General features: G+C 36.3%; 59 protein-coding genes. 50 read left to right on the top strand and 9 right to left on the bottom strand.

Translation table 11 applies throughout. The features are described from left to right. Window positions 1-167: 167 nt before the first annotated feature. Window positions 168-758, bottom strand: a complete 591-nt coding sequence (locus GZA11_RS07810) for a YhcN/YlaJ family sporulation lipoprotein (protein ID WP_163183396.1) — start codon at window positions 756-758, stop codon at window positions 168-170. A 192-nt stretch (window positions 759-950) separates the two neighbouring features. On the opposite strand from GZA11_RS07810, the gene GZA11_RS07805 reads away from it, so the two are divergent. Next, window positions 951-2,279: a PhoH family protein gene (locus tag GZA11_RS07805; protein ID WP_163183395.1), complete on the top strand. Its 1,329-nt coding sequence runs from the start codon at window positions 951-953 to the stop codon at window positions 2,277-2,279. Window positions 2,280-2,303: 24 nt separating this feature from the next. Here GZA11_RS07805 and GZA11_RS07800 read toward each other — a convergent pair whose 3' ends face one another. Beyond that, complete coding sequence (locus GZA11_RS07800) at window positions 2,304-2,801, bottom strand: hypothetical protein (RefSeq protein ID WP_038540739.1); 498 nt, start codon at window positions 2,799-2,801, stop codon at window positions 2,304-2,306. A gap of 162 nt (window positions 2,802-2,963) precedes the next feature. On the opposite strand from GZA11_RS07800, the gene GZA11_RS07795 reads away from it, so the two are divergent. From GZA11_RS07795 to pyc, 3 genes are all read left to right on the top strand, one after another. Continuing rightward, window positions 2,964-3,245 carry a YlaN family protein gene (locus tag GZA11_RS07795; RefSeq protein WP_081905182.1) on the top strand — a complete coding sequence of 94 codons (282 nt, stop codon included), beginning with the start codon at window positions 2,964-2,966 and terminating at the stop codon, window positions 3,243-3,245. Between the two features lie 193 nt (window positions 3,246-3,438). Next, complete coding sequence (locus GZA11_RS07790; RefSeq protein WP_038540746.1) at window positions 3,439-4,647, top strand: FtsW/RodA/SpoVE family cell cycle protein; 1,209 nt, start codon at window positions 3,439-3,441, stop codon at window positions 4,645-4,647. A 64-nt stretch (window positions 4,648-4,711) separates the two neighbouring features. Beyond that, entirely contained in the window at window positions 4,712-8,155 is a 3,444-nt protein-coding gene (gene pyc / locus GZA11_RS07785) for a pyruvate carboxylase (RefSeq protein ID WP_163183394.1), read from the top strand. Between the two features lie 140 nt (window positions 8,156-8,295). Here the strand turns inward: pyc and GZA11_RS07780 are convergent, their stop codons facing one another. Beyond that, window positions 8,296-9,204 carry a COX15/CtaA family protein gene (locus GZA11_RS07780; protein ID WP_163183393.1) on the bottom strand — a complete coding sequence of 303 codons (909 nt, stop codon included), beginning with the start codon at window positions 9,202-9,204 and terminating at the stop codon, window positions 8,296-8,298. A 440-nt stretch (window positions 9,205-9,644) separates the two neighbouring features. On the opposite strand from GZA11_RS07780, the gene cyoE reads away from it, so the two are divergent. The 7 genes from cyoE to GZA11_RS07745 all read left to right on the top strand — a co-directional run bounded on the left by cyoE (window position 9,645) and on the right by GZA11_RS07745 (window position 16,219). After that, complete coding sequence (gene cyoE / locus GZA11_RS07775; protein ID WP_038540761.1) at window positions 9,645-10,571, top strand: heme o synthase; 927 nt, start codon at window positions 9,645-9,647, stop codon at window positions 10,569-10,571. Between the two features lie 112 nt (window positions 10,572-10,683). Further along, window positions 10,684-11,745, top strand: coding sequence for a cytochrome c oxidase subunit II (coxB, locus tag GZA11_RS07770; protein WP_163183392.1), 1,062 nt, complete (start codon window positions 10,684-10,686; stop codon window positions 11,743-11,745). Between the two features lie 32 nt (window positions 11,746-11,777). Then, on the top strand, window positions 11,778-13,646 hold the full coding sequence (ctaD, locus tag GZA11_RS07765; RefSeq protein ID WP_163183391.1) for a cytochrome c oxidase subunit I: 1,869 nt from the start codon (window positions 11,778-11,780) through the stop codon (window positions 13,644-13,646). Further along, window positions 13,646-14,275, top strand: a complete 630-nt coding sequence (locus GZA11_RS07760) for a cytochrome (ubi)quinol oxidase subunit III (RefSeq protein ID WP_038540769.1) — start codon at window positions 13,646-13,648, stop codon at window positions 14,273-14,275. The genes ctaD and GZA11_RS07760 overlap by 1 nt, the downstream gene beginning before the upstream one ends. Window positions 14,276-14,279: 4 nt before the next feature. Next, window positions 14,280-14,615, top strand: a complete 336-nt coding sequence (gene ctaF, locus GZA11_RS07755; protein WP_038540772.1) for a cytochrome c oxidase subunit IVB — start codon at window positions 14,280-14,282, stop codon at window positions 14,613-14,615. A gap of 144 nt (window positions 14,616-14,759) precedes the next feature. Continuing rightward, entirely contained in the window at window positions 14,760-15,662 is a 903-nt protein-coding gene (gene ctaG, locus GZA11_RS07750; protein ID WP_231314545.1) for a cytochrome c oxidase assembly factor CtaG, read from the top strand. Window positions 15,663-15,754: 92 nt separating this feature from the next. Next, window positions 15,755-16,219, top strand: a complete 465-nt coding sequence (locus GZA11_RS07745; protein ID WP_163183390.1) for a DUF420 domain-containing protein — start codon at window positions 15,755-15,757, stop codon at window positions 16,217-16,219. Between the two features lie 163 nt (window positions 16,220-16,382). On the opposite strand, the gene GZA11_RS07740 is transcribed toward GZA11_RS07745, so the two are convergent. Continuing rightward, window positions 16,383-16,745 carry a YugN family protein gene (locus GZA11_RS07740; protein ID WP_163183389.1) on the bottom strand — a complete coding sequence of 121 codons (363 nt, stop codon included), beginning with the start codon at window positions 16,743-16,745 and terminating at the stop codon, window positions 16,383-16,385. Window positions 16,746-16,915: 170 nt separating this feature from the next. Here GZA11_RS07740 and GZA11_RS07735 point away from each other — a divergent pair, with 170 nt between their 5' ends. Together GZA11_RS07735 and GZA11_RS07730 are read left to right on the top strand one after the other, a co-directional pair. Then, window positions 16,916-17,350 (top strand): CBS domain-containing protein, encoded by a 435-nt coding sequence (locus GZA11_RS07735; RefSeq protein ID WP_038540779.1) that lies wholly within the window; start codon window positions 16,916-16,918, stop codon window positions 17,348-17,350. 299 nt (window positions 17,351-17,649) lie between these two features. Next, window positions 17,650-18,594, top strand: coding sequence for a CAP domain-containing protein (locus GZA11_RS07730; protein ID WP_081905151.1), 945 nt, complete (start codon window positions 17,650-17,652; stop codon window positions 18,592-18,594). A gap of 40 nt (window positions 18,595-18,634) precedes the next feature. Here GZA11_RS07730 and GZA11_RS07725 read toward each other — a convergent pair whose 3' ends face one another. Both GZA11_RS07725 and GZA11_RS07720 read right to left on the bottom strand, forming a co-directional pair. After that, window positions 18,635-19,024, bottom strand: coding sequence for a hypothetical protein (locus tag GZA11_RS07725; protein WP_038540786.1), 390 nt, complete (start codon window positions 19,022-19,024; stop codon window positions 18,635-18,637). 19 nt (window positions 19,025-19,043) lie between these two features. After that, on the bottom strand, window positions 19,044-19,526 hold the full coding sequence (locus GZA11_RS07720) for a PaaI family thioesterase (RefSeq protein WP_038540789.1): 483 nt from the start codon (window positions 19,524-19,526) through the stop codon (window positions 19,044-19,046). A gap of 150 nt (window positions 19,527-19,676) precedes the next feature. Between GZA11_RS07720 and GZA11_RS07715 the strand changes: the two genes are divergently transcribed. The 7 genes from GZA11_RS07715 to coaD all read left to right on the top strand — a co-directional run bounded on the left by GZA11_RS07715 (window position 19,677) and on the right by coaD (window position 23,238). Beyond that, the gene (locus GZA11_RS07715) at window positions 19,677-20,081 is read left to right on the top strand and encodes a YlbD family protein (RefSeq protein ID WP_321175665.1); all 405 of its coding nucleotides are present in this window, start codon (window positions 19,677-19,679) and stop codon (window positions 20,079-20,081) included. Window positions 20,082-20,096: 15 nt separating this feature from the next. Further along, complete coding sequence (locus GZA11_RS07710) at window positions 20,097-20,336, top strand: YlbE-like family protein (protein WP_038540794.1); 240 nt, start codon at window positions 20,097-20,099, stop codon at window positions 20,334-20,336. Between the two features lie 93 nt (window positions 20,337-20,429). Beyond that, window positions 20,430-20,807, top strand: a complete 378-nt coding sequence (locus GZA11_RS07705; protein ID WP_051968301.1) for a hypothetical protein — start codon at window positions 20,430-20,432, stop codon at window positions 20,805-20,807. 58 nt (window positions 20,808-20,865) lie between these two features. Next, on the top strand, window positions 20,866-21,297 hold the full coding sequence (locus GZA11_RS07700; RefSeq protein WP_038540797.1) for a YlbF family regulator: 432 nt from the start codon (window positions 20,866-20,868) through the stop codon (window positions 21,295-21,297). Between the two features lie 253 nt (window positions 21,298-21,550). Beyond that, window positions 21,551-21,823, top strand: coding sequence for a YlbG family protein (locus GZA11_RS07695; protein WP_038542241.1), 273 nt, complete (start codon window positions 21,551-21,553; stop codon window positions 21,821-21,823). Between the two features lie 357 nt (window positions 21,824-22,180). Beyond that, window positions 22,181-22,741, top strand: coding sequence for a 16S rRNA (guanine(966)-N(2))-methyltransferase RsmD (gene rsmD / locus GZA11_RS07690; RefSeq protein ID WP_163183388.1), 561 nt, complete (start codon window positions 22,181-22,183; stop codon window positions 22,739-22,741). An 11-nt stretch (window positions 22,742-22,752) separates the two neighbouring features. Continuing rightward, window positions 22,753-23,238, top strand: coding sequence for a pantetheine-phosphate adenylyltransferase (gene coaD / locus GZA11_RS07685; RefSeq protein WP_163183387.1), 486 nt, complete (start codon window positions 22,753-22,755; stop codon window positions 23,236-23,238). A 21-nt stretch (window positions 23,239-23,259) separates the two neighbouring features. On the opposite strand, the gene ylbJ is transcribed toward coaD, so the two are convergent. Beyond that, on the bottom strand, window positions 23,260-24,477 hold the full coding sequence (gene ylbJ, locus GZA11_RS07680) for a sporulation integral membrane protein YlbJ (RefSeq protein WP_163183386.1): 1,218 nt from the start codon (window positions 24,475-24,477) through the stop codon (window positions 23,260-23,262). Window positions 24,478-24,665: 188 nt separating this feature from the next. On the opposite strand from ylbJ, the gene GZA11_RS07675 reads away from it, so the two are divergent. Both GZA11_RS07675 and GZA11_RS07670 read left to right on the top strand, forming a co-directional pair. Continuing rightward, the gene (locus GZA11_RS07675; RefSeq protein ID WP_038540815.1) at window positions 24,666-25,445 is read left to right on the top strand and encodes a patatin-like phospholipase family protein; all 780 of its coding nucleotides are present in this window, start codon (window positions 24,666-24,668) and stop codon (window positions 25,443-25,445) included. A gap of 67 nt (window positions 25,446-25,512) precedes the next feature. Further along, a complete protein-coding gene (locus GZA11_RS07670; protein WP_163183399.1) occupies window positions 25,513-26,475 on the top strand; it encodes a SepM family pheromone-processing serine protease in 963 nt (320 codons plus the stop codon). 18 nt (window positions 26,476-26,493) lie between these two features. Here the strand turns inward: GZA11_RS07670 and GZA11_RS07665 are convergent, their stop codons facing one another. Beyond that, window positions 26,494-27,708, bottom strand: coding sequence for a nucleotidyltransferase (locus tag GZA11_RS07665; RefSeq protein ID WP_163183385.1), 1,215 nt, complete (start codon window positions 27,706-27,708; stop codon window positions 26,494-26,496). A gap of 225 nt (window positions 27,709-27,933) precedes the next feature. On the opposite strand from GZA11_RS07665, the gene GZA11_RS07660 reads away from it, so the two are divergent. The 4 genes from GZA11_RS07660 to GZA11_RS07645 all read left to right on the top strand — a co-directional run bounded on the left by GZA11_RS07660 (window position 27,934) and on the right by GZA11_RS07645 (window position 30,286). Continuing rightward, window positions 27,934-28,464, top strand: a complete 531-nt coding sequence (locus GZA11_RS07660; protein WP_163183384.1) for a YceD family protein — start codon at window positions 27,934-27,936, stop codon at window positions 28,462-28,464. An 83-nt stretch (window positions 28,465-28,547) separates the two neighbouring features. Next, complete coding sequence (gene rpmF, locus GZA11_RS07655; protein WP_038540824.1) at window positions 28,548-28,721, top strand: 50S ribosomal protein L32; 174 nt, start codon at window positions 28,548-28,550, stop codon at window positions 28,719-28,721. Window positions 28,722-28,815: 94 nt separating this feature from the next. Beyond that, window positions 28,816-29,586, top strand: a complete 771-nt coding sequence (locus GZA11_RS07650; RefSeq protein ID WP_163183383.1) for an enoyl-CoA hydratase/isomerase family protein — start codon at window positions 28,816-28,818, stop codon at window positions 29,584-29,586. Between the two features lie 76 nt (window positions 29,587-29,662). Continuing rightward, on the top strand, window positions 29,663-30,286 hold the full coding sequence (locus tag GZA11_RS07645; protein WP_163183382.1) for an RsfA family transcriptional regulator: 624 nt from the start codon (window positions 29,663-29,665) through the stop codon (window positions 30,284-30,286). 56 nt (window positions 30,287-30,342) lie between these two features. On the opposite strand, the gene GZA11_RS07640 is transcribed toward GZA11_RS07645, so the two are convergent. Next, window positions 30,343-30,810 (bottom strand): N-acetyltransferase, encoded by a 468-nt coding sequence (locus GZA11_RS07640; RefSeq protein ID WP_038540834.1) that lies wholly within the window; start codon window positions 30,808-30,810, stop codon window positions 30,343-30,345. A 229-nt stretch (window positions 30,811-31,039) separates the two neighbouring features. On the opposite strand from GZA11_RS07640, the gene GZA11_RS07635 reads away from it, so the two are divergent. From GZA11_RS07635 to ftsZ, 24 genes are all read left to right on the top strand, one after another. Beyond that, a complete protein-coding gene (locus tag GZA11_RS07635) occupies window positions 31,040-32,377 on the top strand; it encodes an acetyl-CoA carboxylase biotin carboxylase subunit (RefSeq protein WP_163183381.1) in 1,338 nt (445 codons plus the stop codon). Between the two features lie 13 nt (window positions 32,378-32,390). Further along, window positions 32,391-32,603: an acetyl-CoA carboxylase biotin carboxyl carrier protein subunit gene (locus tag GZA11_RS07630; protein ID WP_038540840.1), complete on the top strand. Its 213-nt coding sequence runs from the start codon at window positions 32,391-32,393 to the stop codon at window positions 32,601-32,603. A 16-nt stretch (window positions 32,604-32,619) separates the two neighbouring features. Next, window positions 32,620-34,161, top strand: coding sequence for an acyl-CoA carboxylase subunit beta (locus GZA11_RS07625; RefSeq protein WP_038540844.1), 1,542 nt, complete (start codon window positions 32,620-32,622; stop codon window positions 34,159-34,161). Window positions 34,162-34,270: 109 nt separating this feature from the next. Beyond that, window positions 34,271-35,176: a 2-dehydropantoate 2-reductase gene (locus tag GZA11_RS07620; RefSeq protein WP_163183380.1), complete on the top strand. Its 906-nt coding sequence runs from the start codon at window positions 34,271-34,273 to the stop codon at window positions 35,174-35,176. Next, window positions 35,173-35,565: a DUF3397 domain-containing protein gene (locus GZA11_RS07615; RefSeq protein WP_038540850.1), complete on the top strand. Its 393-nt coding sequence runs from the start codon at window positions 35,173-35,175 to the stop codon at window positions 35,563-35,565. Before GZA11_RS07620 ends, GZA11_RS07615 begins: the two co-directional genes overlap by 4 nt. Window positions 35,566-35,645: 80 nt before the next feature. Further along, window positions 35,646-37,280 carry a bacillithiol biosynthesis cysteine-adding enzyme BshC gene (gene bshC, locus GZA11_RS07610; RefSeq protein WP_038540853.1) on the top strand — a complete coding sequence of 545 codons (1,635 nt, stop codon included), beginning with the start codon at window positions 35,646-35,648 and terminating at the stop codon, window positions 37,278-37,280. Window positions 37,281-37,806: 526 nt separating this feature from the next. Continuing rightward, window positions 37,807-38,238, top strand: coding sequence for a division/cell wall cluster transcriptional repressor MraZ (mraZ, locus tag GZA11_RS07605; RefSeq protein ID WP_163183379.1), 432 nt, complete (start codon window positions 37,807-37,809; stop codon window positions 38,236-38,238). 70 nt (window positions 38,239-38,308) lie between these two features. Beyond that, window positions 38,309-39,241 carry a 16S rRNA (cytosine(1402)-N(4))-methyltransferase RsmH gene (gene rsmH, locus GZA11_RS07600; RefSeq protein WP_163183378.1) on the top strand — a complete coding sequence of 311 codons (933 nt, stop codon included), beginning with the start codon at window positions 38,309-38,311 and terminating at the stop codon, window positions 39,239-39,241. 23 nt (window positions 39,242-39,264) lie between these two features. Next, window positions 39,265-39,627, top strand: a complete 363-nt coding sequence (ftsL, locus tag GZA11_RS07595; RefSeq protein WP_038540861.1) for a cell division protein FtsL — start codon at window positions 39,265-39,267, stop codon at window positions 39,625-39,627. Next, window positions 39,624-41,858, top strand: a complete 2,235-nt coding sequence (locus tag GZA11_RS07590; protein ID WP_163183377.1) for a penicillin-binding protein — start codon at window positions 39,624-39,626, stop codon at window positions 41,856-41,858. The genes ftsL and GZA11_RS07590 overlap by 4 nt, the downstream gene beginning before the upstream one ends. Window positions 41,859-41,981: 123 nt before the next feature. Further along, entirely contained in the window at window positions 41,982-43,901 is a 1,920-nt protein-coding gene (locus GZA11_RS07585) for a stage V sporulation protein D (protein WP_163183376.1), read from the top strand. 184 nt (window positions 43,902-44,085) lie between these two features. Continuing rightward, on the top strand, window positions 44,086-45,549 hold the full coding sequence (locus GZA11_RS07580) for a UDP-N-acetylmuramoyl-L-alanyl-D-glutamate--2,6-diaminopimelate ligase (protein ID WP_163183398.1): 1,464 nt from the start codon (window positions 44,086-44,088) through the stop codon (window positions 45,547-45,549). A 2-nt stretch (window positions 45,550-45,551) separates the two neighbouring features. Beyond that, complete coding sequence (locus GZA11_RS07575; RefSeq protein WP_163183375.1) at window positions 45,552-46,001, top strand: hypothetical protein; 450 nt, start codon at window positions 45,552-45,554, stop codon at window positions 45,999-46,001. 1 nt (window position 46,002) lies between these two features. Beyond that, window positions 46,003-46,977 (top strand): phospho-N-acetylmuramoyl-pentapeptide-transferase, encoded by a 975-nt coding sequence (gene mraY, locus GZA11_RS07570; RefSeq protein WP_163183374.1) that lies wholly within the window; start codon window positions 46,003-46,005, stop codon window positions 46,975-46,977. Next, entirely contained in the window at window positions 46,978-48,330 is a 1,353-nt protein-coding gene (gene murD / locus GZA11_RS07565) for a UDP-N-acetylmuramoyl-L-alanine--D-glutamate ligase (protein WP_038540877.1), read from the top strand. It begins immediately after the preceding gene. Window positions 48,331-48,433: 103 nt separating this feature from the next. Further along, window positions 48,434-49,534 (top strand): stage V sporulation protein E, encoded by a 1,101-nt coding sequence (spoVE, locus tag GZA11_RS07560; protein ID WP_038540880.1) that lies wholly within the window; start codon window positions 48,434-48,436, stop codon window positions 49,532-49,534. A gap of 384 nt (window positions 49,535-49,918) precedes the next feature. Next, complete coding sequence (gene murG, locus GZA11_RS07555) at window positions 49,919-51,022, top strand: undecaprenyldiphospho-muramoylpentapeptide beta-N-acetylglucosaminyltransferase (protein ID WP_163183373.1); 1,104 nt, start codon at window positions 49,919-49,921, stop codon at window positions 51,020-51,022. 58 nt (window positions 51,023-51,080) lie between these two features. Continuing rightward, entirely contained in the window at window positions 51,081-51,989 is a 909-nt protein-coding gene (murB, locus tag GZA11_RS07550; protein WP_038540886.1) for a UDP-N-acetylmuramate dehydrogenase, read from the top strand. A 264-nt stretch (window positions 51,990-52,253) separates the two neighbouring features. After that, a complete protein-coding gene (locus GZA11_RS07545; protein WP_163183372.1) occupies window positions 52,254-53,045 on the top strand; it encodes a cell division protein FtsQ/DivIB in 792 nt (263 codons plus the stop codon). Beyond that, window positions 53,020-53,730, top strand: coding sequence for a DUF881 domain-containing protein (locus GZA11_RS07540; protein WP_235924916.1), 711 nt, complete (start codon window positions 53,020-53,022; stop codon window positions 53,728-53,730). Before GZA11_RS07545 ends, GZA11_RS07540 begins: the two co-directional genes overlap by 26 nt. Before the next feature lie 108 nt (window positions 53,731-53,838). Next, window positions 53,839-54,513, top strand: a complete 675-nt coding sequence (locus GZA11_RS07535) for a DUF881 domain-containing protein (RefSeq protein ID WP_374717561.1) — start codon at window positions 53,839-53,841, stop codon at window positions 54,511-54,513. Next, window positions 54,513-54,875, top strand: a complete 363-nt coding sequence (locus GZA11_RS07530; RefSeq protein WP_038540898.1) for a small basic family protein — start codon at window positions 54,513-54,515, stop codon at window positions 54,873-54,875. The genes GZA11_RS07535 and GZA11_RS07530 overlap by 1 nt, the downstream gene beginning before the upstream one ends. Before the next feature lie 124 nt (window positions 54,876-54,999). Next, on the top strand, window positions 55,000-56,295 hold the full coding sequence (gene ftsA / locus GZA11_RS07525) for a cell division protein FtsA (RefSeq protein ID WP_038540900.1): 1,296 nt from the start codon (window positions 55,000-55,002) through the stop codon (window positions 56,293-56,295). A gap of 45 nt (window positions 56,296-56,340) precedes the next feature. Then, on the top strand, window positions 56,341-57,489 hold the full coding sequence (gene ftsZ / locus GZA11_RS07520; protein WP_038540903.1) for a cell division protein FtsZ: 1,149 nt from the start codon (window positions 56,341-56,343) through the stop codon (window positions 57,487-57,489). The last annotated feature ends 182 nt before the right edge of the window (window positions 57,490-57,671 follow it).

Raw genomic sequence — 57,671 nt, 5'->3', positions numbered from 1 at the left:
AAGTGACAGTCGTCAAAAAAGAACCGTTATTCATGGAAGGATGGACATGGCGTCTTGCATTAATTATATTGATCGAACGTTCGTAGACAAAGGTACGAATAGTTGTAGGAGGGGTTATAACCCCTCCTACTTAGTTTAGGATCATTTATTCTAAAATAATCCCTATTTTATTTATAATGATTTGACTGGTCTTCTTGTTCTTTTTCAAGTTTCTTTTCCTGATTACGATTCAATTTTTTGTCTGGTTCTTCTGTTGCTTTTTTAGGTGTTGGTGTAATGATATCCTGTGGGATTTCCGGCATTAAACGTCCGGCGATATCTGCAAGTTCTTCCATAATCCCTTGTACAGGTTTTCCGTTTTGTATATCCTGTTGAATTTCTCTTAAGCGCTCGTTCGTATCAGCGTCAGCTACTACAATGGCATTGGCACCATACGGGTCTTTTTTAAGGCTCTCTGCAACCGTATATTTTATTGTACCTACTTCAGAGCGATCAATTTTTGAATTTACATCAATTCCGACAATTGCATAGCGTCCTAATACAACCGCGGTTGCATCGTTTACATCTGGCACACTAGTTGCCAAATCTACTAATCGCTTAGATATTTCCTGTCCAGTTTTACGATCCACACTTTCGATATAGCTGTTTTTAACATTAACTAATGATTGTTCATTGTTATTGGCTGTATCATTTTTGTTATTCATATTACAACCAGCTAAAAGCAAAATAAGAACATTTGCTAATAAGACTTTTTTCACGCAAACCCCTCCTAAAAGCTTAATTTCAAAATAAACTAATAAATTTGTTAATTCCTCTATTTGCTAACAATTATTGTGCGGAATATCTTCTATCTTTATTCCAATAAACATATATTTTACCAAAGTCCAATCTAGCAAAGGTTTGATTACTAAGTTTAACAAGTCCTACACCGTGAAGCAGGAGGTTTCGCTTTGAGTAAAATATACGTGTTAGATACAAATGTTTTACTACAAGACCCGTATTCCATTTTTTCCTTTGAAGATAATGAAGTAGTCATTCCTGCAGTGGTTCTCGAAGAAGTGGACTCAAAGAAAAGATATATGGACGAAATTGGCCGAAATGCCAGACATGTATCTCGTTTAATTGATGGTTTAAGAGCTTCAGGTAAGTTGCATGAAAAAATACCGCTTGAAAATGGCGGAACAATAAGAATTGAATTAAATCATCGTTCGTTTCATGAGCTTCAAGATATTTTTGTTGAAAAGACTAACGATAACCGTATTCTTGCTGTAGCAAAAAATTTACATTTGGAGGAAGAAACAAAAGAAAAAGGAAAACGAGTAATCCTTGTAAGTAAAGATGCTTTAGTAAGGGTAAAAGCAGATGCAATAGGGCTTGAAGCAGAGGATTTTTTAAATGACCGAGTGGTAGAGATGGACTCACTGTATACAGGGTTTTTGGAAGTTTATATCCCACTTGATATGTTAAGTCGCTTTTATGAGAAGGGAGAACTATTTCTTTCCGATATTTCGAAACTCCCATTTTATCCTAATCAATTCTTGATAATGAAGGATGTAATGGGAAGTTCAGCTTCAGCTATAGGAATAGTGGATAAAACAAAGGTAAAAGTGAAAAAAATGACTTTTAATCAAGAACATGTATGGGGTATTCACCCTCGAAATGTGCAGCAAACGATGGCAATTGAGTTATTATTACGTAAAGATATCCCTCTTGTTACCTTAATCGGAAAAGCAGGGACAGGTAAAACATTACTTGCCTTAGCTGCCGGGTTAATGCAGACAGAGGATTTCCATGAATATAAAAAGCTTTTAGTTGCAAGGCCGATTGTTCCCGTTGGAAAGGATCTAGGTTTTCTTCCTGGCGAAAAACAAGAAAAACTAAGGCCATGGATGCAACCTATCTTCGATAATTTGGAATATTTATTTAATACGAAAAAACCTGGAGAATTAGATGCCATACTAGCAGGGATGGGATCAATCGAGGTGGAAGCATTAACGTATATTCGCGGTCGGAGTTTGCCAAAACAATTTATTATTATCGATGAGGCACAGAACTTAACGAAGCACGAAGTAAAAACGATTATCACCCGGGTCGGTGAGGATAGTAAAATTGTATTAATGGGGGATCCTGAACAAATTGATCATCCTTATCTTGATGCCTATAATAATGGACTGACTTATGTTGTGGAAAAATTCAAAAATGAAGTCGTCTCAGGCCATGTTAAACTTATGAAAGGAGAACGTTCAGGATTGGCACGTTTGGCGGCTGATCTATTATAAAATAAAACGGGCTAATTGCCCGTTTTATTTTATGGTAAAGCCTTTAACATGTTTAATTGGATTTTTTTGATTGGATCCATCTCCAAAGTATACATGGACAGGCCCGTCGGTAAGTAACGGTTTACCATTATTGGAAAAACCTAAAATTAACTCATAGGCCTCCATGATAGGAACTTCAACTTCACCCTCATTGGTATGGATGATGACCATTTCTGCGCTTTCATGTGGTTCCGCATTTTTTAAAAAAGGCTTGAATGGAATTCCAAATGTGCCAGTTAACACTTTTTCTTTTTCATATTTTTTCTCTGTTTTAAGTGTTGGCGGAAAAATGGCTCCCTCCATTATCTCGCGGTCCCAATGCTTTGAAATGGCTTTAGTATAATCTTCGGTTGTTTCGGATATTTCTTTTTCAGAAGTAAAATAGGTAGTTAAATCAATTCGTCGATCATCAAAAATCCATACCCCAGGATCCAGTGTAATTGGAAATTTGACATTTCCACTAATGAGAATAATATTATCCATTGTTAATTCCCCCTCAACTTTATTAGTATATCCTTTTTTAGTTGAAATTTCATGGCTGAAACTAATACTGGTAATAAACCTTATAGTTCTTGCAATTTTCGGGCTTTGGCGGTAAAATTTATAGATAAGTTGAATAATCGCTCTGAAATGGGGGGATCAATGTTGGCGTCTGAAATGATCATGAATCACCATGAAAAAGCCTATGCTTTATTGCAGGCTGACGCTGAAAAAATTTTAAAGCTTATCAAAGTGCAAATGGACAATCTCACGATGCCTCAATGCCCTCTTTATGAGGAGGTATTGGATACCCAAATGTTTGGCTTATCTAGAGAAATAGACTTTGCTGTTCGATTAGGCTTAATTGATAGTAAAGACGGAAAAGCGATTTTAGATAAATTGGAAAGAGAATTATCAGCTTTACATGATGCTTCTCTAAGAAAATAATCAAGAAAACTCAAACAATGCTTGATATTGTTTGAGTTTTTTGTTATAAATTGAATTAATATTTTTTTAACATACTTTTCGGAATATTTGTTATTAAAATATTGTAACATATGAACTTTTCCTCAGGTCATAGCAAACATTTTCTATTATAATAGAGTGGTATAAATCCTATTTGAAAATGAGGAAAGCTTATATGGTTAAAAAAATATTAAAATCGTATGATTACTCATTAATCATTACTATTCTACTTTTATGCTCCTTTGGCTTAGTTATGATTTACAGCGCGAGTATGGCTTCGGCAGTCCAAAGGTATGGTGTGGAAAGTGACTTCTTTTATCAAAAACAAAAAATCTGGCTCCTTTTATTCTTGATAATCTTTGTTTTTATGGCATTAATCCCTTATAAGATTATGCACTTTAAAAAAATAATGGTCGCTATCGTACTCGTGTCCCTACTAGCTCTAGCTGGGTTATTCTTATTTGGTAATGTAGCCGGAGGGGCACGAAGCTGGTACGTTTTAGGTTCCTTTAAATTTCAACCTGCAGAATTTGTGAAGCTTGCGGTCATTATTTATCTATCATCGGTATATGCCAAAAAACAATCATATATCAATCATTTTAATAAAGGAGTATTACCCCCATTAGTTTATTTATTTATTGTTTTTGTACTCATAACGTTGCAGCCAGATTTTGGGACAGCAAGTATTATAGTTATGATTGCAGGTACTGTAATTATATGTTCAGGTATGAGCTTAAAAAATATCGTAAAATTACTATTATTAGTCCTTGTCATGTTGCTTCCAATCGTGATTGCTTCATGGGGGAAGATTTTTTCTGAAGAACAAATCAGCCGTTTCACTGCAATGGAAAATCCATTTGCCGATGAGCAGGATACGGGTTTTCATTTGGCCAACTCATACATAGCTATTGGTTCAGGTGGTGTAAATGGATTAGGCCTAGGTAAAAGTATTCAAAAACTAGGTTATTTGCCTGAATCTCACACAGATTTTATCATGGCGATCATCGCTGAAGAGTTAGGGATCTGGGGAGTTGGCTTTGTTATTCTTCTGCTGTCATATATTGTTTTAAGGGGGATCTATATAGGCCTCCAATGCAAGGACCCATTTGGTAGTCTGCTAGCCATTGGTATTTCCAGTATGATAGGGATTCAATCATTTATTAATCTAGCAGGTGTGTCGGGTGTAATTCCATTAACAGGAGTACCGTTGCCGTTTATTAGTTATGGGGGATCTTCATTACTTATGCTTGCAGCGGCATCCGGTATCCTTGTGAATGTATCCATGTTTGTCCGATATGAAAAAAAATATAAGACAAAGCAGGGGAATTCAGAGAAGAAAACGATAAAGAGGGATGGGAAAGTATTTTATATTAATAACACGTAGAGGGGCTTCCCTAGAAGGGCCCCTTTACGTTTAATAATACATAGAAATTGAGGTGTATTTTTAGGTGGCAAGACAGATAAATAAAGTTTTGGTTGCAAACAGGGGAGAAATTGCGATTAGAGTTTTTCGGGCTTGTACTGAACTAAATATTCGGACTGTTGCGATTTATTCAAAAGAAGACTCCGGATCTTATCATCGTTATAAAGCGGATGAAGCCTATTTGGTCGGGGAAGGAAAGAAGCCAATAGATGCCTATTTGGATATAGAAGGAATCATAGCCATTGCAAAGAGAAGTGGTGCAGATGCCATTCATCCTGGTTATGGTTTTCTATCGGAAAATATTCATTTTGCTAAACGATGTGAAGAAGAAGGAATAATATTCATTGGGCCATCTGCTGATCATTTGGATATGTTTGGTGATAAAGTAAAGGCTAGATATCAGGCAGAACTTGCTGGGATCCCAGTTATCCCTGGCAGTGATGGACCTGTCCAAAGTTTGGATGAAGTGTTGGAATTTGTTGAAAACCATGGATATCCAATAATTATTAAAGCTGCACTTGGAGGCGGCGGTAGGGGAATGAGAATTGTTAAGGACCGACAAGAAGTCCAAGAGGCCTTTGAACGAGCCAAATCAGAGGCAAAAGCAGCCTTTGGTAGTGATGAGGTTTACCTAGAAAAATTAATCGAAAAACCTAAACATATAGAGGTACAGATCATTGGTGATGCAAAAGGAAATATCGTCCATCTATATGAACGGGACTGTTCTGTACAGCGTCGCCATCAAAAGGTAGTAGAAGTGGCACCAAGTGTGTCTCTTTCCGATGAATTACGCAATCGGATTTGTCATGCCGCGGTAAAACTCATGAAAAATGTGGCCTACCTAAATGCTGGGACAGTGGAATTCCTTGTTTCCGGAAATGACTTTTATTTTATTGAAGTTAATCCGAGGATACAGGTAGAACACACGATTACAGAAATGGTAACTGGAATTGATATTGTCCAAACTCAAATTCTCGTTTCTGAAGGCCATGCATTACACGATCCAATTATTGGAATTCCGAAACAAGAAGATATTATGCTTAATGGATATGCAATTCAATCGAGGGTCACAACTGAAGATCCGCTTAATAATTTTATGCCTGACACCGGTAAAATAATGGCCTATCGATCTGGTGGGGGATTTGGGGTACGTCTTGATGCTGGTAACGGGTTTCAAGGTGCTGTGATTACACCATATTATGATTCGCTTTTAGTAAAGCTGTCTACATGGGCTTTATCATTTGAACAAGCTGCCGCCAAAATGGTCCGAAATTTACAGGAATTTAGAATTAGAGGAATAAAAACAAATATCCCATTTTTAGAAAATGTAGTAAAGCATGAAAAGTTTCTTAATGGCCAATATGACACGTCCTTCATAGATTCAACCCCGGAACTGTTTATTTTTCCGGTTCGTAAGGACAGAGGAACAAAGATGTTAAATTATATTGGGACTATTACTGTTAACGGGTTTCCTGGCATTGAAAAAAAGAAGCGACCAGTATTTTCTAAGCCAAGAATTCCAAATTTGCCATTTGATCTTCAAGCGAAGCCTGGTACAAAACAACTCTTAGAACAACAAGGAGCAGATGGACTTGTAAAATGGGTTAAAGATCAAAAACAGGTATTATTAACAGATACTACTTTCAGGGATGCGCATCAATCACTGCTCGCTACACGATTAAGGACAACGGATATTGCCCGTATTGCTGAGCCAACTTCTAAATTATTACCTAATTTATTTTCCTTTGAGATGTGGGGAGGAGCCACATTTGATGTCGCTTATCGCTTTTTAAAAGAAGATCCTTGGGAGCGTCTGTTGACACTTCGTGCGAAGATTCCAAATGTTTTATTTCAAATGCTCATTCGTGGTGCCAATGCAGTAGGGTATAAAAATTATCCAGATAATCTTATTCGGGAATTTGTACATCAATCTGCATCAGCAGGTATCGATGTTTTTCGGATTTTTGATAGTTTAAACTGGGTCAAAGGAATGGAAACGGCGATTGATGCTGTTAGACAAACAGGAAAAATTGCTGAAGCGGCTATTTGCTATACAGGAGATATTTTAGACCCAACAAGAGTAAAGTATAACATTGACTACTATAAAAATCTTGCAAAAGAGTTGGAGCAGCAAGGAGCTCATATCCTCGGGATAAAAGATATGGCAGGCTTATTAAAGCCGGAAGCAGCATATCGACTCATTTCTGAGTTAAAGGAAACAGTCGATATTCCAATCCATTTGCATACACATGATACAAGTGGAAACGGAATTTTTGCATATGCACGTGCCATTGACGCTGGAGTTGATATTGTAGATACTGCTTTAGGCACGATGGCAGGTTTAACTTCACAGCCTAGTGCGAATTCGCTTTACTATGCACTTGAAGGAACAAAAAGGCAGCCAGAAATTAATATTGAATCTTTAGAGAAATTGTCACATTATTGGGAGGATGTTCGAAAATATTACCAAGACTTCGAAAGTGGCATGATATCTCCACACTCTGAAGTTTATCAGCATGAAATGCCAGGGGGCCAATATAGTAATCTCCAGCAACAAGCAAAGGCTGTTGGTTTAGGGGACAGATGGGATGAAGTAAAAGAAATGTATTCCCGAGTAAATCATATGTTTGGTGATATTGTTAAAGTAACACCTTCTTCAAAAGTGGTCGGTGATATGGCTCTATTCATGGTTCAAAATGACCTTTCAGAAGAGGACGTTATCCAAAAGGGACAATTTCTTGATTTTCCTGATTCCGTTGTTGAGTTTTTTGAAGGGTATTTAGGACAGCCACATGGAGGATTTCCTGAGGAACTTCAAAAGGTAATATTAAAAGGGAGAAAACCATTAGAAGTTCGGCCAGGAGAGTTACTTGAACCAATTGATTTTGAAAAACTACAACAAGAGCTGTACGAGGAGCTTGGTAGACAAGTTACTACTTTTGAAGTTCTATCTTATGCCTTATATCCAAAAGTATTTTTAGATTATTTAAAAGCAACGGAACAGTATGGAAATATTTCAGTTCTAGATACACCTACCTTCCTCTATGGATTAAGATTAGGCGAGGAAATAGAAGTCGAGATCGAAACAGGGAAAACTCTTATTGTTAAGTTGGTGTCAATCGGACAGCCACAACCAGATGGAACAAGAATCGTTTACTTTGAACTAAATGGCCAGCCACGTGAAATTGTTGTCAAAGATGAAAGCATTAAATCTACGGTTCAATCCAGACTAAAAGCAGATCCAAAAAATGAAAATCATATTTCAGCTACGATGCCTGGGACGGTTATCAAGGTCATTGTTGAAAAAGGCGAACAGGTGGAGCGAGGGGATCATTTAATGATTACAGAAGCGATGAAAATGGAAACTACTGTTCAAGCACCATTTTCCGGTGTTGTAAAGGATATTTATGTAAGAAGTGGTGAAGCAATTCAAACAGGTGATTTATTAATTGAGCTTGTAAAAGCATAGAAAAAAGGGGCTGTCCGGAAAGTGGTATTTCAGCCGAAATCTTTATAAAAGCAAAACCCAAGAATGCTGTTAAATCAACATTCTTGGGTTTTTAATTTGGGTTCATTTTTCTCTTAAATGGACTTTTTAGACAGCCCTTTTTACATATGTTTTTTTCTTGAACGTGAATATAAGAGGATTAAATAGCTTAAGACCCCAAACAAGCAAGTAATAAAGAAGGCGTGTGCTAAGGCAATATATAGATTTAACCGACTAATGATGATAAATGCTCCTGCTATTACTTGCAGTGTAACTAAGATAAAAGAAATAATCCAAGACCAATATAACACCTTTTGATCTTTATAATTACGAATCGTTATATAGGTAATATACCCTATCCAAATAAAAATCAAACCAGCTGCAACACGGTGGCCCATTTGAACCCATTCATATAGATTGGCTGGAATGGCAGGTGCTTCATTAAGACATAATGGCCAGTCTCGGCAAATAAGACTTGCATTAGTATGGCGAACGAGAGCCCCTGTGTAAATGACAAAATAACTATAGAATGTTACACCAATAATATGGAAACCCATTCTCTTATCTATGATCACTTTATCGGCTTCAAATTTTTTATCAATTTCAAAGATCAATAGTGTTAACAAAAAGACAGCCGCAAAAGAAATAAGAGAAATACCAAAATGCAATGCCAAAACAAAATCTGATTGGCCCCAAACGACAGCGGCTGCACCTATCAATCCTTGGAGCACTAAAAAGAAAAATGATAGGAAAGAGAGGAATTTGGTTTCTCTAATGTGACCTATTACTTTCCATGACCAAATAGATAGAATGAGCACCATGATACCCACAATACCAGAGACAACTCGATGGGCCAGTTCAATTATTAGTTCCGGTGTAATATTTGATGGGAGCAGTTCACCGTGACATAGGGGCCAAGATTTGCCACATCCCATCCCAGATTCCGTTTTTGTTACCAATGCCCCTCCAAGGAGAATAAATATCATTCCTATGGTAGTAGCAACTGCCAACCACTTTAAAGATCGACGCAAAAAATTCACCTCTTACATAAAGTACAAAAATTTGTCAAAAAATTTCCTTGACAGTATAATGAATAAAAAATAGATTGTATAAAGTACCGTATCCATCATAACCAATTCTTTCAAAAAAGAACAGAATTTCAGACTGATTTTTTTAAAAGAAATAGGGGCTTGAATAATTTTTTATTTCCACTATTATTATAGTGAAAAGCATGGAAAGATAGTTGGAATATTGTAAATATTAATAATTTCAAGGGCTGAAAAAGATAACAGGTAATTTACATAAACAAAATTATGGAAATTCAACATCATGGTCACAAATTAGTCATAAATTATTCAAAAAAAGTTCACAAAAATTCCGCAAAGTGTGATTTAATATACAAAGAAAGTGTTATATAAATCATTGACTGAATAAATTTTTTTGACCTAAAAAATTAGGAGGATTAAAAAAGATGTCTAATTCTAAGGCTGCCATTGAAAATGGGTCGACAAGCCTGGATTCTGTTACTGGAAAAACATCTATATGGAAAGATTTTTCGGCCCTTATAAAAATTGGGATTGTAAATTCTAACCTGATTACAACTTTTACGGGACTATGGCTAGCTCTTCAATTTACAGGGCAAAGCTTTTTGAGTAATTTACATATTATATTTTTTACAGTAGCAGGTTCCTCCCTTATCATAGCTGGGTCTTGTGCAATTAATAATTATGTTGATCGTGATATAGATCACTTGATGGAGAGGACAAAAACAAGACCAACTGTTACGGGAAAAATATTACCTGCAAAAGTTTTAGGAGCAGGTATTTTACTTATTGTACTGGGAACACTGTTTTTATTCTTTACGACAATAACTGCAACAGTAATTGGATTGCTTGGAGTTTTTAGTTATGTTTTTCTATATACATTGTGGTCCAAGCGGCAATTAGTTTCTAATACAATAATCGGCAGCATTTCTGGTGCAGTTCCTCCATTAATTGGCTGGGCAGCGGTTGATGCAAACCTAGATATTATTGCGTGGGCATTATTCGTTTTAATGTTCGTTTGGCAGCCCCCGCATTTTTATGCCCTCGCCATGAGAAGAGTGCATGAATATAAAGCAGCAGGCATTCCAATGTTGCCCGTTGTTAAGGGATTTAAAGCAACAAAAAGGAGTATCCTGCTTTGGGTAGCTGCGCTTTTGCCGATTCCATTTTTTCTATATCAGTTAGGAATCCCATTTCTAATTCTCGCCACCATACTTAATATTGGCTGGTTAGGATTAGGGATTTATGGATATAAGATCAAAGATGATATAAAGTGGGCAAAGCTAATGTTTGTTTATTCATTGCAATATTTAACTATTATTTTTACAGCGATGGTAATCGTTACGATAATTTAGTTTTGGCCTAAGCTTCTTTCTCGAGAAAGTAAAAGGAAAGAGGTAAATATCTATTCGTCTTTGATCACCAGCAAAACTAAGAAATATAAATGAAAGAGGGGTTTGGTTAAGCATGAAAAGGCTTGCAAATTGGCGTTTAATTTCGCTAATGGCGATGTTAGCGCTCGTACTCACCGGTTGTAGTGGTGAACCATTTGTTTCCGCATTAAAGCCTGCCGGTGAAGTTGCAGACATGCAATATGATCTGATGAAATTAAGTACTTACATTATGGTTGGAGTTATCCTTGTGGTAACGATTATTTTTGTTATCGTCTTTTTCCGTTTTAGAAGAAAGGATGACAAAATTCCAAAACAAGTTGAAGGAAGTCACAAATTAGAAATTATTTGGACTGTTATCCCAATTCTATTATTGTTGATTTTAGCTGTACCGACAGTTTCAGCTACTTTCAAACTTGCTGATATTAAAGAGATGGATAAGAAAGACAGTGATGCTCTAGTTATTAATGTCCGTTCTCATTTATATTGGTGGGATTTTGAATATCCAAAACAAAAAATTGTTACAAGCCAAGATTTAGTGGTTCCAACTAATGAGAAAGTTTATTTTAATTTAAAATCATTAGACGTGAAGCACTCTTTCTGGATTCCAGCAGTTGGTGGAAAGATGGATACTAACACAGATAACGTTAATAAATTCTGGCTTGTATTTGATGAAGATAGAGCAAATGAAGCAGGAAATCTTTTCTATGGGAAATGTGCTGAGCTTTGCGGACCTTCCCATGCATTGATGGACTTTAAGGTAAAAGCAATTAGCCGAGCTGAGTTCGATAAATGGGTTAAAGATATGCAGGCAGTTAAAGAGCCTAAGAAAGCGAAAACGGAGTTAGCGGCACAAGGTCAAGAATTATTTAATGAGAGTTGTATTGGCTGTCATGCTGTAACTCCTTCTAATCAAATGCCTGATACAGCACGTATTGCACCGAATTTAACAAATTTTGGTGAGCGTTCACGTGTAGCGGGGATTCTTGATCATAATAAAGAGGAATTAAAGAATTGGATTAAAGATCCGGAAAGTTATAAACCAGGCAACCTAATGACTGGAAAATATAAGGATTTTACTGATCAAGAACTAGAAGCTCTAGCAGAATACTTGATGGGCTTAAAAGTTCAAGAATAAAAGTGGAATAGATTTAAAAGGGAGGTAAAACTGTGAGTACCTTTGCTCAAAAGAAAGGATTAGGCTCGGTCATTTGGGATTACTTAACTACCGTTGACCATAAAAAAATTGCCATCCTATATCTCATTGCAGGTGGATTTTTCTTCCTTTTAGGAGGAATCGAGGCTGTATTTATCCGGATCCAGCTTGCAGTACCTAATAATGATTTTGTAAGCGCCGGTGCATTTAATGAAATTATCACGATGCACGGAACAACTATGATTTTCCTTGCTGCCATGCCATTATTGTTTGCATTTATGAATGCGGTAATGCCATTGCAAATTGGAGCTCGTGATGTTGCGTTCCCATTTGTCAATGCACTTGGTTTCTGGTTATTCTTTTTTGGTGGAGTATTCCTAAACCTTTCTTGGTTTTTAGGTGGTGCACCTGATGCTGGTTGGACATCTTATGCATCATTAGCTATCCACTCAAAAGGTCATGGTATCGATTTCTATGTATTAGGTTTACAGATTTCAGGTATCGGAACCCTAATTGGTGGTATTAACTTCTTAGTTACGATTATTAATATGCGTGCACCAGGGATGACTTATATGAGGATGCCTCTATTTACCTGGGCAACATTCGTTTCATCTGCATTAATTTTATTTGCATTTCCGCCATTAACTGTTGGTCTTACATTAATGATGTTTGACCGTATGTTCGGTTCGAACTTCTTTATCACAGAAAATGGTGGTAACACAATTATTTGGGAGCATTTATTCTGGATTTTCGGACACCCTGAAGTTTATATTCTAGTACTTCCTGCATTTGGTATTTTCTCTGATATTTTCTCCACATTTTCGAGAAAACGTTTATTTGGATATTCATCGATGGTATTTGCAACGGTGCTAATCGGTTTCTTAGGATTCATGGTTTGGGCACACCATATGTTTACTACTGGTTTAGGTCCTGTTGCAAACGCAATTTTCTCTGTTGCAACAATGGCAATTGGTGTTCCAACAGGTATTAAGATTTTTAACTGGCTGTTAACAATGTGGGGAGGAAGCGTTAAATTTACTACGCCAATGTACTGGGCATTCGCTTTCATTCCATCATTTGTAATCGGTGGAGTAACTGGGGTAATGCTAGCTTCTGCTGCAGCAGACTACCAATATCATGATAGTTATTTCGTTGTTGCACACTTCCACTACGTTATTGTTGGTGGGGTAGTATTTGCAGTATTTGCTGCTACTCACTTCTATTGGCCAAAAATATTTGGAACCATGTTAAACGAAAAGCTAGGTAAAATTACATTCTGGTTATTCTTTATCGGTTTCCATATGACATTCTTTATTCAGCACTTCCTTGGACTTTGGGGAATGCCGCGTCGTGTCTTCACATTCCTTCCAGGACAAGGATTTGAAATGTCAAACTTAATCAGCTCTATTGGTGCAGCATTCATGTCTGCAGGTGTAATTGTGCTTTTAATAAATGTCATTGTGACATCTGTTAAGAATGAGAAAGTTGGAAATGACCCATGGGGTGACGGTAGAACACTTGAATGGTCTATTCCTTCACCACCGCCATTCTATAATTTTAAACAGCTTCCACTTGTCCGTGGATTGGATCCATATTGGTTGGAGAAAATGGAAGGTAAAAAAGGTATGACACCAGCAGAACCGCTTGGCGATATTCATATGCCGAATGCATCCTTCATTCCATTTGTTATGGTTTTTGGACTGTTTGTGGCTTCATTTGGCGCATTATATAATGGAGAAAAGTCATGGGCTGTTCCTGTAATTATTATCGGATTGCTAATCACTTTTGGTTCTATGCTAGTACGTTCATTAAAAGACGACCATGGATTCCATATTCATAAAGAGGAATTAATGGATGACAATGATAAGGGGGTTAAGGCATAATGCACGCTGAAGAAAAATTAACTTATGAAACATGGCCTGCAGAGCCGGAGAAATCAACCCTTGAAGCAAAAAATAAATTTCTTGGTTTCTGGTTATTCTTAGGAGGAGAGACAGTTTTATTCGCTTCTCTCTTCGCTACTTACCTTGCCTTAAAGGATAAGGTTCCGAGCGCTGACCATGCGTTAGCGAAAGATTTATTTGATCTTCCGCTGACTTTCGTTGCTACTATGTTGCTTTTAACAAGTTCATTAACTAGTGTTTACGCCATGTATCATATGAAAAACTTTAACTCACAAAAAATGATGCTGTGGCTTGGAATTACAGTACTTCTTGGATTAGGTTTCTTAGGATTAGAGGTTTATGAATTCAACCATTATGTCCATGAATATCACCATAAATTTACAAGTAGTGCCTTTGGTTCTGCCTTTTATACACTGGTAGGCTTCCACGGCGCTCACGTAACTTTTGGTCTTGGATGGATTTTAGCATTAATGATTCGAAACTCAAAACGTGGATTGAATCTTTATAATGCTCCAAAATTTTATGTAGCTAGTCTTTATTGGCACTTTATTGACGTAGTTTGGGTATTTATCTTTACTGTAGTCTACTTAATGGGAATGGTGGGATAAACCGATGGCAAATCAACAAATTAATTCAGGTAACCCAAGAGTCGACCTTGAATATCGCCGCAAAAAAAATGCGGAAGAAATGAGATATCAAGTTGTTTCTTTCACTTTAATGATTTTCTTAACTCTTGTTGCATTTGCGGCAGTAGCAATTGAAGGTTTTACTGCATGGTTTACAGTACCTTTTATTATCCTGTTGGCATTTGTTCAAGTTGTGTTTCAGCTTTACTATTTTATGCATATGAGTCATAAAGGGCATGAAGCGCCATCACTGTTTCTTTTTTCAGGCTTGGGCTTGGGTTTAGTAATGGTTTTGGCCTTCATGACAATCGTATGGTGGTAATTTGAAAATCTAAGAAAATCGGCTGATTAGCCGATTTTCTTTTTTAGTGTTGGAAATATTGGTATATATGTTATTTTGCTAAACCAATTAGTAATCGGTATAATATTATTAATGACATTTTCGATGAAATGGTGGCGATTTTCAGTGCTTGGAATAGAAATGTTTGGCTTTAAAGCACTATGGAGTCCTTATTTTTTATGCACTCTTATCGTAATAACAGTGCTCTTCTATCTTTTAACAATTAAATTTAGAAACTTATTTCCTGACAGTGAGCCGTTAACAAAAAAACAAGGAATCTTATTTTTCATTTCTATGGCTCTTATATATGTTATTAAAGGTTCTCCATTAGATGTAATGGCCCATCTAATGTTCTATGTTCATATGATTCAAATGGCTACATTACTGCTGGTTATACCACCAATATTTATTATTAGCGTTCCGGTGTGGGTTTGGAGAAGGTTGTTGTCTGTTAACATTATTAAATATCTATTTACTTTCTTCACGAAACCGCTCATCGCATTAATTGTTTTTAATGGGTTATTTTCGTTTTATCATATTCCGATGATATTTGACCGTGTTATGCAAAATATTTGGTTGCATGCGGGATATTCTATTGTTCTTTTTATTGTTGCTATATTCATGTGGTGGCCATTAATAAATCAATTACCTGAGCATCAGACATTAAATGGACTAAAAAAAGTTGGGTACTTATTCGCAGATGGCATTCTTATAACCCCGGCTTGTGCTTTAATTATTTTTGCAGATACTTCACTTTATGCCACTTATTCCGATCCAGCTGTTTGGGGGAAAGTTATGGCTTTATGTGTGGGTCCTGCAACCTTTAATAATCTGAATTTAAGTGGGCCTGAGTTATTCAGTTCAATGTCCTTAGTCCATGATCAACAGTTGGGTGGGGTATTAATGAAAGTAATGCAGGAAATTATATATGGAGTAATCCTTGCCCATGTTTTTTTTGAATGGTTTCGTAAAGATCAAGAGGAAACAAATCAGCAGAGAGAGGATTTGAATCCTTCACTGATTAAATAATCTCCCATTCCTTTGGGAGATTTTTTTATTGAAAAAAGAGAGTGGTTTTACTACTATAATTTGTAGAATACATAAAAAGAAAGGACTAAATTATGGCGTCGTTACCGATTTTACCTACGATAAGTACCACTTTTATCGTTTTGAGCGGGATTACTGTGGCAATAGGTTGGTGGCAAATTAAACAAAGAAAAATAGAGGCACATAAAAAGTCTATGTTTATTGCTGCAATATTTGCTACGATATTCTTTATTATTTATGCTTCAAGAACTGTTTTTATTGGAAATACAGCCTTTGGCGGACCAGATGAGATTAAAATTTATTATACCATTTTTCTTATTTTCCACATTTCCTTATCAACCATAGGGGCAATACTTGGTGGTTTGTCTTTATATACTGGTTATAAAGACAAACTTTCTGTTCATAGAAAGCTTGGTCCAATTGCAAGTATTGTTTGGTTTTTTACAGCAATAACAGGTGTAGTAGTTTATCTTTTGCTATACGTTTTTTACCAGGGCGGAGAAACAACCTCTATGATCAAGGCTATTTTAGGATTTTAAACTAAAAGACGCATGATTTTCATGCGTCTTCTTTATAGGATAAAGAATGTATTTTTCAACTTCGATTAATACCTAGCTCAGTACTCTAGCGCCGAGTCTTCCAAAAGTAAATACGTTTGGAAGAAGAATTTAGCCAGCTAAACAAGATAAGCTAGCACTTTTTTTATTGCTCAGCAAACTTGCTTATTTCGTTTTTAACATCTTCTAGAATTTTTTTACATTGATTTACTAAGGAGTTAGGGAAATTTTCTCCTTCACCATACTCTACTCCATGTGGATAATAATATTTACCTAAAAGCGGAGTCATTAGCTGTATGGTGGCCTTAAATGTATCTACATCTCCTTCAATTGCATACCCTTGGACACGTAGGTAAAATACTCCTTCTCTCATTTCAAATTTTCTGTCGTATGTAACTCGTTCGTAATCCCATTGTCCTGCTCGAATTAAACCGTGATTATGCATAACCTCATCTAAACGATTTAAATCTGCTTTAAATTTTTCAATTCCTGTATTTTCGAATTTCATAATATCCCTCCTAAAAACAGTCCCATGCATTCTGTATTAAAGCAAGTTTTCCTCATTTCAATAATAGATGAAATTTTAATAACTTGCAATGAAATCATTTAACGAATAATTGGTACAGATAAAGGAGAAACTAGATTACAGTTAACCATGAATCTTTAGGAGGCAACATAATGGAGAAAATTTGTGAGATCATGACTAAAGATGTGGAGAGTTGTTCATTACTTGATAATGTATATGAAGTGGCAGTAAAGATGAAGGAATTAAATGTAGGTGCAATACCAATTGTTGATCAAGATAGGCTTGTGGGGATGATTACAGATCGCGATATTGTCATAAGATGTATTGCTGAAAAGCACCCTGCATCATCAAAAGTGCAAGATATCATGAGTGATCAACTTATTACTGTATCTCCTGATACTACGACGAGAGAAGCAGCAAAATTAATGGCTGAGCACCAAATTCGCCGACTTCCGGTTGTTGAGAATGGGAAATTGGTTGGGATTGTTTCATTGGGTGACTTTGCTGTGCGTGAGTTGACAGATGACCAAGCTAAACAGGCTTTATCACAAATATCTGAACAAACTTATAATGAATTACAGCATTAATAGAAATGTATAGAATAAGGATAAGCATACAAAACAGGTGCATTTGTACCTGTTTTTATATTTTTATTTAATAATTTTACATTTCCAAATATCCATATTACTAAATATGTTACAATTGAATTATATAACTTCCTCTAACGAAATAATGGTTGTAATTGGATTAGAGAGGGTGAAAGCCTCTGCATACACTTTTTAGAATATTAATACTTTCTGTAATTATTTTAACCATCGCATTTTATTTAGGTATTAAAGGAGATAAACAAGATAGGATCTTAATTAAAGAGGATCAAACATTAAAAATGACGCAAAATGGAGCACAATATGTCTCACATCAGCCGAAAAAAAATACAAAAAGACCAACGGAAGGATTGTCATTTTTCATTGGGAAGGATGTCTCAGAACTAGAAAAAGTGCTCGGTCAGCCACAGCGAATTGATGAAACATTATATGGGTATCAATGGCATATTTATAATAAAGATTATCAACACTACGTACAAGTGGGAGTTGAAAATAATCGCGTGGTGACAATATTTGCTCTAGGAGAGCGGTTAAATATTTTTCCATTTAAGATAGGACAACCTATTGAAGAGATTTTTAAAAAACATTTTATAGATACGAATATTAGTATTGAAAAGGATGGTAATTCCTATCGATTTGAATTGAATGATACTGATTTAAATCTTCGACCAGTTGTTCAATTAGGTGATATTTATTCTCAACTTTATATAGATAAGTTTACTGGAACTTTATCTAGTGTTCGTTTCATCAATGCTGATACATTAATTAAGCAGCGGCCGTATGAGCTAATATATCGTGGAGAGTTAATCGAATCAGAGGTACCTAGTGATGAGATGTGGAAAGAAATTGAAAAGGGGACAGAACAGCAAATATCAGAAATCACAAATGTAATCAGACAAAGATTTAAGCTAAAACCATTAATTTGGGATGAAAAGACTGCAGAAGTTGCCTATGGACACAGCAAAGATATGGCTGAAAGCAATGATTTCTCTCACCAGTCGCAAAAATACGGCAGCCTGACAGATCGTTTAAATAATGCTGATATTACTTACAAGAATGCTGGAGAAAATATTGCAGCCAACTACATTGATGCACCTGCAGCCATCGAAGGCTGGCTAAATAGTAAAGAACATCGTGGAGTATTATTGAACAAAGATTTTTCACATATTGGTGTTGGGGTTTATAAGAAGTATTATACACAAAATTTTATTCAGAAAACAGATTAATAGTGGACAACAATGGGAACAAAAAGGTGACTATATAAGGTCACCTTTTTGTTGGGTTCAAAAAGTTTTCCCTCTGTTTCATTGTTTCATAGTGGTTAAATATAAATGTACTGCCTTCCCAGCACCCAAAAAAGCGTACTTTATTTCCAACAATGAATTGATCCGTTTTCATATCCTTTGTTATGGGTGTTATTTTTTTAGCAGTAATCGTTTTGGATTCTGATTGTACCTTTAGAGTTTGAATAAAGATATATCGGTGGTAATAAAACCGTTGTTTTTCCTCAGTGATATCTTTAATTTCTCCAGTTATAACTGCTTCATGGGTGATATTTTTTAATGCTAGCCATTTCTGATCATGTTCTTTTATTTCTTTACGGGTTAACCACCAGAAATAAATGCAAATGATTGGGATGACAATGGCAGTGACCATCTTTTCAACCCCTTACTGCCTACTTTTTTATTATAAAAAATGTACCAGTTGCATAGGCAATTTTCTTTCCATCACTTCGATAAGCTTCACCTGAAATGACGATGGTTTTCGTACCTTGATGAACAATCTCAGCTTTGCAGCGAAGAAAATCCCCTATCCCGGGAGCAATATAATGAATATTCAATTGATTTGTTACTGCGCCATAACCCTCTGGGAGAATATAATTTGCAAGTGATCCCATAGCAGTATCAAGAACAGTAGCTGTTATTCCCCCGTGAACAATATTTAAATTATTATTAATGATAGGATGAATAGGAACAGTAATTTCACAGGTCTTGTCTTCAAATTTCCTATCCATATGTAAAAGTCCACCAATAAAAGCGTCATGATTATTTTCTATCTTGAGTTGAATCCCTTTTAATAAATGAGCCATGGCATCTAGATCCTTCTCAGAGCCCCTATCTATACATTCTTCTAATAATTTTCTCAATTCCTCTTTCATATAGAAACCTCTTTCATTACTTATTCTTAAGTCATCTTACCATTAAAAGTTTGAATAATAAATATTTTTATGACAAAGCAGGCTTTTCACCATTTTATATATTAGTCATATTGTATTAATGGGATGAATTTGGATAGAGGTGAGTAAATCATGAAAAAAAAATTGCACCCATCCGTTCTAGAATTTAAGGAATTTGTAAAAAATAACCCGAAAATCATTCAAGAGGTTAGAAAAGGAAAGGCAACTTGGCAAGAGTTATATGAGGATTGGTATTTATTAGGGGAAGATGATAAGCGCTGGGAAATGATTGGTGCTAATGACGAGGGAGAGTCAAATGAGGATACAGATTCTAAAGGGGATTTCGTGTCCAATATTTTAGGCTTAATAAAAAAAATGGATCCTAATCAGCTTCAATATTATCTAAATAATGTGAGTCAGGCACTTGAAGCTGTTCAAGGACTAATCTCTCAATTTCAGGCAGGGCATTCACCGCAAGGGAGTCAAGTGAAGCAGCAACAAGGACCTAAAAATCCATTTACTTTTAGACAAGACTAATGAGGTGAAGTAACAATGAGAAGAGAAGTAATGGAGTATTTAGAGAGCCGAAAGGATTTGAAACAATTTATCCGACAACAGCCTCAATGGTATAGAAAATTGTCTCGAAATCCATATGATTTGCAGGCACTTGAGGTGGCATCATTACATTATTATAAAAAAACAATACCCGATCAAGTAGAAAAGTTTTCGCAAGGGGTACAAATGGCGACAATGATGTATTCCATGTTTCAAGCAATGAAAAATCAAAATTAAGTAGAGGCCGAATAATCATGATACGGCCTTTTTGTTATTAAATAAAATATGATATGGAAGTGAACAATATAACTTAAAGAAGGAGTGACAACGATGATGAAGAGAATCCCGATTTTGATTGTACTCATGAATATTTTTGTAATGATTTGGGCTATTGATGTAAGTAATGCAGAAGAAAAGAAAAATGAATTCCCTTCCATATTTGTACATCATGAAACTAGAGGAAATACAGTATTAGTTGAATGCTTGGTAACAGGAATTACATTTCGTGAATCAGACCCTTCTAAGAAAAATTATGGAAAAATCATTGTCTGGGTAGACGGATTAAAAAAGTTCGAAGCTACAAAGGCAGCTTTTATGATTAAAGGGTTATCATCAGGTGGGCATAAAATAAAATTGGAAGTCGTTAATTTACATAATATTCCATATGGGTTAACGAAAGAATTTTTAGTAAATATCCCAAGCAAATAGGAAATTTTCGCTTTTACTCAATTGTCATGTTAAAATGTTTTTGGAGGTGAGCAAATAAATGCTTGCTACGACAGAAAGAGTAGAAATATTAGACTTTGCCGAAGAATTGGCAAAAATGGTATTGGAATCAGATATCGCTGAACAATATAGAATTTGTTTATATAAAATGCAAAATAACAAGGAGACTCAGAAAAAAATTCAACGATTTGTCAGCATGAAAGAGCGATACGAGGAAGTACAGAGGTTTGGTAAATACCATCCTGATTATTTTAAGGTCATGAAACAAATCCGAGAATATAAACGTGAAATGGACATGGATCCATATGTGGCAGAGTTTAAATTGGCTGAAAATGACTTCCAAAGTCTTTTGGATGAGATTAGTCTGTTGATTGGCGGAGCAGTGTCTAAGCATATAAAAGTCCCAACAGGCAACCCATTCTTTGATAACGGTCATGGCTGTGGTGCAGGCGGTAGCTGCGGCTGTGGATAAAAAACAGCTCTTATGCTGTTTTTTTCTTACATATATATTTATTATGAATAGATTAGCTTGCTGGAATACTACATTGTTTAAAGATTTACAGGGGAAGAACTCGCAATGGTTTATGTTATGTGGAATCCATTAGGTTGTCAGAGAATGTAAATTACCTTAGCACAAATAAAGTGGCAAGTTAACAATTCATATTGAAAAAGAATGTTTTTATATGCTAGACTTAATAAAAATGTTGGAAGGGTTAAAGGGGAAAATGTTTGTTCAAAGACAAGGATTGGTTGTTTGGCTATATTCTTTAAAACAAGCTAAAATGTTAAGACGATTTGGTAATGTTCATTATGTATCGAAGAAACTAAAATATGTTGTTTTATACTGTAATCAAGATGAAATAGAAGAGATTATTGAGAAACTTAAAACATTCTCTTTTGTAAAACAGGTCGAGCCATCTTATAAACCATTTTTAAAATTGGAATATGAGTCAACTCCGGATAAAGCAAAAGAATATGATTATAAATTAGGTATTTAAAAGTGAGGCAAATAGCCCTCACTTTTTTTGAGACGAAAAAAAAACCCTGCAGAAACCTGCAGGGTCCTTCTAACTCCTTAAAAGGATAGAAGGCAAAGGGAGAGGAGAAACCGGAGGAAGAACTTATGGGGAAACGTAAGTCTTCTCCGCGGTTGGCAACAACATCCTCGAATTGATGTTGTTATCTTCAGTATTTCCACTCCCCAAAACCTTATACCTGATTTATAAAAAATCCTATCTCATATTTCAAATTCGGATAATTTCGAAAATGAGATTAGGGATTTGTCTACAATTTGTAGTTTATGTTAGGATGTATTAAGACAGTCGATTTCTGTAAAAAAATGTGGTGATTTGTTCATGCGAGTAGTTTCAGGGACTTGTAAAGGGAGATCATTAAAAGCAGTACCTGGTAATACAACCAGACCTACAACTGATAAAGTGAAAGAAGCTATCTTTAATATAATAGGGCCATATTTTGATGGTGGAATTGGTTTAGATCTCTTTGCTGGCAGTGGAGGACTTGGTATTGAGGCGCTTAGCAGAGGAGTAGATAAAGTAATCTTTATTGACCGGGATCCCAAGGCCGTACAAATCATTCATCAGAATATTAAAGCATGTAATTTTGCAGAAAAAGCAGAGATCTACCGAAATGATGCCGAAAGGGCCATAAAAGCACTAACAAAAAGAGAAATTCACTTTGATTATGTTTTTTTGGACCCTCCCTATAAAAAACAACAACTTGTTAATTTAATGGAGAAATTGGATATTAATAATTTAGTGAATGATCGCGGTATTATTGTTTGTGAGCATAGCTTTGAAGTAGAACTACCACAATCAGTTGGGCGGTTTATTCAAAAGAAACATGAAAAATACGGAATTATCGCAGTAACAATTTATGAAAGTGGAATGGAGAGTTAGGAGGAGCCATCTTGTCAAGAATAGCCGTTTGTCCGGGAAGCTTTGACCCGATTACATATGGTCATTTAGATATCATTCGGCGAGGAGCCAAAATATTCGATAAGGTTTATGTTGTCGTCTTAAATAATTCATCAAAAAATCCGCTGTTTACGGTGGATGAACGGATAAAATTAATTAAAGAAGTGACAATGGACATACCCAACGTTCAGGTAGACCAGTTTTCAGGTTTGCTTGTTGACTATGCAAAGAGTGTAAATGCTAATGTCATTTTAAGAGGACTTCGGGCAGTTTCTGATTTTGAATATGAAATGCAGATTACTTCCATGAACCGTGTACTAAATGAAAATATAGAAACATTTTTTATGATGACAAATAACCAATATTCCTTTTTGAGCTCTAGCATCGTTAAAGAAGCAGCCAAATATCATGCGAAAATCTCAGAGCTCGTTCCTCCAGAGGTGGAAAAAGTATTACAGAAGAAATTTTCTAGTAATTAATAAAGAGCTAAGCATTCATGCTTAGCTCTTTTTATCACTTATCAAACGGAAAAATAATACCATTACATACAATAATAGTGAAAAGATGGTAATGAGTGGTCCAATTTCAATCATTTGATGAAAAAAATCCTTTGCCCTTATACCGCCTCCAAATACTGGAATTGAATTGGAGGGTACTTCCTTTTGACTGAGGCGCACATAAATTGGATTCCATAAAATAAAGGTGAAAATGCTGGCAAAAAAACCTTGGAAAATTCGACCAATAAAAAATGGTGGAAAGCGAATATCGGTTTGTGCAAGAATACTCGCTACTTGGGCTTGTACGCTGAAACCGCTAAACCCTAAAATAAAGCTAGTGATGGCTGCTTGATGAAGAAGGGAGGCATCTTCCACCCGGCTTGTTAATTCACTGCCTAAAGTAATCTCAAATAACCCTGAAATAAAGGGAATACTTAACATTTCTGGAAAGCCGAGTGAGGAAAGTAAAGTCTCTATGAACTTCGCCAATGTCTCGGTAATATGTAAGTGAAACAGCAATTTGTTCACTACGGAAAAAAGTATGATAAAACCGCCAACCATTAATAATGTTTGAATCGATGAATTTACAGCATCACCAAGAAGCTTACCAATGGGTCTATTATCTCTGATTCTTGTTTGATGCAGTACAGCTAATGCATCACGTATTTTATGTTTTTTTCGGTATTCTCGCATATCTTCCGGGGACTCTTTGCCATAAAAACGCATAATAATACCTACACAAATATTCCCTAAATAATGAGATGCTGCTAACAATATTCCTAGATGCGTATTATGAAAGAATCCTACGGCAACAGCTCCAAAGATGAATAAGGGATTAGATGAATTAGTGAAGGTAACAAGTCTTTCTGCTTCTATTCGTGTTAAATGTCCTTCCTGGCGCATTCTTGCGGTAAATTTTGCACCTGCTGGAAAGCCGGTGGCCATACCCATCGCCCAAACAAAACCTCCCACTCCGGGAACTTTAAATAATGGTCGCATAAATGGCTCTAACAAAACGCCGATGAACTTCACTACCCCGAAACCTATTAACATTTCAGAAACAATAAAAAAAGGCAAGAGCGACGGAAATACAACCTTCCACCACATATTGAGACCACGGATAGAGGCTTCGAATGACTCCTGTGGATACATGATCAGTGAAATGGCTAAAATGGTGCCTGAAAATGCTAATAGTAGTGTTTTAAGTTTTGAAAGAATCAATGAAGGGCCTCCTTCCCGGCATATAATAAATGCATCTCATTAATTTCAGTGATAAAATAGTTTCATTCCTTCAAAAAAACCTTGTCCTCATATTAATAAAATATACTCATGGAACCATAGTTTAGACCATGAGATTTTATTGAATGTGAATGATTTGAAGCGATATTGACAATTAGGAGGTAAAGTCTATGAAACGGCCAAGTATAGGCTTGGCACTTGGTTCAGGTGGTGCACGCGGGTTCGCTCATTTAGGTGTTATTAAGGTATTAACAGATGCAGGGATCCCGATAGATTTAATTGCTGGAAGCAGTATGGGAGCTTTAGTGGCCAGCTTTTATGGGGCAGGCATTGATCTTGATCATTTGTATAAATTATCAATGGCATTTAAGCGGAAATATTTTTTAGACTTTACTGTACCTAAAATGGGCTTTATAGCTGGAAAGAAGATTAAAGAGTTTATTAGAGTTTTTACTCATGGAAAAAACATAGAGGATTTGTCTATTCCAATTGGAATAGTAGCTACTGATTTATTATCCGGTGAAAAAGTGGTATTTAGAAAAGGACCTGTAGCTGATGCTGTCAGAGCAAGTATTTCAATACCGGGTATTTTTGTTCCTGAAAAGTATGAGGGAAGAATGCTTGTAGATGGAGGAGTCGCTGACCGTGTTCCTATTTCTGTAGTCAAAGAAATGGGGGCTGATATTGTCATTGCTGTCGATGTCTCCATGGTTAAGCGTAATGCCGAAATTTCCTCTATTTATGATGTCATCATGCAAAGCCTAGACATCATGCAAACCGAGATAAAAAATTATCGGGAAATGGCGGCTAATATAATGATTCGCCCTCCAGTCGAGAAATATAGTTCCAAAGCATTTACCAATATTGAAGAAATCATTAAACTTGGTGAGGAAGAAGCAAGGAAAAATCTCGACAAAATTAAACAGGAAATAGAGCATTGGAAAGAGTGATGTGAATTTGCGGAAAAAGTACTCAATAGCTTCCTTAATATTCTTTGTCGTATTATTTATTGGAGGCATGTATTATTCCTTACCATATTATGTTTCAAAGCCGGGGATGGCTAAAGAACTGTCTCCCATCATCGAGGTGGAAAATGGCCATGACGAAAAAGGGAGTTTTATGCTTACAACCGTAAGAATGGGAAGAGCTAATATTTATTCCTATCTAGAAGCTAAGTTTAGGAAATATGAAGAAATCTACCCAATAGAAATGATTTTAAGTGAAGACGAGACAGAAGAGGAATATCAAGTAAGACAGCTTCAATTAATGGCTTCATCTAAACTGAATGCCATCGAAGTAGCGTATAAAAAAGCAGGATTACCAGTTCATTATGAATATAAAGGGATATATGTTATGCAGGTTATTCCTGGAATGCCTGCTGACGGAAAGCTTAAAGCAGGGGATCGAATTTATCAAATAGATGGACAGGAATTTGTTTCTTCTGAAGAATTTATTAAATATATTAGTCAAAAGGGTCCGGATGAAAAAGTGACTCTAACTTTTAAAAGATCCAATGAAGAAAAAAAGGTTACGCTATCACTTAAGCCTTTTAGAGAAGAGCCAAATAAGGTAGGAATTGGTATTACTTTAGTTGACGATAAAGATATTGTCGTTGATCCGAAAGTGAAAGTCGATACGGATCAGATTGGTGGTCCATCTGCAGGATTAATGTTTGCTTTGGAAATCTATAATCAATTAACGAAAGAAGATTTAACGAAAGGTTATCGCATAGCGGGAACAGGTACAATTGATGTAAAAGGAAAAGTAGGTCCCATTGGAGGAATTGAGCAAAAAATTGTAGCAGCTGACAGGGCTGGAGCCGATATCTTTTTTGCCCCAAATGAAGAAGGTTCAGAGGATTCCAATTATCAGGAGGCCTTAAAAACCGCCCGTGAAATTCAAACAAAAATGAAAATTGTACCAGTAGATACTTTCGAGGAAGCTGTCGCTTATTTGGAAAAACTGGTAGAAAAGAAATAGGTTGGGTTTGATACCATCCTATTTCTTTATGTATATGGGGGGTTCTATGAATTCCTGTTTTAACATTAGTTGTCTTTGTATTCCTCCAAGTCCCATAGCATAAATCCTTGCTGCATTTATATCAAACGTAATCTCTCTTCCTTTAAAAGAAGATAATTTTGATACAAGAGGGAGGCTAAAGTGTTTTTTCATTTGATTTAAATAGTCTCTTCCCAAAGTTGTCATCCCTAAGAGCCTTAAATAAGAGGCTTTTTCTGTGAACTTGGTCATCTCCATTTTTTGTGCATTTGTTAAAATATGAACACATAATCTTTGTAATCTAGTCCAAGTATACCGCTTTGTTTTTACTTTTTGCATAAACTCTTGAAAGCTAGTAGAATGAATCGCTGCTGCTTTCATTCGATTTTCTAGTCCTTCCTCTACCTCATAAACCTCTTGTAATTCTTCATTTGAGGCTTGGATTAGCTGAAATTGTAAATAGTCCCAATAATTTTCCCAGTGATGGAACATACCATAATGATTCACATATTCATCGAGCAGCTTTTTTGTTGGTTCTGGTACGTATTGGCTTATATTTATTTTTTTATCATCTGAGAATATTGCTTTGCGGATGCTTGTAGCACTAGCAATGGTTTCAGAGGCGAAATTTTCATCATGGTAATTTGCATTTTTCCTCGCTACTGTCACTGGCTTAATTGAACTGTTTTGCCCAATTATTGCTTTTATGTAATGAAAACCAAGTATATTGTTTGGTCTGGATAAATCGAGAACATTTTCAGAGTTAGGTAGTTGCTGATAGGATAAAGCTAATGCTTTTGGATAGCTTACACCTTTGTTCATAAATTGCTTTATATTATTTTCATATTTCTCATGTTCGTCATTGAGATAATGAATCGTACGATAAAAGGAATCAATGTCACCACTTTCACTACCAAAACATAAATAGTCACATCCAACAGCATCCAAAATAGAGACTGCTCCATTTGCAAAAGTTTCAGCTTTTTGGACTGCGAATCCGTAAGGTAGCTCAAATACAAGATCTACTCCATTAAGTAAGGCCATTTTTGTCCGGTACCACTTTGAAACTAAAGCAGGTTCTCCTCTTTGAAGAAAGTTCCCGCTCATGACAGCTATTACAATATCTGCATTCGTTACTTTGCGGGAAGCTTCCAAATGAAAAGCATGACCATTATGGAATGGATTATATTCAACAATAATACCAACTGCTTTCATTCGCTTTCTCCTTGCTACATTATAATTATTACCATTATAGCAAAATTTTAAGGAATTCAATCGTTGGTTATGTTAAGATGTTATGGATGTTTGTAATTGTTAAGATTGGATACACTAGTATGGAAAAATTTTTAATTTTATTCACCATCATAGGTGTAAAGAAAAAATATTGACAAAAATATTATCGAAGGCTATAATTACCTTTGTTGCCTTGGGGTGATTCGCTTGAAATGGACATTATCACAATTACAAAAATATCGAAACAAGGAATTCCTGATTGATGAAATTGTACGGTTTGATGAGTTAATGCAGGATGATTCCAACATAAGGGATGTATCACCTATGCATATCACAGGCCGTGTTGATATCGATCCATCGAAAGTAACTTTTCATCTAAAAATTAACGGGTATCTGATTCTTCCTTGTTCTCGTACATTAGTAGATGTAAAATTTCCGATTAATGTCGAAACAACAGAAACATTCCTGTTGCAAGATACTGTTTTCGAAACTGATGAGGAAGCACACCAGGTAAAAGGCGATGTGATTGATTTAAAACCAGTCATTCGCGAAATACTTTTACTTGAAGTACCTATGCAAGTGTTTTGTGATGATGATGTTGTATCTGAAGATGCAGCACCTCAATCGGGCAAGGATTGGGAAGTCATTCATGAAGAATCGGAGTCTGGAAAGATTGATCCGAGACTTGCAGGACTTGCTAAGTTTTTTGACAAAAACCATTCTTCTTCCGAATCATAATCGGAAAATAAAAGAAGCAAAGTGAAGATCCAGCATTCCTGGCCTTCATGACTTTATATTACTCTTTAAGGGAGGTGGGAAGAATGGCTGTACCTTTTAGAAGAACTTCTAAAACTGCAAAAAGAAAACGCCGTACTCATTTTAAATTAAACGTACCTGGTATGGTAGAATGCCCTAATTGTGGTGAAATGAAACTAGCTCACCGCGTATGTAAGGCTTGTGGAACATACAAAGGCAAAGATGTAGTAAACAACTAATAATTGCTAAGATAAAGCGCAAGGAGCACAATGCCCTTGTGCTTTTGTCATTTTGTTGGCTTTTACTGATCATATAAACGGGTGGGTGAAAGGTTTGTCTTTTTCGATCGAAAAACGAGATAAAGGCTATATATTATTTACGATCACAAGAAATGAAAAGCGAAATGCCATTAATTATGAGGTCATGGAAGGGTTATCTGAGGTAATTAAACTGTCAACTGAACCTGGTATAAAAGCCCTTGTTATTACCGGTGAGGGGGAGAAAGCATTCTGTTCGGGTGGTGACCTTTCTGTATTTCATCTTCTCGAAACCCAACAAGATGCTTATACAATGTTATCTAAAATGGCAGAAATACTTTACTCTTTGCTTACCTTGCCAATCCCTACTGTTGCACTTATGAATGGGATAACAGTTGGTGGGGGTTGTGAATTAGCTGCTGCATGTGATTTTCGATTAGCCAAAAAAGGAATTAAAGCTGGATTCGTTCAAGGAAATCAGGCGATCACTACCGGATGGGGAGGCGGATCAATTTTGACAGAAAAATTGCCTCATTCAGTTGCTATGAAAATTTTAATGGAAGCTGACTTATACCCAGCTGAATTTTTAAGTAGTGTTGGATTTTTCGATATGGTTTATGAAGATGACCATATAACAGAATGTGAAAAGTTTCTAGAAAAATTCCTTAGTAAGGATGTCAGTGTATTACAATCTTATAAAAAATTGTGGATACAAAAATGGAAGGCAAGTGGGCTCCAAAAGAGGATAGAAGAAGAGGTAAGAAATTGCTCCATTCTTTGGAAAAGTGAAGCCCATTTAAACTATGTTAAATCATTTATCCATAAAAAATTGGCTGAAAAACAGTGATCCTTGAGGTTGTTTAAGTCTATCTTTTCTAGTAGATGCATATGTTTTATAAAACACTACTAGGAGGGAGATTCCAATGTCACCAACCCGGCAAGATGCATGGACACAAGATGAGGATTTACTGCTTGCAGAAGTGGTGCTAAGACATATTCGAGAGGGTGGAACACAGCTGCAAGCATTCGAGGAAGTGGGAAAACAACTTTCCAGAACACCTGCAGCTTGTGGCTTTAGATGGAACTCTTTTGTCAGGAAACAATATAAATCAGGAATTGAGCTTGCTAAGAAACAAAGAAAGGAATTAAAAAAACAAACTGTTCCACAAAAAGATAGCCAAATGAATGAAACTCAAAATATTGGTGCCGGATCCTCTTTTGAAACTGAACAAGGTTCCATTACATTTTCTGTGGTAATTCATTATTTAGAGTATCTCTATAAGAAAGCAAAAGATATAGGAGTACTGGAAGAAGAGAGACAGCGGTTTTCGGAAAAAATAAAAGAATTAGAAAAGGAAACATACTATTTGGCAGCTGAAAATGAAAGACTTACTAAAAGTTTAAAAGCAATAGAAGAGGATTACCGTTCCTTGCTGGAAATCATGGAACGAGCTCGAAAGATGGTAGTCTTTCAAGATGAGGATAGACAACAAAAAGTAAAATTCCAAATGGATAAAAACGGAAATTTAGAAAGAGTGGAAAAGTAATAAGTAAAGCGGACATATTTTGTCCGCTTATGTTTTTTGATTCTAATACATTGGTATTATTGTGCTTTAACCCCTTCTGGATACCATACAAGCGGGTTTTCCCCTCTATCACGTTCCATATCATAATCTACACTTGTAAAGCCCATTTTCTCCCAAAAATCTCGAGATTGAACTCTAGGATTTGTTTTAATTGGCAAACCAAAACTTTTTGCAAATTCAACTAACATTCTTCCATACCCACGACCTTGGTAATCAGGAAGTACTTCTAGTTTCCATAATTCTAAATAATTTTGTGGTGGATAAAAATAGCGGTCATATTTAGCATCAATCTGATATAAACTCATCCTGGCTACTAGCTTATCCCCAAAATAGATTCCATAAAATGGTGATTCAATATCATTATCTACCATATTGGCCTCGAGATCTTCCAACATAGAAAGTTCTTGAAGTCCGTATTCCTTAAATTTTTTAAATTCTTCGAGTGTTTTAAAGTTTATTTTTAGTTTCTCTACTTTTGTCCCCATAATCCTTCCTCCCAAATCAAACAATTGTATATCTTGTTGTACTTCTGAATAAAATGAAATGAATCATTTTTTAAATTTTTCAAACGAATTAATTTAATTATATAACAAAAGAACAAAAAATTCTTCTATGAAAAAGTAGGAAGCGTTTTCAAATTTTGCAGGAAATTTAGACATAAATGTAGAAATATCTAAAATGGAGCAAACATTGGGGTATGAAAGGGGAAATTTGGTGAGAAGAATTTTAATTGCTAATCGTGGAGAAATTGCATTAAGGATTATTCGGACTTGCCGGGAAATGGGAATTGAAACAATTGCTGTTTACTCTGAAGCAGATAAAGATATGCCGTATGTCAAGGAAGCGACAAAGGCTGTTTGTATAGGGGAACCACCGGTTAATAAATCTTATTTACAGGCTGATAAAATTTTAGCTATTGCGAAATCTGAAAAAGTAGATGCGATCCATCCGGGATATGGTTTCTTATCCGAAAACGCAGCATTTGCCAGAAAAACAAAAAATGAAGGAATCCTTTTTATTGGACCTGATCCTAATACCATTGAATTAATGGGAGATAAAATTGCCTCCCGACAAACAATGGAAAAAGCTGGAGTACCAGTAGTACCAGGAAGTAGTTCAGGAATTAGAACCGTAGAGGAAGCAATAAACTTAGCAGAGAAAATTGGCTACCCCGTTATGCTAAAAGCTAGTGGAGGCGGCGGTGGTATAGGTATGATTCGTTGTGAAAATGAGCAAGCGCTCGTTAAGTCATTTGAATCAACCAAATCTCGGGCAAAGGCATATTTTGGTTCAGATGAGGTTTTTATTGAAAAATATATTGCTGATGCTCGACATATTGAGGTTCAAATATTTGGAGATAGTTATGGAAACATTGTCCATCTATTTGAACGGGACTGTTCAATTCAAAGACGACATCAAAAGGTAATAGAGGAATCTCCTTCACCATTTCTCTCTGCTTCTGTGAGAGAGAAAATGTATAACACCGCTATTAAAGCAGCGAAAGCTGTGAACTATTCCAATGCTGGTACCATTGAATTTATTGTGGATGAAAATGAAAATTTTTATTTCTTGGAAATGAACACTAGACTGCAGGTAGAACATCCTGTTACTGAGATGGTTACTGGTTTGGATTTAGTAAAATGGCAAATTCTTGTTGCAAGAGGTGAATCTCTCCCACTGTTACAGGGTGAAATTCAATCAACTGGACATTCAATTGAATTTCGCCTATATGCAGAAGACCCTGTCCGCTTTTTACCGTCACCGGGTAAAATCACAACATTAAATTGGAATCAATTTGATGGGGTTCGAATCGATTCAGGATATGAAGAAGGGGGAACAGTAACTCCTTTTTATGATCCAATGATCGCTAAATGTATTTTTTACGGAAGCACGAGAAAAGATGCCATTCGTTCAGCAGAAATGTTTTTCAAGAATATTCAAATCGAAGGAATTAAAACAAATGCACCTCTTTTCTCAACTATTCTTGAAAATGAAGATTTTAGAAATGGTAAATACACAACCAACTTTTTAACGAAACAATTAGTGAAATAAGGAGTGTACAAAAATGAAAGAAATTACAGCAAGTATGGCAGGAACAGTATTAAATATTTTTGCAAAAGAAGGCGATCAAATAAATCCGGGACAGGAAGTATTAATGCTTGAATCGATGAAAATGGAAATTCCAATTGAAAGCGGTATCGAAGGGGTAGTAAAAGAAGTAAAAGTCAACATCGGTGATTTTGTTAACGAAGGCGATGTTTTATTGGTTTTAGGATAAGCAAGGAGGAGCTATTATGGTAGCGTCATATACACTAAATAATCAATTAGACGAATACAGAAGAAAAATAGAAGCAGGAGGGCATCCAAAATATCACGAAAAGGCAAAGGAACAAAAGAAACTATTTGTCCGTGAAAGACTGGCATTATTATTTGATGAAGGAAAATTCGAAGAGGACGGTAAATTTGCCAACTTTTCTGCTGGTGATCTTCCAGCAGATGGAGTTGTTACTGGTATTGGTAAGATCAACGGTCAAACAGTTTGTGTAATGGCGAATGATTCAACGGTCAAAGCTGGTTCATGGGGTGCGCGGACTGTAGAAAAAATAATTCGAATTCAAGAAACCGCAGAGAAGTTAAAGGTACCATTACTCTATCTTGTCGATTCTGCAGGTGCAAGAATAACGGATCAGTTGGAAATGTTTCCAAACCGACGTGGAGCCGGCCGAATTTTTTACAACCAAGTAAAGCTTTCAGGAATGATTCCTCAAGTTTGTATTTTATTCGGTCCTTCAGCAGCAGGTGGTGCGTATATTCCGGCTTTTTGTGATATTGTCATTATGGTTGATCAAAATGCTTCCATGTATTTAGGATCACCACGTATGGCCGAAAAGGTAATTGGTGAAAAAGTAACACTGGAGGAAATGGGCGGGGCCCGAATGCATTGCACTGTGAGTGGCTGTGGCGATGTTCTTGTTTACAGTGAGGAGGAAGCCATTGAATCTGCCAAGAAATATCTCAGCTTTTTCCCATCCAGCTTTAAAGAACAGCCAAAAAAAATTCAAGGAGTGCCAGCTAAAGAAGGGCGTGATCTGGAAACGATCATACCGGAAAATCAAAATGCACCATTCGATATGTACGAATGCATTGATCGTCTCGTTGACCAGAATAGTTTTTATGAAATTAAGAAACTTTTTGCTCCTGAAATCATTACAGGGTTAGCAAGAATTGACGGTAGAGCTATAGGAATTATTGCTAATCAGCCAAAGATTAAGGGAGGAGTCCTTTTTGTTGACTCTGCCGATAAAGCGGCAAAGTTCATTCAATTATGCGATGCGTTTCATATCCCATTACTATTTCTTGCGGATGTTCCAGGTTTTATGATTGGAACGAAAGTGGAACGTGCAGGAATTATCCGTCACGGGGCTAAACTTATTGCGGCAATGAGCTCTGCAACTGTTCCGAAAATCTCTGTTATCGTGAGAAAAGCATATGGTGCAGGTCTTTATGCCATGGCTGGTCCTGCTTTTGAACCAGATTGTTGTATCGCTCTACCAACAGCTCAAATTGCCGTTATGGGTCCCGAAGCAGCCGTAAATGCTGTCTATTCAAATAAGATTAATGAAATCAAAGATCCGAAGGAAAAGATGGCATTTGTTCAGGCTAAGCATAAAGAATACAAGGAGCATATTGATATTTACAAGCTAGCTTCAGAGCTTATTGTAGATGAAATTGTTGCTCCATCAGAACTGAGAGATGTATTGATTCAACGCTTTAGTTACTATGAAACAAAAGAACTGCAATTTAGTGTCAGAAAACATCCTGTTTACCCTGTGTAAAATTGTTAATCCCTTGTCATTTGACTTGGGATTTTTTATATTTTCATATAAAAGTGTTAATAATCTGATAAAATACGGATAGAAATTCGTTTGTAAAGTAGGGTTTATAATGAAAATTGGAATAATTGGTGCTGGTTCAATAGGATTGTTATTTGCATCTTACCTCAGTAAAACTTTTGAGGTGAATCTATACACTAGAACTGTCGAACAAGCAGCTGAGATTAATCAATACGGAATTTTAATCAAAAAAGGATCAGAACAATCAATAGCCTTTGTAAATGCTTGTCCGGTTACAGAATGGGCGGGTTTAGATGATTTTACAATTATTGCTGTTAAACAGTATCAATTACAATCTATTATTGAACCTATAAGATTCCAAAGTATCTTTTGTGAAAATTTCTTGTTCCTACAAAATGGGATGGGGCATTTAAAATTGTTAGAAAATATTCAGGCTAAAAATTTATTTGTAGGAACGGTCGAACATGGTGCCTTAAAACAAGGTTCTAATGTCGTTTTTCATAATGGCGTAGGAATTACCAATGCAGCTGTTTTAAAGGGTAAAATAGAGCCTCTCCGTCATTTATCAGAGCTTACCCCTAAAGAATTTCCAATCTTTATTAAAAAGGATTATCGTGAAATGATGGTGAATAAATTAATTGTCAATGCAATTATTAATCCGTTAACCGCAATTCTTGGAGTGAAAAACGGTGCATTGATACAAAATCAGTATTATTATAAAGTGTTAGTTAATCTATTTCTTGAAATATGTAATATATTAGGTTTAGAAAATCAGGAGATGTATTTGGAGCAAGTTCTTAAAATTTGCAAAAATACTGCTAATAATCGCTCATCTATGCTCAAAGATATAGAAGCTGGTCGATTAACAGAAATCGAGGCCATTTTGGGGTATTTATTAGATGAGGCAGCTAAACAGAAAAAACATACTCCCCAAATTGAAACCTTATATTATTTGATTAAAGGGAAAGAACAGGATGAAAGGGGAGATCATTTGTGAGTACAATCCTAAATTTTTTATTAACGATTTTATTTATTATGCCATTTGTCGGTTTTTTTCTGGTTTTCTTTATGAGTAAAATTTGGACTAAAGATCACAAAAAGTCCTTTCATATTGCCATTGATTATACAACTATATTATTTATCATTTCTGTTTATTTTTTAATGAATACGATATGGGGAAAATCATTTATCTGGTTAATATTATTGGTTATGATTATGATTGCTATCGTTTTTGTCATTGTCCACTGGAGGATAAAAGAAGAAATAATATTAACAAAGGTAACAAAAGGAATTTGGCGTTTTAACTTTCTACTTTTTACAATTGCTTATATTACATTAACTCTCTATGGTCTGATTCTTCGTGTGCTAACATTTACGTTTTCATAGGCAGATATTTTTTTATATAGGCTAAGGAGTGGTATACTCTTATAAGAATGAAATCGGGTATTCAGAAAGGAAGTACGTGGATGGAGATTCTCAATCTCTCTTTGCCGGCTGTAAATCGGTTTGCTTCTCATTATTTGGAACAATCTGAAGTGGTCCGGCCTTTTTTTCACTATCTTTATAATGATTTAAATGAGGATAATAATCGATTGAAAGAGCTAAAAAATCGGAAGTTTCCTCGTAAAGATCTTGCAGATTACATTGAAAACTTTATGTCAGATCTTCCAACCTCAACAGCCGTCAAACGGTCAATTAATAAATTAAAGCAAGAGGATAGCGTTGTGGTGATCGGGGGACAGCAGGCTGGAATTTTGACGGGACCGCTTTATTCCATACATAAAATAATATCGATCATAAAATTGGCTGAACAAAAGGAGAAGCTACTTGGGGTACCCGTCGTTCCTGTTTTTTGGATTGCTGGAGAGGATCATGACTTTCAAGAAGTAAATCATGTTTTTGTCCAAAGTGAAGTAAATGCAGTTAAATGGACCTATCCAGAAAAAGTTCTTCAAAAAAAAATGGTTTCTAAAATCCAATTAAACAAAGATGTTTGTTTGGAGTGGGTGAAAAAATTAATTGAGAATTTTGGAGAAACGGAACATACTAATAACTTAATTGCATTTGCGGAAGAGCAAATTAACCGGTCCATGACTTTTGTTGATTTTTTTGCAAAAATTATAATGGAACTTTTTAAAGATTTTGGTTTGTTAGTTGTGGATTCTGGTGATAGCCATTTCCGGAAGTTGCAAACCGAATTTTTGAAAAAACAAATTAATCAGCACGAAGCCATAACGTTTTCTCTATTGGAGCAGCAAAAACAAATATTAGATAAAGGGTTTCCGGTTACAATTGAATCCAATGAAAATGCTGCAAATTTGTTTTATTATGATACGATGCGAAATGAACGTATCTTATTAGAGTACAATCGAGATACTCATCAATTTGTGGGGAAAAATGGGAGAGTTTCTTTTTCAAAAGAGGAATTGGTGGAGATTGCCTTAAACAATCCGGAGAAATTAAGTAATAATGTGGTAACTCGACCCTTAATGCAAGAATGGTTGTTCCCTACCTTGGCCTTTATTGCTGGTCCGGGAGAAATTTCTTATTGGGCAGAATTAAAGCTTGTTTTTGAACATTTTGGAATCAAAATGCCCCCCATTGTCCCACGTTTAAATATCACTATTTTGGAACGTGGAATTGAGTCGGATATGAGGGAGCTTAATTTAAATCTTTCTGACGTTCTTCAAAATGGAACTGAAAAAGCAATAGAACAGTTTTTAGATGCTATTAAAGACAAGGAAATGGATGATTTATTTACAACTACGATCGATCAGGTGATTAAACAATACCGTTTACTTGAGACAAAAACGTTTGAATTGGATCGGGGACTCATTCCCCTTTTAAAGAAAAATGAATCAAATGTATTGAAAGAATTACATTTTCTACAAATGAAAATGAACGAATCCGTTAAACGTAAACATGATGATCAATTAAAAAAATATGCCCGTGTTAATCTCGCACTTCGTCCGGATGGATATCCACAGGAACGAATATGGAATATATTTTATTACCTAAATCAATATGGAATGGATTTTGTAAAGGATTTAATGCTCCTTTCCTTTGATTTTGACGGAAGTCACAAAGTAGTAAAAATATAAAATTTTTAAAAGTTAAGTAATGCCCTTCGGAAGTTTGAGTAAAAATTAAACTTTCGGAGGGCATTTTTTAGTTCCTATTTTCGTAATAGAAAGTGGTCTAGCGTAATTATGAGCGGTGATGAGACTTATGACCAGTCCAACAAATTTCTTTTGGCTCATCAAGTTTCCTTTATTTAGGGTGAAAAGCAACACAATGTAATGCTTCACAACTATACATGTCACAATCAAAAGAATTAGCTTTTGGGAATAGGTTATACTCCGCTGACCAGGGAGCATCCTATTATCGTGTGCGGATAAGGGGTTTGAGTCGACTTGCATAGGTTCTGATAGTAATTTGTTTTAACTACTATTCTAATTATCATTTGGACAAGTGTTTAATAGTTCTGTTCATACTTTTTTAATAGGGGGAGAAATTTTTTAAGAAAAAAGGAGGATTTTTTGCCGTTATGACCGAATAGTTTATTAAAATGGTGGTGGAAAGTGGGGGAATGTGGTACAGTTTTTATAGAAAGTGGGGGTAGAGGGTATGTTCATGGGGGAATACCATCATAACATTGATTCAAAAGGCCGTTTGATTGTGCCCTCTAAATTTCGTGATGAACTTGGTGAGATGTTCATTCTTACTAGGGGATTGGATCAATGTTTATTTGGTTACCCGTTGTCAGAGTGGAAGCTGATTGAAGAAAAGCTTAAAGGTTTACCTCTGACAAAGAAAGATGCCCGTGCCTTTACAAGATTCTTCTTTTCTGGAGCAACAGAAAGTGAGCTGGATAAGCAAGGAAGAATCAATATCCCGACACCACTTTTGCAATATGCGAAATTAGAAAAAGAGTGTGTGATTTTAGGTGTTTCCAATCGAATTGAAATTTGGAGCAAACAGATTTGGGAAGATTATTTTGCAGAATCTGAAGAATCTTTTGCGGAAATTGCAGAAAATATGATTGGCTTTGATATATAATGGATAAGTTATATTAATATATTTTCTGTATGATGAATAATTTCGATTGATTGGAAAAGGTGGTACTTACATGTTTAAACATACAACTGTGTTATTAGAAGAAGCTGTAGAAGGTCTTAATATTAAGCCAAACGGTATTTATGTGGATTGTACCCTTGGTGGAGCAGGACATAGCTCCAGAATATTATCAAAGCTTGGGGACAAGGGAAAGTTATTTGCATTTGACCAGGATGAGACAGCAATAGCTAATGCAAGAGAAAAGCTATCAGAATATGGTGAGCAATTAGTAATTATTAAAAGTAATTTCTTATTTTTGAAGGAAGAGCTAGAAAAACGCGGCATTGAAAAAGTAGATGGTGTTTTATATGATCTTGGAGTTTCATCTCCACAATTAGATACGCCTGAAAGAGGTTTCAGCTATCATCACGATGCCCCATTAGATATGAGAATGGATAAAGATGCGCAAATTTCTGCATATGATGTCATTAACCATTGGAAATATGAAGAACTAGTTCGTATCTTTTTTCAATATGGGGAAGAAAAATTCTCTAAACAGATTGCTAGGAAAATTGAATCGGCAAGAGCTGTTAAGCCGATTGAAACAACTGGGGAATTGGTTGATTTGATTAAAGAAGCTATCCCTGCGCCTGCAAGAAGAAAGGGAGGACATCCAGCGAAGAGAATTTTTCAAGCTGTTAGAATTGCAGTAAATGATGAATTAGCCGTTTTTGAAAAATCATTAAATCAAGCCATTGATATGTTGAACCCCGGCGGCAGAATATGTGTTATTACCTTTCATTCATTAGAAGATAGGATTTGTAAATCAACTTTCAAAAAAGCAGCTGAAACACCAAACTTGCCTCCTGGGCTACCAATCCTACCAGATGAGTACAAGCCCACTTTAAAAATAATAACTCGTAAACCGATTCTTCCATCGGAAGAAGAAGTGGAACATAACAATCGTGCAAGGTCGGCAAAACTGCGAATTGCCGAAAAAATATAAAATAAAAGGCCGGAGGGGAGAAGATGAGTAATCTTGCCAGGAACTACATACAGCAACAGCATCATGCTGAAAAAACAGTTCAAACGAGGAAACAAATAAAAATAAAAAAATCCTGGCTTACTCCAGGGGAGAAAATAATTGGAATTGCATTTGCTGGATTAGTTTGTTTTGGGTCTGTACATCTCATTTCAAATCAAGCAAAAATTTATGAAATGAATAAACAAATTCAAAAAGTTGAAGCAACTGTAAAGGAACAACAAAAGGTTAATGGAGACTTAAAAGTTCAAGTAAGTGAATTAAGTACGTACGAACGGATTTATCAAAAGGCTAAAGAACTTGGTCTCGTTATCCATGAAAATAACGTCAAGGTAGTGCAGGAACAATGAACAAAAAACAACCAAATATGAATGTAGGAGCAGCGATATTGTTTGTAATATTCGGCCTGCTCTTTTTTGTCTTAGTAGTCCGGTACTTTTCGATTCAAATAACTGGTGAAGTAGCAGGACAGCAACTTGCAGCAAAAGCCCAGCAAAAATATAGCCGGGAAGGAATTCTTCCTTCTACTAGAGGAATTATTTTTGATCGAAATGGGGAGGTAGTTGCAGAGGATACTACATCCTATACATTGATCGCAATATTGGATAAGAAAATGACTACAGACCCAAAGAAACCGAAACATGTGGTAAATCCTGAAAAAACAGCAAAGGAACTTTCCAAAATAATAAAAATGGATGAATCGGAAATTTATGAGATACTGACGAAAGGGATAAAAAAAGGAAGATTTCAAGTTGAGTTCGGAAAAGCAGGAAAAGATATCTCCCATGAAACAAAGAATAAAATTGAGGATTTAAAACTTCCTGGCATTACTTTTATTCGAGATTCAAAGCGGTTTTATCCAAATGGAATTTTTGCATCACACGTGGTCGGCTATGTAGATCGAAATCAGGAAACGAATAAAGAAGTTGGAAAAATGGGGGTTGAAAAATCCCTGAATAAAGAATTAACAGGTGAAAATGGAAAAATTACTTACGAGAGTGATCTATGGGGATATATTCTTCCAAATGGAAAAGAAAAAGTAACACCAGCAAAAAATGGTAATGATGTATATTTAACGATAGACAAAAAGATTCAAACGTTCCTTGAAGATGCAATGGAAAAAGTGGCAAAGGATTATAAACCAAAAAAAATTATTGGGATTGTAGCTGACGCAAAAACAGGGGAAATATTAGCAATGGGTCAAAGGCCTTCTTTTCATCCGAAAACCAGAGAGGGAATCACGAAAGGTTGGCATAATGAAGCAATTGAAACCTCATTTGAACCTGGTTCGACAATGAAAATTTTCACGCTTGCTGCAGCCGTCGAGGAAAAAGTGTTTAATCCTGATGAATACTACGAATCCGGTTCTTATCGGGTAACGGAAAAAGATAAGGCTATCCATGACCATAATGGTTCAGGCTGGGGAAGTATTACCTATCTTGAGGGGGTTCAAAGATCCTCTAATGTTGCGTTTGCTAAAATCGCTAATGAAAAATTAGGATTTGACAAATTACGAGAATATTTAACGAAATTTGGGTTTGATAAACCTACAGGTATTGACTTACCTAATGAGGCTACCGGGAAAATCCAGTATCATTATCCAATTGAAAAAATCACAACAGCTTATGGCCAAGGGACTGCCATTACGCCTATCCAACAGATTCAAGCAGCAACTGCTATTGCCAATAATGGAAAGATGATGAAGCCACAAATCGTGAAAAAAATAGTTAATCATGATACGGGAGAAACGATTAAAGAAATGGAACCAGAAGTAGTTTCAACTCCCATTTCTGCTGATACTGCAGAGAAAGTTCGTGATTATCTTGAAACAGTGGTGACTTCACCGAAAGGAACAGGCACTCGTTACCAAATTGAAGGCTATAGTGTAGCTGGAAAAACAGGAACAGCCAATATCCCTGGTCCGGATGGAAAGTATTTGAGAGGGGCTAACAACTATATTTTTTCTTTTTTGGGTATGGCTCCAAAAGAGAATCCAAGATTAATAGTTTATGTAGCAGTTCAGCAGCCTCAATTGGAGGGAGCTGACACCGGAATTGGTGCTATCCCTGTTTCGGCAGTGTTTAATCCGGTGATGCAAAATAGTCTTCATTATTTAAATATAAAACCGTCAACGGTTGATAAAGCTAATGTTTATGAATTACCAAATATAGTTGGAAAACAGGTAGAGAAAACAGTAAAGAGCTTAAAAGATAAGGATATCGAAGTTGTTGTTCTTGGCAAGGGAGAGAAAGTAATTGGTCAACAGCCAGAGCCTGGAACAGCCATTCTTGAAGGTGAAAAGGTAGTAATCCAAACAAATGGTGAATTGACCGCACCTGACATGAGTGGCTGGTCACTAAGAGACGTTATGAAGGTTGCGAATTTGACCGGCATGAAACTCCATTCAAAAGGAAAAGGATACGTGGTTCAGCAAAATGTGAAACCAGAAAGCCAAATTCGTAAGGGTGATTATCTGATCGTTGAATTAAAAACTCCTGAAGAACAATGGCAAGAAGAATTAAATTCCAATGACGAACAAGAAAGTGAAGAGGAAAATACAAAAGAAAAAGTGCAAGATTAACCTAACTGAGGCTGTCTTTATGCGGCCTCTTTTTCACGACCAAAAACCGGACGGCCTTCCGTTCTAATCGGTATTGTACATGCATATAAATGAACGATACTGTAAAGGAGGCTCAATGTTATTATGCGCGTTTCAAATGTAACAGTCCGAAAAAGATTATTAATTGCACTTTTCGTTGGAATTGCGATTTTCTTAATTATTGATGTTCGGCTCGGGTATGTACAGTTCTATCTAGGAGATATGTTGACCGCGCGTGCAAAGGATTCGTGGAGCCGAAATATTCCCTTTGAACCCGAACGGGGAGAAATTGTTGATCGAAATGGAGTTCCGCTGGCAACAAATATTAGTGCCCCCACTGTCTATGTGATACCTAGGCAAATAAAAGATCCTGCTGCAACAGCAGAAAAGCTTGCTAGTGTTCTCAATTATTCTAAGGAAAAGGCTTATCGAGATATTACAAAGAAAGAAAATATAGTCCGAATAAAAGAAGGAAGAAAAATTTCCCATGAAAAAGCTAAGGAAATCAGGTCACTCGGACTTGATGGAGTATATATTGGTGAAGATTCTAAGAGACATTACCCTTATGGCAGTTATTTGTCCCACGTGCTTGGTTTTGTCGGAGTGGACAACCAAGGACTAATGGGGTTAGAAAAATATTATGATAAAGAGTTAAACGGTGAACGAGGCTCAGTCAAATTTTATGCAAATGCCAAAGGGGAAAGAATGAATGATATGGCGGACGATTATGAGAAGCCGGTTAAGGGTCTAGATTTGAAGCTTACGATTGATTCGAAAATCCAGACCATTGTTGAAAGAGAATTAGATATCGCTGAAGCACAATATAATCCTGACGGTATCATTGCCATTGCTATGAACCCTAATAATGGCGAAATATTAGCGATGTCAAGTCGGCCATCATTTGATCCTGCTAATTTCAGAAATGTTCCTCAAGAGGTATATAACCGGAATTTGCCTGTATGGATGACTTATGAACCTGGTTCTACGTTTAAAATTATTACTTTGGCGGCTGCATTAGAGGAAGGGAAAGTTAATCTTGAAAAGGAGCATTTTCATGATCATGGTTCTGTGGAAGTAGCCGGAGCAAGATTGAAATGTTGGAAAAGGGGAGGACATGGAAGCCAGACATTTTTAGAAGTAGTTCAAAACTCTTGTAACCCGGGTTTTGTAGAACTTGGACAAAGATTAGGAAAGGAAAAGCTTTTTAAATATATAAAGGATTTTGGATTTGGGGAAAAAACAGGTATCGATTTACAAGGAGAAGGTACCGGGATATTATTTAATTTAAATCGTGTAGGTCCTGTGGAATTGGCCACTACGGCATTCGGACAAGGTGTTTCGGTTACACCGATTCAACAGGTTGCTGCAGTTTCAGCAGCTATTAATGGTGGTATTTTATACAAGCCTTTTATCGCAAAAGAATTAATTGATCCAGTTACGAAAGAGGTTGTAATGAGAAATACCCCGGTTGAAAAAAGAAGGGTCATTTCCGAGGAAACATCTAAGGAAATTCGACATGCACTTGAAAGCGTAGTTGCCCAAGGTACAGGAACTAAAGCTTTCGTTGATTCATACCGCGTCGGAGGAAAAACCGGAACAGCTCAAAAAGCTAAAGGTGGAAAATATTTGGAGAATAACTTCATCGTTTCATTTATTGGTTTTGCCCCAGCTGATGACCCGCAAATCGTCGTTTATGTTGCTGTTGACAATCCAAAGGGAGTTAGGGCATTTGGGGGTACCATTAGTGCACCGATTGTTGGTAACATCATGAAGGATGGTTTGAGTGCATTAGGAGTTGAGCCAAGAAAGGAACAGATTGAGAAAGAAATAAAATGGCCAGACACTCCGCCAATTGTCCTTCCTAATTTTGTAGGGATGACAAAACAAGAACTTCAAGAACAGTTAATTAACCTCCAAATTGATGCAAGTGGTGATGGTGATGTCGTTGTAAGTCAATCACCTGAACCAGGTACAAAAGTAAAGGAAGGCTCAAAAATACGACTTTATTTTGATAAGGGAGAATAAAGTAGGGGGAAGCTTATCATATCATATTGCCTCAAGTTATTATTCTCCTCACTTTTACCTATTATTTAAAACAAAATAGAAAAAATAATAAATTTCATGTAAAATAAGGTGAAACTGTCATTGGTAGCCCAAAGGTAATGCTTTTGAGAGTAGATGCAAGGTAATGAGAGGAATTGAGATTAATATGAGGTTGAAAGAACTACTAGAGAATTTACATCTACTAACACCATATCAAGGTGAAGATCTTGAAATTACATCAATTGAAAATGATAATCGGAAAGTACAAAAAGGAAGCTTATTTATCTGTATTAAAGGATATACGGTAGACGGACATGATTTTGCAGCATCGGCTGTAAGAAATGGAGCAGCGGCTGTTTTGGCAGAACGGCCGCTTCCTCTTGAAGTGCCAGTCATTATCGTAAAAGATACGAAAAGAGCGATGGCGGTTCTGGCTGATGCATTTTATGGACAACCGACAAAGAAATTAAAATTAATAGGGATTACGGGTACAAATGGGAAAACAACAACCAGTCACATGATTGAAAAAATTTTTGCAGATCGCGGTTGTAAAACAGGACTAATTGGAACGATGTATACAAAGATTGCAGATAAGACATTTGAATCGAAAAATACAACACCCGAAAGCCTTACTCTGCAGAAAACCTTTCATCAGATGGTGGGAGAAGGTGTGGAGACTGCGGTAATGGAGGTATCTTCCCATGCATTAGATTTAGGGAGAGTACATGGTTGTGATTTTGATGTTGCCGTGTTCACCAATCTCACACAAGATCATTTAGATTATCATAAAACGATGGAAGAATATAAACGTGCGAAAAGTTTATTATTTGCTCAACTAGGCAATACTTTCCATCACCAAAATCCAAAATTTGCTGTATTAAATGCGGATGATCCGGCATCAGAAATGTTTCGAAGTGCAACGGCTGCACATGTTGTAACATATGGGATTGATACAGAGGCAGATATCCAAGCACAAAATATCCAAATGACATCCACCGGAACAAAATTTGAAATTGTAATTGGGGAGAACCGATACCCAATACATATTCAATTAATTGGAAAATTTAGTGTTTATAATGTGCTGGCAAGCTTCACAGCTGCACTTGTTTCCGGAATACCAATCAGACAAATTATTCATTCGCTTGAAAGTCTTAAAGGTGTGGCAGGAAGGTTTGAACTTGTTCAAGCAGGGCAGGATTTTACAGTTATCGTAGACTATGCCCATACTCCAGACAGCCTTGAAAATGTATTGAAAACTATCCGGCATTTTGCCAAGAGAAAGATTTTTGTAGTCGTTGGTTGTGGTGGAGACAGAGATCGAACCAAGCGTCCGCTTATGGCAGAAATAGCATGTCGATATGCAACACATCCAATTTTCACATCAGATAATCCTAGAAGTGAGGATCCAATTGCCATATTAAAAGATATGGAGGCGGGGGTAGCTGGAAATTCTTCTTACAAGATTATTCCTGACCGAAAGGAAGCTATTGTGTATGCTGTGAACCAGGCATCTTCCGGTGATGTAATATTAATTGCCGGTAAAGGGCATGAGACTTATCAACAGATCGGAAATGAAGTCTATGAATTTGATGACCGAATTGTTGCACGCGAAGCCATTAAGGAGAGATAGGAATGCTGTTGGCATACAATGATTTAGCTAATATCGTTTCAAAGAAACAAGGGGTACAGGGGGATTTTTTCTTTAAAACAGTTACAGACATGGCAAATGTGTACCAGCCAAAAGGATTATTTATTCCAATTAACGAGGAATCTGGTGAATTGGCTGAAGCTATTACTCATGGGGCAATTGCTACCATATGGGACTCGGAAAGAAAGTTGCCTTCCTATACCCCGAATCATTTTCCTGTATTCTTTACAAATAACTTAGCAGATACAATAGCTAGACTTTTGCAATGTTATATCGAAAAATTAAATGGAGAAACAAATAAGCAGATGGAAATAACAAACTTTAACTTTTCAAATAAAAAACTTCTTAATAAAAATAATGAAACATATGATATTGCTGTAATGTTAAATAAGATAAAAGAATTACAACAAAACAATACTAAGAGGAGGGGATAAAATGTTGGAGCAGGTTATCTTTTTCACAATCATTATGGCATTTCTAATATCTGTATTGCTTTCTCCCGTTTTTATTCCCTTCTTAAGAAGGTTGAAATTTGGACAAAGCATTCGTGAAGAGGGACCGAAATCCCATCAAAAAAAATCGGGAACACCGACAATGGGCGGAATTATGATTTTATTCTCTATTATTATTACAACTGTAGTAATGACGGGGAAATTTTCCGAGCCTACGGTTAAAACGTATTTGCTACTATTAGTTACGGTTGGATTTGGACTACTAGGATTTTTGGATGACTTTATCAAAGTAGTCATGAAACGAAATCTTGGTTTAACTTCGAAACAAAAGCTTTTGGGACAGATTATCATTTCGGTAATCTTTTATTTAGTTTATAAGCAAAATGGATTTACTACCGAAATAAGCATTCCAATTACGGATACTACGATTGATTTAGGCTGGCTATTTGTCTTTTTCATTATCTTCTGGCTCGTCGGATTTTCTAATGCAGTAAATCTTACAGATGGACTGGACGGTTTGGTATCTGGCACCGCAGCCATTGCATTCGGTGCATTTGCCGTCCTGGCTTGGAACCAATCGCAAATGGAAATTGCGATTTTTTCCGTTGCAATTGTTGGTGCAGTTCTTGGATTCTTAGTGTTTAATGCCCACCCAGCTAAAGTTTTTATGGGAGATACCGGTTCATTGGCATTGGGAGGTGCCATTGCAGCAATATCCATTCTTACAAAGTTGGAAATTTTGTTACTGATAATTGGTGGAGTGTTTGTTATTGAAACATTATCAGTTATACTTCAGGTTGCATCATTCAAAACGACGGGAAAAAGGATTTTTAAAATGAGTCCATTACATCACCATTACGAATTGAGTGGCTGGTCCGAATGGAGAGTGGTCGTTACCTTCTGGAGTGTAGGATTATTATTTGCGATTCTTGGAATCTATATCGAGGTGTGGATGTAATTGAAACAGATTAATTCGTATGTTCATAAAAAGATACTTGTACTAGGGTTAGCGAAAAGCGGGGTTACGGCAGCCTCTTTATTACATAAGTTAGGAGCATTCGTCACCGTCAATGATAAAAAGCCATTTTCTGAGAATCCGGAAGCTCAGGGACTGCTAGAGCAAGGGATAAAAGTAATTTGCGGTGAGCATCCAGTTGAACTTCTTGATGAAGGTTTTGAACTCATTGTAAAAAATCCAGGTATTCCTTATAGCAATCCAATGATTCAAGGTGCTATTGAAAGGGGAATTCCTGTCATAACAGAGGTGGAGTTGGCTTACGAAATTTCAGAAGCTCCATTTATCGGCATTACAGGAACAAATGGGAAAACTACGACAACGACTCTTGTTTTTGAAATGTTAAAGCAAGGAAATAAAAATCCATTAATAGCTGGAAATATCGGGACAGTTGCCTCCGGTGTAGCACAGGAAGCAACAAATGATAATTGGATTGTCATTGAATTATCCTCCTTTCAATTAATGGGGATTAACACTTTTAATCCAAAGATTGCAATTATCACAAATATTTATGATGCCCATTTAGATTATCATGGTACTAAAAAAGAATATATAGAAGCCAAGGCAAACATCACTAAAAATCAAACGGATCGTGAATATTTGATTTATAATGCAGATCAGGTTGAAACAAGAGAAATTGCCCGAAGATCCAAAGCTATTACTATCCCTTTTTCTACAACAAATGAATTAGAAAAAGGTGCCTACATAAAAAATGGATGGATTTACTTTAATGAAGAACAGATAATAGAGATTGAGAAAATAGCATTACCTGGCCGCCACAACCTAGAAAATATCCTTTCAGCCATGGCTGCAGCAAAACTTTCTGGTGTAGAAAATGAGGCGATACAGGAAGTACTTCAAACATTTAGTGGTGTCAGACACCGTCTACAATATGTAGCCGAAGTAAACGGAAGGAAATTTTATAATGACTCGAAAGCCACTAATACTTTAGCAACGATAAATGCACTTCAAGCTTTTAACAGACCTGTTATTTTACTAGCAGGTGGTTTAGATCGTGGAAATGATTTTGATGAGCTTATACCATATTTAAAAAATGTAAAGGCGTTAGTTACTTTTGGCCAAACCGCTAATAAATTAAAATCTGTAGGGGAACAAGCAGGAATAAAAATGATTAGGCATGTCGATAATGTTGACATGGCTGTACCTGTTGCATATAGTTTCTCTGAACCAGGAGATGTTATTTTGTTATCTCCTGCATGCGCAAGCTGGGATCAATATAAATCTTTTGAAGTCAGAGGAGACATTTTTATCGATGCGGTGCATAAGCTTAATTAGGGGCTTGTACATGAAAAGCGGAAGCACCCAAACAGGGGAGCAGAAGCCGGCGATTTAACTAATTTCACCTTAGCCCCAAAACTCGTAGTTGAGGTGTATAGTGGTGCCGACAAAGAGAACGACTCCTGATTTTATTCTAATGATTGTAACATTCACACTGCTGGCTGTAGGATTAATCATGGTGTATAGTGCAAGTGCAATTTGGGCTGAATATAAATTTTCGGATTCATTTTTCTTCGCCAAAAGACAGACTCTGTTTGCAGGAGTCGGTATAGTAGCTATGTTTTTTATTATGAATATTAACTATTGGACCTGGCGTAGATGGTCAAAAGTCCTTTTAATTGTTTGTTTTGTGTTGTTAATTTTGGTGTTAATACCTGGCATTGGAAATGTCAGAAACGGTTCACGGAGCTGGATTGGAGTAGGAGCTTTTTCTATTCAGCCTTCTGAATTTATGAAACTTGCAATGATTGCTTTCTTGGCGAAGTTTCTCTCAGAACGACAAAAACTGATTACATCCTTTACAAAGGGACTTGTTCCATCTTTAGGTCTTGCCTTTTTGGCATTTGCAATGATTATGTTGCAGCCTGACCTCGGTACGGGTACGGTTATGATGGGAACTTGTGTTGTTATGATTTTCATTGCTGGTGCACGAGTAAGTCATTTTGTATTTTTAGGATTATTGGGTGTAGCCGGGTTTATTGGACTAATTGCTTCTGCTCCATATCGAATCAAACGTATCACATCGTTTTTGGATCCTTGGTCAGATCCGCTAGGAAGTGGCTTTCAAATTATTCAATCATTATATGCGATTGGACCTGGCGGTTTATTTGGCCTAGGACTCGGTGAAAGCAGACAAAAGTTTTTCTATTTACCTGAACCACAAACTGATTTTATTTTTGCAATTCTCTCTGAAGAGCTTGGATTTATTGGTGGCTCATTTATCATTCTATTGTTTGCATTGTTGCTATGGCGGGGAATTCGCATTGCCTTAGGGGCACCTGATTTATTTGGCAGTTTTCTAGCAGTAGGAATCATCGCCATGGTAGCGATCCAGGTTATGATTAATATCGGAGTAGTAACAGGGCTTATGCCTGTTACGGGAATTACCCTTCCATTCCTAAGTTACGGTGGATCCTCTTTAACATTAATGTTAATGGCGATTGGTGTTCTCCTCAACATTAGTCGTTATTCCAGATATTGATGTAAGCCCTGTTATCTAACAGGGTCTTTTTGTAAGATAAGAAAGTTTACATGACTTTAAAAAGAGTCTATCGTAAGCGCCCTAACGGCGAGATGCCTTAAGATAAGTCAACATTGAATCGCCTTCTATTCTTCCATTTTCTTATATGAAAAGTTCCTTAAGGAAGGTTGAGGCAGCAATTGTATTTCACGACCAAAAGTGATCGTTTTTGGGAGAAGGCCTTAAGTCGCTGAGTATGGTGCTTGCGATTTTTTGATAGAGGAGAAGTAAAACACTCGTCTTCAACTAAAATGATTACAATTACATAACATTCTTTTATCATTAGCTTTCTTCATAACATTTTTGTAGTAGAATGTGTGTAGCAACTTTAATGAGGTGAAAAGAATGAGGATCGTTGTTAGCGGCGGAGGGACAGGCGGGCATATTTATCCGGCACTTGCACTGATACGAGAAATATATAAGAAAAATAAAAATGCCTCTTTTTTATACATAGGAACAAAAAATGGTTTAGAGAGTAATATTGTCCCACGTGAAAATATTTCGTTTCAATCCATTCATATTACAGGATTTAAAAGAAAATTTTCTTTAGATAATTTTAAAACGATCTTTCGCTTCATCAAAGGTGTAAGGGATAGCAAAAGAATTCTAAAAGACTTCAAACCTGATATTGTCATCGGAACGGGAGGTTATGTTTGCGGTCCTGTTGTTTATGCTGCTTCAAAACTAGGAATTCCCACCATTATTCATGAACAAAACAGTATACCAGGACTTACCAATAAATTCTTAAGCCGTTATGTGAATAAGATTGCCATTTGTTTTCCAGAGGCGAAAGAGTATTTTCCGAAAGAAAAAGTAGTTTTTACAGGGAATCCAAGAGCCTCAGAGGTAGCAGATAAAGATGGTATAAAAGGAAGGCTTTCGGTGGGACTGAGTACAGTTATGCCCGCCGTTTTAATCTTTGGAGGCAGCCGTGGTGCAAGACCAATCAATGAAGCAGTCGTTAAATCACTTTCTGAGTTGGCAGGGAAACCATACCAAGTCCTGTACATTACAGGAGATATACATTATGAAGATGTCAAAAAAGAAGCAGAACTAATCGGCAGTCTTAAAAATGTAATTATAAAGCCATTTATTCATAATATGCCCGAGGTTCTTGCTGGGATTGATTTAGTTGTTTCCAGAGCAGGAGCTACTACACTAGCGGAAATTACTTCCTTAGGGATACCAAGTATATTAATTCCTAGTCCTTATGTAACTAATAATCATCAAGAAAAAAATGCAAGATCACTTAGTGAACATGGAGCTGCTCATGTTTTATTTGAAAAAGATTTGACTAGTATTAGTTTAATCTCCAATATTGATCGAATTCTATTAAACAAAGAAACATTAAAAGACATGAAAGAAAAATCGTTAAAAATTGGTGTTCCTGACGCAGCTGAACGTTTTTATAAATTGGTCTGCGAACTAATACGGGAAAATCAAAGGTAGCCCAAATGAATATTTCGCATAAACTAAATTATGTATGTTTGAAAGTTAGGTGGAGTATATGAAAGAATTATTAACAAATCTGCAAGAATTAAACATTGGAAAAATTAAAGAAAATGAATTGCTTGCCCATCATACCACAATCAAAATTGGCGGGCCGGCCGATATATTTATCGAGCCATCATCCATTGAAAATTTAATAAAACTAATGGATTTTATAAATAAACATAAGCTCAAATGGCGGGCAATCGGCAGAGGCTCCAATTTATTAGTATCCGATAAAGGGATCGAAGGAATTGTTATTAAGCTAGGAAAAGGGCTTGATCATCTTGAGATAAATGGATCAGAAATTAGAGTAGGTGGCGGGCATTCGCTTGTAAGCTTATCTACATTAATAAGTAAAAAGGGTCTTTCTGGTCTTGAATTTGCCAGCGGAATACCAGGATCAGTGGGTGGCGCTGTTTATATGAATGCCGGAGCACATGGTTCTGATATCAGTAAAATTTTGAAAAAGGCTCATATTCTTTTTGAGGATGGGACAATGGAGTGGTTATCAAATGAAGAAATGGAATTTTCTTATCGAACATCCATCCTTCAGAACAAACGGCCGGGTATTGTTGTTGAAGCCATCTTCCAATTAACTGAGGGAGATAGAACAACAATTGTAAATCAAATGCAAAAAAATAAGGACTATCGTAAAGAAACGCAGCCTTGGAATTATCCGTGTGCCGGAAGTATTTTTAGAAACCCATTGCCAAATTATGCAGGTAAATTAATTGAAAATGCTGGTCTAAAGGGTTTTAGTATTGGAGGAGCAAAAATTTCAGAAATGCACGGGAATTTTATTGTTAACGCAGGTAATGCTACTGCAGAAGATGTATTAGCTCTAATCCAGCATGTGAAAGATACTATCTACAATTTGTACCAGATTAAAATGGAAACCGAGGTCGAAATAATCGGGAGAAAATAAAAATAAGCGGTTCACTGTGCATGGAACGAGAGAAAGAATAATTCTGTAATACTTTACCTTGAATTTCTAGTAATAAATGTCTTACGAATGACAAATATTGTGTTATAATTTTTTTAACTTAAACTTGGAAAGTCTCAAGAAGGAGAATGACGGCATGATTTTTCGTGCCGTTGTTTCTCTTTTCATGGTCGAGAGAATAAATATCTTGGACAAATTATAGATTGGTATATTTTGCACCACTTTACTTAGGTGGAGGAATTTGTAATGGATAAAGGGAAAATTGTAGCACTAGAGGACCGTATTCCTAAGTTAAAGGAGCAAAGAAGGAAGAAAGCAAATAAACGGCTTATCATCCTATTATCCTTATTTTTTACCATGATTGCTGCAGTAGCATATACTCAATCTCCGTTAAGCCATATTAAAACCATTACAGTAAAAGGGAATGTTGTCTATTCGACTGATGAAATCATTAAAGCAAGTGGGCTTTCAATTGGGTCGAATATATGGGATGTGAGAAAAGAGAAAATTAAATCAAAGCTTAAGAAATTATCTGAGATCGAAAATGCTAATGTAAAGATCAAATGGCCAAACACAGTGGCCATCGAAGTAAAAGAGCATCGAAGAATTGCTTATTTAAAGAGGGAAAATCAATACATTCCTGTGATGGAGAATGGAAAAATTTTATCGAATAAAAAAACGGGAATAATTCCTAGTACTTCCCCGATTTTATTTCAATTTAAAGAGGGAAAGGTTCTCGATGAAATGATAAAAGGATTAGATCCCCTTCCTACCGAAATCCTTAACTCCATCTCTGAAATTCATTATACTCCGAAAAAAACCGATAAATATCATATATCCCTATACATGAATGATGGTTTTGAGGTGAGTGCTACGTTAAGAACTTTTTCTGAAAAAATGATTCACTATCCTTCTATTGTCAGCCAATTAGATCCTAATAAAAAAGGCATCATTGATTTGGAAGTAGGCTCATTTTTTAAGGCTTTTGAAACGGAAGTGGAGGATCAAGAAGTTGAAAATAATAAAGGTGAAGAGTAGCCACGTTATTTTATCACTTGTTTGCCTAGTTCTTGGGTTTATTATTTCTTTTTCCTTCCATATAACTCAGTTGAAAATGAATAATGAAAAACCAAACCTTTCTGATAATCAATATGAAAAAACTCTTTCTTTACGTAATCAGTTAATTGCTCAAGAAGAAATTAACCTAAAACTCCAAAAAGAATTAAAGAAAAAACAAGAAATGGTTCAAGAAAATGAAAGAGAACTTGCGAAACAAGCCCAAATCTATTCAAATATTGCTGAGGATACAGAAAAATTGCGGATGTTTTTAGGAAAGGTAAAGGTAAAGGGAAAAGGGATAAAAATCACACTTTCTGACGGTGCCTATGATCCGAATGAGGAAAATATTAATAATTATCTTGTTCACGAACATCATGTATTTAAAGTCATCAATGAGTTGTACATATCTGGAGCAGCCGCAGTTGCGATAAATGGGCAGAGATTAACAAGTCATTCCTACATTGTATGTGATGGGCCAGTGATAACAGTTGATGGAGTTCAGCACCCTGCGCCATTTGTGATAACTGCTATTGGGGATCAAGAAGTACTGGCATCAGCTATTAATCTAACAGGTGGGGTGAAGGATCAGTTGGTAAACGATAATATCATTTTCACAATGGAAAAGGAAAATGATATTATACTAAACCCTGTTTTGGGAAGCTAATGACTAGTTTAATGTCCACATTTTGATGAATGGATAAGGTTAGGTGATAAAGTGGACAGGCTAAAATCAAGACTAAGTTTTACTTTGATTGCAGTGATCTTAGGGTTTATGCTGGCAATTCAATTTCAAACCGTAAAAAAGCCTGAAGAAAGAGACACAAGAGATATTTGGCAGCTGCGAGAAGCATTATTAAAAGAAAAAGAGATACAAGCCAACTTAATTGCGGAAATCCGTTCAAATGAAGAAAAATTAGCTGCTTATGAATCTAGTCGTGAGCAAAGTAAAGAAAAGACTTTAAGAGATACCCTTCAGGAATTGAAGATTGAAGCGGGGCTGACCGAAATTTCAGGAGCAGGAATAACGCTAGTCATTGAACCAGTTTTGGAGGACCCCGGGATTGGAAGTGTAACAAAACATACAGTGCCGTCAGAATTGCTGAGACGTTTATTGAATGAATTAAACATGTATCAAGCAAAGTATGTATCCATTGATGGACAACGAATCATTAATACAACAGTAATAAGGGAGATACAATCTGAAACGAAAATTGATGGGCACTCTATCAAAAGTCTCCCTATTGAAGTAAAAGTTGTTGTTAATGATATGGAAGGGGCAGAAAAGTTATATAATAATATGCAAGTTTCTAAATCAAGGGATGAGTTCTTTATTGAGGGTTTTAGATTAAATGTTTCAACACCATCCCCTTCTATTACTGTGCCTGCCTATGAAAATCCAATAAGAATTCGGTACATGGAGCCGGTGAAAGAAGGGGGAGGTTCATAGTGTGGCTACCAATATTAGGACTCATTGTTGGTATAATTATAGGACTATTGACAGAAATTCGAATTCCTGCCGAATATTCTAATTATTTGTCAATTGCTGTACTAGCAGCCCTCGATACATTATTCGGGGGAATTAGGGCAAATTTGCAAAATATTTATGATGAAAAAGTATTTGTTTCTGGATTCTTTTTTAATATAATTCTAGCTGCAAGTTTAGCTTTTCTCGGTGTACATATTGGTGTAGACTTGTACTTAGCGGCAGTTTTTGCATTTGGTGTAAGGTTGTTTCAAAATATTGCTGTAATACGGCGAATATTATTGACAAAATGGGCATCAAACAAAGAAAAATTAGAAAAAAGTTGAAAATTTTTAAAGGGAATCATTTAGTTATGACGAATAATTTTATAAGATATTACTAGGGATATTTTAATTGAACAAAAATCAATTGTTGTTCGACATATAGGAAAACTAAAGGAGGTGCCAAAGAATGAACAGCAATGAAATATATGTTAGCCTTGACATCGGTACATCCAGTGTAAAAGTAATCATTGGTGAAATGGTCAATGACTCGGGAAAAGGCACATTAAATATAATTGGAGTAGGTAATGTAAAATCTGAAGGCTTACGTAAAGGGTCGATTGTCGACATGGACGACACCGTTCATTCTATTAAAAGGGCGATTGAACAGGCAGAGAGAATGGTAGGGATGGAGATACGTGAAGTAGTAGTTGGAATCCCTGGCCATAATATTATGCTTCAGCCATGCCATGGAATTGTGGCAGTATCTGGTCACAATCGGGAGATAACAAATGAAGATGTGACCCGAGTGATTGAGGCCGCTTATGCGGGTTCGATTCCGCCGGAACGAGTAAATATGGGTGTGATCCAAAAACAATTTATTTTGGATGGTAAAGATGAAATCAATGATCCTCGTGGTATGATTGGTGTCCGTTTAGAAATGGATGGCACACTTGTAACAGGATCAAATACAGTGTTGGCCAATATTATTCGTTGTGTAGAACGCGCCGGATTAAATTTCTCCGATATTATTCTTCAGCCATTGGCAGCTGGAGATTATGCTCTCTCAAAGGATGAAAAGAATTTAGGAGTTGCATTAGTTGATATCGGTGGAGGATCTACAACTGTTGCAGTATTTGAAGAGGGATATTTAAAGGCAACGAGTGTAATCCCTGTTGGCGGCGATCTTATTACGAACGACTTATCGAAAGTCCTGCATACTTCCACTGAGGATGCTGAACATATTAAATTGAAATATGGACATGCTTTCTATGATCATGCTTCTGAGGATGAGTATTTCAGTGTTCCGATTATTGGAAGCGACCAGCATCAACAATTCAATCAGTTATATGTATCAGAAATAATAGAAGCTAGAATGGAAGAAATATTTGAATTAATAGCGAAGGAATTAAAACGTTTAGGCGTGATTGACCTCCCAGGCGGCTTCGTTCTGACAGGTGGAACTGCCAACATGCAAGGTGTTTTGGAGCTTGCACAGGATTTATTTAAAAACCCCGTACGTATTGCCCGTCCGGATTATATTGGTGTAAGAGAACCTCAATATACAACAGCGGTTGGCTTGATTAAATATGCATATAAGAATGCTAGATTACCAGGTGGTATTCCAAAATCCCAATCAGCTGTTTCTGAACCAATCGAAAAGAAAGTTCCAAAACAACAGCAGCAAAAAACAAAAGTAGAAAAGAATCCAGAAGAAAAAATGTCATCAAAGGTAAAAAAATTCCTTGGATACTTTTTCGAATAAGCGGCAGGGCCGAATAGGAATATCGACGAATTAGGAGGATTTTTCATGTTAGAATTTGATACAAATTTAGATTCTCTTGCAACCATTAAAGTAATCGGGGTTGGCGGAGGCGGCAATAACGCAGTAAACCGAATGATCGAGCATGGGGTTCAAGGTGTTGAATTTATCGCTGTAAATACAGATGCACAAGCATTAAACCTTTCAAAAGCTGAAGTCAAAATGCAAATTGGAGCTAAGCTTACCAGAGGGTTAGGAGCGGGTGCGAATCCAGAAGTAGGTAAGAAAGCAGCGGAAGAAAGCAAGGAACAAATAGAGGAAGCCTTACGCGGGGCGGACATGGTATTTGTAACAGCCGGAATGGGCGGTGGTACAGGTACCGGAGCTGCACCAGTCATTGCACAAATTGCACGGGATTTGGGTGCCTTAACTGTTGGTGTGGTGACACGTCCATTTACGTTTGAGGGAAAAAAACGTTCCACTCAAGCTTCCGGTGGAATCAGTGCAATGAAAGAAGCTGTTGATACACTAATCGTAATTCCTAATGATCGACTTCTTGAAATTGTAGACAAGAGTACTCCTATGCTTGAGGCGTTCCGTGAAGCGGATAATGTGCTGCGTCAAGGTGTTCAGGGTATTTCAGACTTAATTGCCACCCCAGGTTTAATTAACCTAGACTTTGCTGACGTAAAAACGATTATGTCAAATAAGGGATCAGCATTAATGGGGATTGGTGTTGCATCTGGTGAAAATCGTGCTGCTGAAGCGGCAAAGAAAGCTATTAATTCACCACTATTAGAAACTTCTATTGATGGTGCTCAAGGGGTTCTAATGAATATTACTGGCGGATCCAACTTGAGTCTATATGAGGTACAGGAAGCTGCCGATATTGTGGCAACTGCAACCGATCAGGAAGTAAATATGATTTTTGGTTCTGTTATCAATGAAAATCTAAAAGATGAGATTATCGTAACAGTTATTGCTACAGGCTTTAATGAGGATGTCATTCAGCCGAAAACGACTCGCCCTACATTTGGTCAAATTAAATCTCCAATTGGAAATGTCAAGAGGGAAGTGAAGCGGGAAGAGACTCCTCAAGTACAACAAGAACCGGTTCGAAACAATACCAGCACCACTTTCCAAGAGGATACATTAGATATCCCTACGTTCCTACGTAACCGAAATAGAAGACGATAAAACAATATAAAAGCGATTTACATAAAACATGGTCAAAATAGACCATGTTTTTTTAGGTTCTCCGTCAAATGTTGGGGTGGTAAAGAAATCAGGCCACCCCTATCCTATATGTAGACCCATTCCTTTATACTGATGTCTCAATAAGATTCTTGCTCGAAATCTCTTGAAGTTTTTATATCCAT

Origin of the sequence: Neobacillus sedimentimangrovi, from assembly GCF_010614825.1 — a bacterium.
Lineage (GTDB): Bacteria > Bacillota > Bacilli > Bacillales > Cytobacillaceae > Neobacillus > Neobacillus thermocopriae.
The sequence above is the reverse complement of the archived record's forward strand: the minus strand, read 5'-3'. Positions and strand labels throughout refer to the sequence as shown.

What these genes read in the sequence shown, in the direction of transcription:
- GZA11_RS07800 (WP_038540739.1), bottom strand. Translation starts at nt 2,801, where the DNA reads ATGGATAATATTATTCTCATTAGTGGAAATGTCAAATTTCCAATTACA.
- GZA11_RS07790 (WP_038540746.1), top strand. Translation starts at nt 3,439, where the DNA reads ATGGTTAAAAAAATATTAAAATCGTATGATTACTCATTAATCATTACT.
- cyoE (WP_038540761.1), top strand. Translation starts at nt 9,645, where the DNA reads ATGTCTAATTCTAAGGCTGCCATTGAAAATGGGTCGACAAGCCTGGAT.
- coxB (WP_163183392.1), top strand. Translation starts at nt 10,684, where the DNA reads ATGAAAAGGCTTGCAAATTGGCGTTTAATTTCGCTAATGGCGATGTTA.
- GZA11_RS07760 (WP_038540769.1), top strand. Translation starts at nt 13,646, where the DNA reads ATGCACGCTGAAGAAAAATTAACTTATGAAACATGGCCTGCAGAGCCG.
- ctaF (WP_038540772.1), top strand. Translation starts at nt 14,280, where the DNA reads ATGGCAAATCAACAAATTAATTCAGGTAACCCAAGAGTCGACCTTGAA.
- GZA11_RS07745 (WP_163183390.1), top strand. Translation starts at nt 15,755, where the DNA reads ATGGCGTCGTTACCGATTTTACCTACGATAAGTACCACTTTTATCGTT.
- GZA11_RS07740 (WP_163183389.1), bottom strand. Translation starts at nt 16,745, where the DNA reads ATGAAATTCGAAAATACAGGAATTGAAAAATTTAAAGCAGATTTAAAT.
- GZA11_RS07735 (WP_038540779.1), top strand. Translation starts at nt 16,916, where the DNA reads ATGGAGAAAATTTGTGAGATCATGACTAAAGATGTGGAGAGTTGTTCA.
- GZA11_RS07730 (WP_081905151.1), top strand. Translation starts at nt 17,650, where the DNA reads ATGACGCAAAATGGAGCACAATATGTCTCACATCAGCCGAAAAAAAAT.
- GZA11_RS07725 (WP_038540786.1), bottom strand. Translation starts at nt 19,024, where the DNA reads ATGGTCACTGCCATTGTCATCCCAATCATTTGCATTTATTTCTGGTGG.
- GZA11_RS07720 (WP_038540789.1), bottom strand. Translation starts at nt 19,526, where the DNA reads ATGAAAGAGGAATTGAGAAAATTATTAGAAGAATGTATAGATAGGGGC.
- GZA11_RS07715 (WP_321175665.1), top strand. Translation starts at nt 19,677, where the DNA reads ATGAAAAAAAAATTGCACCCATCCGTTCTAGAATTTAAGGAATTTGTA.
- GZA11_RS07710 (WP_038540794.1), top strand. Translation starts at nt 20,097, where the DNA reads ATGAGAAGAGAAGTAATGGAGTATTTAGAGAGCCGAAAGGATTTGAAA.
- GZA11_RS07705 (WP_051968301.1), top strand. Translation starts at nt 20,430, where the DNA reads ATGATGAAGAGAATCCCGATTTTGATTGTACTCATGAATATTTTTGTA.
- GZA11_RS07700 (WP_038540797.1), top strand. Translation starts at nt 20,866, where the DNA reads ATGCTTGCTACGACAGAAAGAGTAGAAATATTAGACTTTGCCGAAGAA.
- GZA11_RS07695 (WP_038542241.1), top strand. Translation starts at nt 21,551, where the DNA reads ATGTTTGTTCAAAGACAAGGATTGGTTGTTTGGCTATATTCTTTAAAA.
- rsmD (WP_163183388.1), top strand. Translation starts at nt 22,181, where the DNA reads ATGCGAGTAGTTTCAGGGACTTGTAAAGGGAGATCATTAAAAGCAGTA.
- GZA11_RS07675 (WP_038540815.1), top strand. Translation starts at nt 24,666, where the DNA reads ATGAAACGGCCAAGTATAGGCTTGGCACTTGGTTCAGGTGGTGCACGC.
- GZA11_RS07670 (WP_163183399.1), top strand. Translation starts at nt 25,513, where the DNA reads ATGTATTATTCCTTACCATATTATGTTTCAAAGCCGGGGATGGCTAAA.
- GZA11_RS07665 (WP_163183385.1), bottom strand. Translation starts at nt 27,708, where the DNA reads ATGAAAGCAGTTGGTATTATTGTTGAATATAATCCATTCCATAATGGT.
- rpmF (WP_038540824.1), top strand. Translation starts at nt 28,548, where the DNA reads ATGGCTGTACCTTTTAGAAGAACTTCTAAAACTGCAAAAAGAAAACGC.
- GZA11_RS07645 (WP_163183382.1), top strand. Translation starts at nt 29,663, where the DNA reads ATGTCACCAACCCGGCAAGATGCATGGACACAAGATGAGGATTTACTG.
- GZA11_RS07640 (WP_038540834.1), bottom strand. Translation starts at nt 30,810, where the DNA reads ATGGGGACAAAAGTAGAGAAACTAAAAATAAACTTTAAAACACTCGAA.
- GZA11_RS07630 (WP_038540840.1), top strand. Translation starts at nt 32,391, where the DNA reads ATGAAAGAAATTACAGCAAGTATGGCAGGAACAGTATTAAATATTTTT.
- GZA11_RS07625 (WP_038540844.1), top strand. Translation starts at nt 32,620, where the DNA reads ATGGTAGCGTCATATACACTAAATAATCAATTAGACGAATACAGAAGA.
- GZA11_RS07620 (WP_163183380.1), top strand. Translation starts at nt 34,271, where the DNA reads ATGAAAATTGGAATAATTGGTGCTGGTTCAATAGGATTGTTATTTGCA.
- bshC (WP_038540853.1), top strand. Translation starts at nt 35,646, where the DNA reads ATGGAGATTCTCAATCTCTCTTTGCCGGCTGTAAATCGGTTTGCTTCT.
- mraZ (WP_163183379.1), top strand. Translation starts at nt 37,807, where the DNA reads ATGTTCATGGGGGAATACCATCATAACATTGATTCAAAAGGCCGTTTG.
- rsmH (WP_163183378.1), top strand. Translation starts at nt 38,309, where the DNA reads ATGTTTAAACATACAACTGTGTTATTAGAAGAAGCTGTAGAAGGTCTT.
- ftsL (WP_038540861.1), top strand. Translation starts at nt 39,265, where the DNA reads ATGAGTAATCTTGCCAGGAACTACATACAGCAACAGCATCATGCTGAA.
- GZA11_RS07590 (WP_163183377.1), top strand. Translation starts at nt 39,624, where the DNA reads ATGAACAAAAAACAACCAAATATGAATGTAGGAGCAGCGATATTGTTT.
- GZA11_RS07585 (WP_163183376.1), top strand. Translation starts at nt 41,982, where the DNA reads ATGCGCGTTTCAAATGTAACAGTCCGAAAAAGATTATTAATTGCACTT.
- GZA11_RS07580 (WP_163183398.1), top strand. Translation starts at nt 44,086, where the DNA reads ATGAGGTTGAAAGAACTACTAGAGAATTTACATCTACTAACACCATAT.
- GZA11_RS07575 (WP_163183375.1), top strand. Translation starts at nt 45,552, where the DNA reads ATGCTGTTGGCATACAATGATTTAGCTAATATCGTTTCAAAGAAACAA.
- mraY (WP_163183374.1), top strand. Translation starts at nt 46,003, where the DNA reads ATGTTGGAGCAGGTTATCTTTTTCACAATCATTATGGCATTTCTAATA.
- murG (WP_163183373.1), top strand. Translation starts at nt 49,919, where the DNA reads ATGAGGATCGTTGTTAGCGGCGGAGGGACAGGCGGGCATATTTATCCG.
- murB (WP_038540886.1), top strand. Translation starts at nt 51,081, where the DNA reads ATGAAAGAATTATTAACAAATCTGCAAGAATTAAACATTGGAAAAATT.
- GZA11_RS07545 (WP_163183372.1), top strand. Translation starts at nt 52,254, where the DNA reads ATGGATAAAGGGAAAATTGTAGCACTAGAGGACCGTATTCCTAAGTTA.
- GZA11_RS07535 (WP_374717561.1), top strand. Translation starts at nt 53,839, where the DNA reads ATGCTGGCAATTCAATTTCAAACCGTAAAAAAGCCTGAAGAAAGAGAC.
- ftsA (WP_038540900.1), top strand. Translation starts at nt 55,000, where the DNA reads ATGAACAGCAATGAAATATATGTTAGCCTTGACATCGGTACATCCAGT.
- ftsZ (WP_038540903.1), top strand. Translation starts at nt 56,341, where the DNA reads ATGTTAGAATTTGATACAAATTTAGATTCTCTTGCAACCATTAAAGTA.